This is a genomic window from Streptomyces sp. NPDC104307 (assembly GCF_055584045.1).
This window is the reverse complement of sequence record NZ_JBVJMU010000001.1, coordinates 756770-814440: the sequence shown is the minus strand read 5'-3', so window position 1 is coordinate 814440 and position 57671 is coordinate 756770. Positions and strand designations below refer to the sequence as shown.

The 57671-nt window shown below is 71.3% G+C and carries 49 protein-coding genes, 3 pseudogenes and 1 riboswitch (2 of these 53 running past the window's edge); of the genes and pseudogenes, 31 read left to right on the top strand and 21 right to left on the bottom strand.

Annotation, left to right across the window (positions count from 1 at the left end; genetic code table 11):
• A protein-coding gene (locus ACZ601_RS03315) for an oxygenase MpaB family protein (RefSeq protein ID WP_469532418.1) crosses the window boundary here: on the bottom strand, positions 1–802 show its 5' portion. 83 nt of this gene lie to the left of the window's left edge; only the first 802 of its 885 coding nucleotides appear in the window; its start codon is at positions 800–802; its stop codon lies beyond the left edge, outside the window.
• Between the two features lie 274 nt (positions 803–1076).
• Between ACZ601_RS03315 and ACZ601_RS03310 the strand changes: the two are divergent.
• Positions 1077–1211: pseudogene (locus ACZ601_RS03310) on the top strand (oxygenase MpaB family protein); the annotation flags it as partial.
• A gap of 18 nt (positions 1212–1229) precedes the next feature.
• Here the strand turns inward: ACZ601_RS03310 and ACZ601_RS03305 are convergent.
• Entirely contained in the window at positions 1230–2267 is a 1038-nt protein-coding gene (locus ACZ601_RS03305) for a LacI family DNA-binding transcriptional regulator (RefSeq protein WP_469532416.1), read from the bottom strand.
• 398 nt (positions 2268–2665) lie between these two features.
• Here ACZ601_RS03305 and ACZ601_RS03300 point away from each other — a divergent pair, with 398 nt between their 5' ends.
• Positions 2666–4003, top strand: a complete 1338-nt coding sequence (locus tag ACZ601_RS03300) for a M14 family metallopeptidase (RefSeq protein WP_469532414.1) — start codon at positions 2666–2668, stop codon at positions 4001–4003.
• A gap of 74 nt (positions 4004–4077) precedes the next feature.
• Entirely contained in the window at positions 4078–5826 is a 1749-nt protein-coding gene (locus tag ACZ601_RS03295) for a BCCT family transporter (RefSeq protein ID WP_469532413.1), read from the top strand.
• A gap of 37 nt (positions 5827–5863) precedes the next feature.
• Here ACZ601_RS03295 and ACZ601_RS03290 read toward each other — a convergent pair whose 3' ends face one another.
• Positions 5864–6787, bottom strand: coding sequence for an FAD-dependent oxidoreductase (locus ACZ601_RS03290; protein ID WP_440574679.1), 924 nt, complete (start codon positions 6785–6787; stop codon positions 5864–5866).
• A 110-nt stretch (positions 6788–6897) separates the two neighbouring features.
• On the opposite strand from ACZ601_RS03290, the gene ACZ601_RS03285 reads away from it, so the two are divergent.
• The 4 genes from ACZ601_RS03285 (at position 6898) to ACZ601_RS03270 (ending at position 12200) form a co-directional block, all read left to right on the top strand.
• Positions 6898–8535, top strand: coding sequence for an ABC-F family ATP-binding cassette domain-containing protein (locus ACZ601_RS03285; RefSeq protein WP_469532411.1), 1638 nt, complete (start codon positions 6898–6900; stop codon positions 8533–8535).
• A gap of 221 nt (positions 8536–8756) precedes the next feature.
• Positions 8757–10235, top strand: coding sequence for a chlorohydrolase family protein (locus ACZ601_RS03280; protein WP_469532409.1), 1479 nt, complete (start codon positions 8757–8759; stop codon positions 10233–10235).
• Positions 10232–10906 carry a GntR family transcriptional regulator gene (locus tag ACZ601_RS03275; protein WP_469532406.1) on the top strand — a complete coding sequence of 225 codons (675 nt, stop codon included), beginning with the start codon at positions 10232–10234 and terminating at the stop codon, positions 10904–10906. Before ACZ601_RS03280 ends, ACZ601_RS03275 begins: the two co-directional genes overlap by 4 nt.
• A gap of 82 nt (positions 10907–10988) precedes the next feature.
• On the top strand, positions 10989–12200 hold the full coding sequence (locus tag ACZ601_RS03270) for an amidohydrolase family protein (protein ID WP_469532405.1): 1212 nt from the start codon (positions 10989–10991) through the stop codon (positions 12198–12200).
• A gap of 68 nt (positions 12201–12268) precedes the next feature.
• Here the strand turns inward: ACZ601_RS03270 and ACZ601_RS03265 are convergent, their stop codons facing one another.
• From ACZ601_RS03265 to ACZ601_RS03235, 7 genes are all read right to left on the bottom strand, one after another.
• Positions 12269–13318, bottom strand: a complete 1050-nt coding sequence (locus tag ACZ601_RS03265) for an ABC transporter ATP-binding protein (protein ID WP_469532403.1) — start codon at positions 13316–13318, stop codon at positions 12269–12271.
• Positions 13315–14385 carry an ABC transporter ATP-binding protein gene (locus ACZ601_RS03260; RefSeq protein ID WP_469532402.1) on the bottom strand — a complete coding sequence of 357 codons (1071 nt, stop codon included), beginning with the start codon at positions 14383–14385 and terminating at the stop codon, positions 13315–13317. The genes ACZ601_RS03265 and ACZ601_RS03260 overlap by 4 nt, the downstream gene beginning before the upstream one ends.
• Entirely contained in the window at positions 14382–15302 is a 921-nt protein-coding gene (locus ACZ601_RS03255; RefSeq protein WP_469532400.1) for an ABC transporter permease, read from the bottom strand. The genes ACZ601_RS03260 and ACZ601_RS03255 overlap by 4 nt, the downstream gene beginning before the upstream one ends.
• Positions 15299–16273, bottom strand: a complete 975-nt coding sequence (locus tag ACZ601_RS03250) for an ABC transporter permease (RefSeq protein WP_107421718.1) — start codon at positions 16271–16273, stop codon at positions 15299–15301. Before ACZ601_RS03250 ends, ACZ601_RS03255 begins: the two co-directional genes overlap by 4 nt.
• Positions 16270–17880, bottom strand: a complete 1611-nt coding sequence (locus ACZ601_RS03245; RefSeq protein ID WP_469532399.1) for an ABC transporter substrate-binding protein — start codon at positions 17878–17880, stop codon at positions 16270–16272. The genes ACZ601_RS03250 and ACZ601_RS03245 overlap by 4 nt, the downstream gene beginning before the upstream one ends.
• Before the next feature lie 418 nt (positions 17881–18298).
• Positions 18299–20773, bottom strand: coding sequence for a Tex family protein (locus tag ACZ601_RS03240; protein ID WP_469532398.1), 2475 nt, complete (start codon positions 20771–20773; stop codon positions 18299–18301).
• 156 nt (positions 20774–20929) lie between these two features.
• Positions 20930–21787 carry an SCO6745 family protein gene (locus tag ACZ601_RS03235; RefSeq protein ID WP_469532396.1) on the bottom strand — a complete coding sequence of 286 codons (858 nt, stop codon included), beginning with the start codon at positions 21785–21787 and terminating at the stop codon, positions 20930–20932.
• A 329-nt stretch (positions 21788–22116) separates the two neighbouring features.
• Here ACZ601_RS03235 and ACZ601_RS03230 point away from each other — a divergent pair.
• Together ACZ601_RS03230 and ACZ601_RS03225 are read left to right on the top strand one after the other, a co-directional pair.
• A pseudogene (locus tag ACZ601_RS03230) lies at positions 22117–22563 on the top strand (GlxA family transcriptional regulator); the annotation flags it as partial.
• Between the two features lie 19 nt (positions 22564–22582).
• Entirely contained in the window at positions 22583–23218 is a 636-nt protein-coding gene (locus ACZ601_RS03225; protein ID WP_469532394.1) for a DJ-1/PfpI family protein, read from the top strand.
• Between the two features lie 25 nt (positions 23219–23243).
• Here ACZ601_RS03225 and ACZ601_RS03220 read toward each other — a convergent pair whose 3' ends face one another.
• Entirely contained in the window at positions 23244–24002 is a 759-nt protein-coding gene (locus ACZ601_RS03220; protein ID WP_469532392.1) for an enoyl-CoA hydratase/isomerase family protein, read from the bottom strand.
• A gap of 80 nt (positions 24003–24082) precedes the next feature.
• Here ACZ601_RS03220 and ACZ601_RS03215 point away from each other — a divergent pair, with 80 nt between their 5' ends.
• Positions 24083–24709 carry an HdeD family acid-resistance protein gene (locus tag ACZ601_RS03215; protein WP_469532390.1) on the top strand — a complete coding sequence of 209 codons (627 nt, stop codon included), beginning with the start codon at positions 24083–24085 and terminating at the stop codon, positions 24707–24709.
• Between the two features lie 134 nt (positions 24710–24843).
• The gene (locus tag ACZ601_RS03210) at positions 24844–25299 is read left to right on the top strand and encodes an ATP-binding protein (protein WP_393330576.1); all 456 of its coding nucleotides are present in this window, start codon (positions 24844–24846) and stop codon (positions 25297–25299) included.
• Between the two features lie 33 nt (positions 25300–25332).
• On the opposite strand, the gene idi is transcribed toward ACZ601_RS03210, so the two are convergent.
• From idi to galE, 4 genes and pseudogenes are all read right to left on the bottom strand, one after another.
• Positions 25333–25926 carry an isopentenyl-diphosphate Delta-isomerase gene (idi, locus tag ACZ601_RS03205; RefSeq protein ID WP_440573851.1) on the bottom strand — a complete coding sequence of 198 codons (594 nt, stop codon included), beginning with the start codon at positions 25924–25926 and terminating at the stop codon, positions 25333–25335.
• 153 nt (positions 25927–26079) lie between these two features.
• Positions 26080–26196, bottom strand: a pseudogene (locus ACZ601_RS03200) (GNAT family N-acetyltransferase); the annotation flags it as partial.
• 28 nt (positions 26197–26224) lie between these two features.
• The gene (locus tag ACZ601_RS03195) at positions 26225–27166 is read right to left on the bottom strand and encodes a cation diffusion facilitator family transporter (protein ID WP_469532388.1); all 942 of its coding nucleotides are present in this window, start codon (positions 27164–27166) and stop codon (positions 26225–26227) included.
• A gap of 168 nt (positions 27167–27334) precedes the next feature.
• Positions 27335–28318: a UDP-glucose 4-epimerase GalE gene (gene galE / locus ACZ601_RS03190; protein WP_469532387.1), complete on the bottom strand. Its 984-nt coding sequence runs from the start codon at positions 28316–28318 to the stop codon at positions 27335–27337.
• 296 nt (positions 28319–28614) lie between these two features.
• On the opposite strand from galE, the gene ACZ601_RS03185 reads away from it, so the two are divergent.
• From ACZ601_RS03185 to ACZ601_RS03100, 18 genes are all read left to right on the top strand, one after another.
• Entirely contained in the window at positions 28615–30408 is a 1794-nt protein-coding gene (locus tag ACZ601_RS03185) for a DUF5941 domain-containing protein (protein WP_469532385.1), read from the top strand.
• On the top strand, positions 30405–31142 hold the full coding sequence (locus tag ACZ601_RS03180; protein WP_469532383.1) for a phosphocholine cytidylyltransferase family protein: 738 nt from the start codon (positions 30405–30407) through the stop codon (positions 31140–31142). The genes ACZ601_RS03185 and ACZ601_RS03180 overlap by 4 nt, the downstream gene beginning before the upstream one ends.
• Positions 31130–32191: an iron-containing alcohol dehydrogenase family protein gene (locus ACZ601_RS03175; RefSeq protein WP_440573845.1), complete on the top strand. Its 1062-nt coding sequence runs from the start codon at positions 31130–31132 to the stop codon at positions 32189–32191. The genes ACZ601_RS03180 and ACZ601_RS03175 overlap by 13 nt, the downstream gene beginning before the upstream one ends.
• A complete protein-coding gene (locus tag ACZ601_RS03170; RefSeq protein WP_073734426.1) occupies positions 32169–32948 on the top strand; it encodes a CDP-alcohol phosphatidyltransferase family protein in 780 nt (259 codons plus the stop codon). The genes ACZ601_RS03175 and ACZ601_RS03170 overlap by 23 nt, the downstream gene beginning before the upstream one ends.
• A gap of 8 nt (positions 32949–32956) precedes the next feature.
• Positions 32957–33829, top strand: a complete 873-nt coding sequence (locus ACZ601_RS03165; protein WP_440573859.1) for a glycosyltransferase family 2 protein — start codon at positions 32957–32959, stop codon at positions 33827–33829.
• Between the two features lie 106 nt (positions 33830–33935).
• Positions 33936–34865 carry an ABC transporter permease gene (locus tag ACZ601_RS03160; RefSeq protein ID WP_469532381.1) on the top strand — a complete coding sequence of 310 codons (930 nt, stop codon included), beginning with the start codon at positions 33936–33938 and terminating at the stop codon, positions 34863–34865.
• The gene (locus ACZ601_RS03155; RefSeq protein ID WP_123530546.1) at positions 34858–35643 is read left to right on the top strand and encodes an ABC transporter ATP-binding protein; all 786 of its coding nucleotides are present in this window, start codon (positions 34858–34860) and stop codon (positions 35641–35643) included. Before ACZ601_RS03160 ends, ACZ601_RS03155 begins: the two co-directional genes overlap by 8 nt.
• A 443-nt stretch (positions 35644–36086) precedes the next feature.
• On the top strand, positions 36087–37007 hold the full coding sequence (hpnC, locus tag ACZ601_RS03150) for a squalene synthase HpnC (protein WP_469532380.1): 921 nt from the start codon (positions 36087–36089) through the stop codon (positions 37005–37007).
• 29 nt (positions 37008–37036) lie between these two features.
• The gene (gene hpnD, locus ACZ601_RS03145) at positions 37037–37957 is read left to right on the top strand and encodes a presqualene diphosphate synthase HpnD (RefSeq protein WP_469532378.1); all 921 of its coding nucleotides are present in this window, start codon (positions 37037–37039) and stop codon (positions 37955–37957) included.
• Between the two features lie 119 nt (positions 37958–38076).
• Positions 38077–39465, top strand: a complete 1389-nt coding sequence (gene hpnE, locus ACZ601_RS03140; protein WP_469532376.1) for a hydroxysqualene dehydroxylase HpnE — start codon at positions 38077–38079, stop codon at positions 39463–39465.
• Positions 39462–40565, top strand: a complete 1104-nt coding sequence (locus ACZ601_RS03135) for a polyprenyl synthetase family protein (RefSeq protein WP_440573840.1) — start codon at positions 39462–39464, stop codon at positions 40563–40565. The genes hpnE and ACZ601_RS03135 overlap by 4 nt, the downstream gene beginning before the upstream one ends.
• 107 nt (positions 40566–40672) lie before the next feature.
• Positions 40673–42676 carry a squalene--hopene cyclase gene (gene shc, locus ACZ601_RS03130; RefSeq protein ID WP_469532374.1) on the top strand — a complete coding sequence of 668 codons (2004 nt, stop codon included), beginning with the start codon at positions 40673–40675 and terminating at the stop codon, positions 42674–42676.
• A complete protein-coding gene (locus tag ACZ601_RS03125; RefSeq protein WP_469532372.1) occupies positions 42676–43335 on the top strand; it encodes a phosphorylase family protein in 660 nt (219 codons plus the stop codon). Before shc ends, ACZ601_RS03125 begins: the two co-directional genes overlap by 1 nt.
• A gap of 5 nt (positions 43336–43340) precedes the next feature.
• Positions 43341–44360, top strand: a complete 1020-nt coding sequence (gene hpnH / locus ACZ601_RS03120; protein ID WP_123530534.1) for an adenosyl-hopene transferase HpnH — start codon at positions 43341–43343, stop codon at positions 44358–44360.
• A gap of 217 nt (positions 44361–44577) precedes the next feature.
• The gene (gene dxs, locus ACZ601_RS03115) at positions 44578–46515 is read left to right on the top strand and encodes a 1-deoxy-D-xylulose-5-phosphate synthase (RefSeq protein WP_469532369.1); all 1938 of its coding nucleotides are present in this window, start codon (positions 44578–44580) and stop codon (positions 46513–46515) included.
• Positions 46512–47906, top strand: a complete 1395-nt coding sequence (locus ACZ601_RS03110) for an aspartate aminotransferase family protein (RefSeq protein ID WP_469532367.1) — start codon at positions 46512–46514, stop codon at positions 47904–47906. Before dxs ends, ACZ601_RS03110 begins: the two co-directional genes overlap by 4 nt.
• 67 nt (positions 47907–47973) lie before the next feature.
• Positions 47974–48591 (top strand): helix-turn-helix domain-containing protein, encoded by a 618-nt coding sequence (locus ACZ601_RS03105; RefSeq protein WP_440573835.1) that lies wholly within the window; start codon positions 47974–47976, stop codon positions 48589–48591.
• 43 nt (positions 48592–48634) lie between these two features.
• Complete coding sequence (locus tag ACZ601_RS03100) at positions 48635–48811, top strand: DUF6126 family protein (protein WP_440573834.1); 177 nt, start codon at positions 48635–48637, stop codon at positions 48809–48811.
• A 27-nt stretch (positions 48812–48838) separates the two neighbouring features.
• Here the strand turns inward: ACZ601_RS03100 and ACZ601_RS03095 are convergent, their stop codons facing one another.
• Entirely contained in the window at positions 48839–49651 is an 813-nt protein-coding gene (locus tag ACZ601_RS03095) for a tyrosine-protein phosphatase (protein WP_469532365.1), read from the bottom strand.
• A gap of 440 nt (positions 49652–50091) precedes the next feature.
• Positions 50092–50252: riboswitch (cyclic di-AMP (ydaO/yuaA leader) on the top strand.
• 3 nt (positions 50253–50255) lie between these two features.
• Between ACZ601_RS03095 and ACZ601_RS03090 the strand changes: the two genes are divergently transcribed.
• Together ACZ601_RS03090 and ACZ601_RS03085 are read left to right on the top strand one after the other, a co-directional pair.
• Positions 50256–51209 (top strand): M23 family metallopeptidase, encoded by a 954-nt coding sequence (locus ACZ601_RS03090; protein WP_469532363.1) that lies wholly within the window; start codon positions 50256–50258, stop codon positions 51207–51209.
• 195 nt (positions 51210–51404) lie between these two features.
• Entirely contained in the window at positions 51405–52250 is an 846-nt protein-coding gene (locus ACZ601_RS03085; RefSeq protein ID WP_469532362.1) for an SGNH/GDSL hydrolase family protein, read from the top strand.
• A gap of 51 nt (positions 52251–52301) precedes the next feature.
• Here ACZ601_RS03085 and ACZ601_RS03080 read toward each other — a convergent pair whose 3' ends face one another.
• From ACZ601_RS03080 to ACZ601_RS03060, 5 genes are all read right to left on the bottom strand, one after another.
• A complete protein-coding gene (locus tag ACZ601_RS03080; RefSeq protein ID WP_469532360.1) occupies positions 52302–53183 on the bottom strand; it encodes an STM4011 family radical SAM protein in 882 nt (293 codons plus the stop codon).
• A 7-nt stretch (positions 53184–53190) separates the two neighbouring features.
• Positions 53191–54546 (bottom strand): STM4012 family radical SAM protein, encoded by a 1356-nt coding sequence (locus ACZ601_RS03075; RefSeq protein ID WP_469532358.1) that lies wholly within the window; start codon positions 54544–54546, stop codon positions 53191–53193.
• Positions 54543–55355, bottom strand: a complete 813-nt coding sequence (locus ACZ601_RS03070; protein WP_469533810.1) for an STM4013/SEN3800 family hydrolase — start codon at positions 55353–55355, stop codon at positions 54543–54545. Before ACZ601_RS03070 ends, ACZ601_RS03075 begins: the two co-directional genes overlap by 4 nt.
• 85 nt (positions 55356–55440) lie before the next feature.
• Entirely contained in the window at positions 55441–56586 is a 1146-nt protein-coding gene (locus ACZ601_RS03065) for an STM4014 family protein (RefSeq protein WP_469533807.1), read from the bottom strand.
• 160 nt (positions 56587–56746) lie between these two features.
• Positions 56747–57671, bottom strand: the 3' portion of a protein-coding gene (locus ACZ601_RS03060; RefSeq protein ID WP_469532356.1) for an STM4015 family protein. Its footprint extends 26 nt past the window's final position; only the last 925 of its 951 coding nucleotides appear in the window; its start codon lies beyond the right edge, outside the window; its stop codon occupies positions 56747–56749.

Sequence of the window (57671 nt, the reverse complement as noted above, 5' to 3'; positions counted from 1 at the left end):
CGAACGGATAGGAGCGCGGCTGCGGACGTGAGGGCAGCCGGCGGGGCCGCGCCGGGAGGAGGCGGACACAGCGCGAGCGGGCGCGCAACGATCCGGCGGCCGCGGACCGCACCCAGCGGGGCTGCGCCCGGAACCCCAGGGCGCGCAGCAGCGGTTCGTCCAGCAGGGCGAGCGAGAAGCGCGCGATCAGCGGACGCAGCGGGCGCGGGTACCAGGCCGCCATGGTGCGGAACGTGGCGTTGGCGACCCGCCGGTTCGCCGGGTCGTACGCGAACATCCGCTCCTCATAGGCGTCCAGCAGCCGCTCGAACCCCTCGTAGGTGTCCGGTGCGCCCTCGATACCCATCATCGCGGCCATCTTCCGGCCCACCTCGGTCAGCGCCTGTGTCTCCACCCGGCACAGGGGCCGCCAGCCGAACCGGTCGATCCAGCGCTTCGGCCCGACGACGGTGGTCGCCAGGACGTACAGGAAGTCCTCGTTGGGTATCCGGTACTTCCCGTGGATCCGGTTGAGGTGCCGGGCCGCCGCCCGCCCGCGCTCCGAGTCGAAGCCGTCGGCGGCCATCTCGTACCCGATCAGCACCGTGTCGTCGTACCGCTTCTGCCCGGCCCGTTCGAACTCCTGGGTCCGGTCCAGGAGCACGGAGATCCGGGGGATCCCGTAGTCGCGGAGGAAGGCGACGCTCACCCCCTGCCGGTAGTCCCAGGGGAACTCGTACTGAGAGATCAGCCGAAGGATCTCGGCGTAGTCGCGCGCCGGATCCATCCGGCGTATCTCGCGCAGGCGGCTGTATCGGCCCATGGTGCGCCCTCCTGTCCGTGTACCGGTTCCCCGCAGGACCGCTCCGGTGTGTGGTGCCTGGGTGTGATGCTCCAACTCGCTTGATCCGCAAGGAGTGTGATGGGTCGTCGACTCTGAGAGTCAAAGTTACAAATACTATCGACTTGTTTCACGAGTCCCGTCAACAGTGCCGACGGGCGGGTGTGTGACGGGGTGCGGCGGGGGCCGGTGCGCGTGACGTCCGAAGCGCTCGCATACTGGATGAGGCGGGGCCGGCCGCCGGGCCGGGCGCCCAACGGACCCGTGGGGGCGCGCCGAACGGTCCCTGCGCTCGCTCCAGCTCTGGGTGTACGGGGGAGCGGAGGCGGTGGAGGAGCGGCGCAGGCTCCGCCGGCTGCATCGCACCATTCGGGGCACCGAGCGCGGACGGCCCGCCGGGAGACCAGGATCAGGCGGAAGCGCGCCGGATCAGCTCCGTCGGCATGATGACCGGACCGGCGTCCCCGGTGCCGTCGTTGAGCCGGTCCATCAGCAGCCTGACCATCAACCTGCCCATGCTCACCACGTCCTGACGGACCGTCGTCAGCGGGGGGTCGGTCGTCTCCGCGACCGACTCCAGGTCGTCGAAGCCGACCAGCGCCACGTCCTGCGGCACCCGGCGGCCGTGCTCGCGCAGCACCCGCAGGGCGCCGGAGGCCATCAGGTCGTTGGCGGCGAAGACACCGTCCAGGTCCGGCCGCCTCGCCAGCAGCCCGGCCATGGCGCGGGCGCCGCCCTGCGCGGTGAAGTCGCCGTCCGCGACCAGCGCGGGATCACCGTCCGGCAGTACGTCGAAGTAGCCCTCGATGCGGTCCAGGGCCGAGGTCTGGTCTCGCGGGCCCGCGATGTGCGCGATGTGCCGGCGGCCGAGCGAGGCCAGATGGCGTACCGCCTCGCGGGCGCCGCCCCGGTTGTCGCAGTCGACGTAGGGGACCGGCAGGCCGGAGGTGCCCGGCCGTCCGGGACGCCCGCCGTAGACCGTCGGCACCCGGAACCGGCTGATGACGGAGGACAGTTCGTCGTCCGTGTGCAGCGAGAAGGCCAGCACACCGTCCACATGGCCACCGGCCAGATAGCGGGTGACCCGGTCGAAATCCCCGCTCCCCTCCACCAGGAGCAGCACCAACTGGGCGTCGTAGAGGACGAGTTCGCGACTTATGCCACGGATGTGCTGGGAGAAGAAGGGGTCGGAGAAGATCCGGATCTCGGGTTCGTCGATGATGACGGCGACCGCCCCGTTGCGCCGGGTCACCAGGGTCCGGGCTGCGTGGTTCGGCACATAGCCGAGCTCGTCGACCGCCTTGCGCACCTGGTCCACCAGTGGCTGCCGCACCCCCGCGCCGCCGTTGACCACCCGGGAGGCCGTCGCCCGGGACACCCCGGCGCGGGCCGCCACGGCTTCCAGTGTGGGGCGTGCGTGAGAGGCATCGGGGGTGGAACGGGGCAAGGGACGCTCCTCGGAGGCGCGGGAGGGGGCGGGATCCGGCCGGGTCCCGGCCGAACAGCACGGACCCCGCCAGCCTACGACCTGGCGCGGAGAGGCGACCGGGGTATCCCGTCGCGCGGACGCCCGGCCCGGGGGCCCGGGTCGGCCCCGAGTCCTGTCGTGCGGGTCCGGGCCCTGTCACGCGGGTGCCGGGCCCCGTCGTGCGGGTGTCGGCCGGACAGCTGTCGCGCGGGCTCCGATTCCCGTCGTGACGGTGTGGGCCGGATACCTGTCGCGCGGGCTCCGATCCTCGTCGTGACGGTGCCGGCCGGATACCTGTCGCGCGGGCCTCATTCCCCGTCGTGACGGTGTGGGCCGGACACCTGTCGCGCGGGCGCCCGGCACGGTACCTTCCGGCCATGCCGAGACGTGCAGGGGGTGGCCGCGTGCCGGATGGCCGCAGCCTGCGGGCAGACCGTCGCCGGGTCCGCGCCCTCGTGCACGCGGCCGTCGCCACCGCGCTGGCCGGCGCGCTGCTCACGGGCTCCGCCGAGGCCGCGCGGACCCCGCCGCGTACCGGATTCGAGACCGCCGCCGGGGCGCGCTGGACCTCCCCGGCCGGGGAACGCTCACTGCTCGCGGCCCTCGGGGGACGCGGCGACGGGGCCTCCGTGGAGCGGATCGGTACGACGGAGCAGGGCCGCCCGTTGCGGCTCGTCCGGATCGGCAGCCGGCGTCCGGGCGCGCTTACCGTGCTCCTCGTATGCAGCCAGCACGGCGACGAACCGGCGGCCCGTGAGGCCTGTCTGACGACGGTCCGCGACCTCGGATACGCCAGGGACCCGGCCACCCGTGACTTCCTCGCCCGCACCGAGATCCTCGTCATTCCCACCGCCAACCCCGACGGCAGTGCCGCGGGTACCCGGGGCAACTCGGACGACGTGGACATCAACCGCGACCACATCGCGCTGCGCACCGCCGAGGGCCGCGCCATCGCGGCGGTGCTCCGCGACCACGCGCCCGATGTGGTCTATGACCTGCACGAGTACGGCGCCGACGCGCCGTACTACGACAAGGACCTGACCGTCCTGTGGCCCCGCAACCCCAACGTCGACGACCGGGTGCGCGACGAGTCGAAACTCCTGGCCGCACGCTATGTGCGCCCGGCCGTCGGTTCCGCCGGACACGACAGCGGGATCTACGGCATCTGGACGGACCCGGTCACCGGCCGGCCGGTCAAGCAGACGGCGGGCGACGGACAGGAACGCATCCTGCGCAACGCGGCGGCCGTCAAACACGCGGTGGCCCTGCTCGTCGAATCCCGGGTGGACCCGCTCACCGACGCCGAGCGGGTCGATCCAGCGGTCAACAACCGGCGCAGGGTGCACTCCCAACTCGCCGGAATCAAAGGGCTGTTCTCCTACGTCGGGGAACGGCGCGGTGAGATCGCCGCCGCCACCGCCGGTTCCCGGGCGGCCGGAGCGGTCGATCGGGGCCCGGTCCTGCTGGGCGGGGCCGACAACGAGGACCCGGTGCCCGGCGACGTCCTCGCGCGGCCGCCCTGCGGATACCGGCTCACGGCGCAAGGGTTCGCCGCGGTCGGGGACGAACTCGCCCTGCACGAAGTCACCTCCCGGCCCGACGGTGACGGTGTGTACGTGCCGTTGGCCCAGCCCGCCCGGAGGCTGATCCCGCTCCTGCTGGATGCACGTGCGTCATACCACCTCATAAGCGGTCAAGCCGATACCGCTTGTTGATCCCGAAAGATGTGCACCGTGTGTGGTACTGCCTACGGAGAGCGAAAATTCAGCCTCCGTGAAAGGTGCCCTTCGTGTCGCAGGACGATCAGAGAAAGGGTGAAAGGGGAGATCTGTCGGTGACGGCGGATCTGCCCGGCGACCCGCACCATGGCCGGCGCCCCACGACCGACCGGGTGGTGTTCGGCGTCACCGCCGTCCTCACCCTCGCCTTCGTGGTGTGGGGAGCCACGGCCACCGACTCGCTGGAGGACGTCTCCAGCACCCTGCTCAACGGATTGATGCACAACGGTGGTTGGGCCTTCATGCTGGCCGCCTCCGGGTTCGTGGTCTTCGCGCTCTGGCTCGCCATCAGCCGCTACGGAAAGATCACCCTCGGCCAGGAGGGCGAGGAGCCGGAATTCCGGACCGTGTCGTGGGTCGCCATGATGTTCAGCGCCGGCATGGGCATCGGCCTGATGTTCTACGGGGTGAGCGAGCCCCTGGCGCACTTCGTCCACCATCCGCCCGGCACCCATCCCGCGGACGCCGCGGAAGCGATGCAGACCGCGATGGCCACCACCCTCTTCCACTGGACGCTCCATCCCTGGGCGATCTACGCGGTGGTCGGTCTCGCCATCGCGTACAGCACCTTCCGGCGCGGCAGGCGGCAGACGATCAGCGCCGTCTTCGAACCGCTCATCGGCGCCCGGCACGCCCACGGCGGCGTCGGCAGGCTGATCGACATCCTCGCCATCTTCGCCACGCTCTTCGGCTCTGCCGCCTCGCTCGGCCTGGGCGCACTCCAGATCGGCAGCGGATTCCACGAGCTGAACTGGAAGGAGAAGACCGGTACCGGGCTGCTCGTCCTGATCATCGCCGTGCTGACCGTGGCCTTCGTCGCCTCGGCGATCTCCGGCGTGGAGAAGGGCATCCAGTGGCTGTCCAACATCAACATGGTGCTCGCCCTGATCCTCGCCGTGTTCGTGTTCATCGCGGGCCCCACCATCATCGTGCTCGACCTGCTGCCCACCTCGATCGCCGCCTACATCGGTGATCTGCCCCAGCTCGCCGGCCGCACAGAGGCGACCGGCAAGGGCGAGGTCGCCGACTGGCTCAGCAGCTGGACCGTCTTCTACTGGGCCTGGTGGATCTCCTGGACCCCGTTCGTCGGCATGTTCATCGCAAGGATCAGCCGCGGCCGGACCATCCGTCAGTTCATCGGCGGGGTCATCCTGGTCCCCAGCACGGTCAGCCTGATCTGGTTCGCGATCTTCGGCGGTACCGCCATCAAGCTCCAGGAGGCCGGGAAGCTCGATGGCGCCGACACCCAGGAGGCCCAGCTCTTCGGCGTACTCCAGCAGTTCCCCGTCGCCACGCTGATGAGTCTGCTCGTGATGATCCTGGTCGGCATCTTCTTCGTGTCGGGCGCGGACGCCGCGTCCATCGTGATGGGCACCCTGTCGCAGAAGGGCATCCTCGAACCGGCCAAGTGGGTCGTCGTCTTCTGGGGCGTCACCACCGGTGCGGTGGCGGCGGTCATGCTGCTGATCGGGAACGGCAAGGGCGACGCGCTGGCCGGCCTGCAGAACCTGACCATCCTGGTGGCCGCACCCTTCACCATCGTCATGATCGGGATGTGCGTGGCGCTGATGCGGGATCTGCGCGAGGACCCGCTCATCGTGCGACGCGAGTTCGGGGTGGAGGCGGTCGAGTCCGCGGTCATCGAGGGGCACGCGAAGTACGACGGCGACTTCGAGATCCGGATCGGTCCCGGCGGCAGTCAGATCACCACCGAGCGCGACGGCGACAAGCCCGGCGGTTCGAGCCCGGCCGCCGACTGACCGGGGCTGCCCGGCGGCTCCGTGCGCCCGCGCCTCCTCAGTCCACCAGCAGGGCCGCCGCCTCCGCGCAGCCCAGGGCCACGGTCACCCCCGCGCCTCCGTGCCCGTAGTTGTGCACCAGGCGCCCGCCGCCGGGCAGCGGCTCGGCCTCGATGCGGACCCCCGCGTCCCGGGCCGGCCGCAGCCCCACGCGGTGCCCGATGATCCGTGCCCCGGCGATCTCCGGCCGGACCCGGGCGCACCGTGCCACGATCTCCCCGGCCACGCGGGGATCGGGCACGGTGCGCCAGTCGTCTGTGCCGGCGGTGCCGCCGAGCACCAGCCGGCCCGGCTGCGGGAAGAAGTACGTCGTCGCGTCGGACGCCGGGTCCGCCTCGGTGAACCACTCCTCGATCCCCGGGTTCTCCACGATGACCAGCTGACCGCGCACGGGCCGCATACCGGTGTCAGGTACCAGCTCACGGGCACCGAGCCCCGTGCAGTTCACCACCGTCGCCGCCTCGGCGGCGGCCTCGTCGAAGGAGCTGACCGTGCGCCGCTCGACCGAGCCCCCGGCGGCCCTCACCCGCTCCTCCAGCCACTCCAGGTACACCGGCATATCGATCAGCGGCAGGCGGCAGCGCAGCCCCTCCGCGCTCTCCACCACATCCTTGAGCTGCCCGGCCCACGCCCCGAGCGCCGCGAGCCGCTCGCCCCGGTGCAGGCCGCTGACCAGCCGCACCCCGGTCTCCGAAGGCCGGGCGGCCAGCTCCTCGAACCAGCTCAGCGAGGCCAGCGACCAGTCCCCGACCCGGTCCAGCGGCTCGATCCGGTACGGCCACCACAGGGCCCCCGCCACCGAGGACGTCGTCGTCGCGGCGGGCTGCCGGGACCAGACCCGCACCCGGTGACCGCGTCCGGCCAGCACCACCGCTGTGGTGAGGCCGCTGACCCCACCGCCCACCACGATCACTTCCGACACTGCCGCACCGCCGCTCGTCTCTCTGCCCGGCCCACCCGATCCAGGGGAAGGACGATAGCCCCGCTCCGGGCGATCGGCGCCCCCGGGCGCCGATTAGGATCGACCTCCTGATGACTGCCACCCTCGTCGCCAAGGACCTCGCCGCCGGACACGGCGACCGCACTCTCTTCGCCGAACTCGACCTCGTGGTCGCGCCCGGCGACGTGATCGGTCTCGTCGGAGTCAACGGCGCCGGAAAATCGTCGCTCCTGCGGCTGCTCGCCGGGCTCGACCAGCCGGAGGAGGGAGAGCTGCGGCTCTCCCCGCCCACCGCCACCGTCGGCCACCTCCCGCAGGAACCTGAACGGCGCCCCGGCGAGACGGTGCGGGAGTTCCTGGCCCGCCGGACCGGAGTCGCCGAGGCCCAGTCGACGATGGACGCCGCCACCCAGGCCCTCGTGGACGGGGCGCCCGGCTCCGACGACGCGTACTCCGAGTCGCTGGAACGCTGGCTCGCCCTCGGCGGCGCCGACCTGGACGAACGGGCCGAGGAGGTGGCCGCGGAGCTCGGGCTGACCGTCGGCCTCGACCTGCCGATGACCAGCCTCTCCGGCGGCCAGGCGGCCCGCGCCGGTCTCGCCTCGCTGCTGCTCTCCCGCTACGACGTGTTCCTGCTCGACGAACCCACCAACGACCTCGACCTCGACGGCCTGGAACGGCTGGAGCGGTACGTCTCCGGGCTCCGCGCCGGCACGGTCGTCATCAGCCACGACCGCGAGTTCCTGATGCGCACGGTCACCAAGGTCCTCGAACTCGACCTCGCCCAGCAGCAGATCAATCTCTACGGCGGTGGCTACGCCGCCTACCTGGAGGAGCGCGAGCGGGCCCGCAGGCACGCCCGGGAGGAGTTCGAGGAGTTCGCGGACAAGCGCTCCGCGCTCGAAGGCCGCGCCCTCATGCAGCGCTCCTGGATGGACAAGGGCGTCAGGAACGCGCGCCGCAAGGCCGGCGACTCCGACAAGATGGCCCGCAAGTTCCGTAGCGAGTCGAGCGAGAGGCAGGCCGCGAAGGCCCGCCAGACCCAGCGCATGATCGAGCGGCTCGATGTCGTCGAGGAGCCGCGCAAGGAGTGGGAGCTGCGGATGGAGATCGCCTCCGCCCCCCGCTCCGGATCCGTCGTGGCGACCCTGCGGGAGGCGCGGGTCACGCTTGGGGACTTCGCGTTCGGCCCGGTCTCGCTCCAGATCGACTGGGCGGACCGGATCGCCATCACCGGAGCCAACGGCGCCGGGAAGTCGACGCTGCTCGCCGCCCTGCTCGGCCGCCTCCCGCTGGACTCGGGGCACGCGAGCCTGGGCTCCGGCGTGGTGGTGGGAGAGGTGGACCAGGCGCGGAAGCTGTTCCACGGTACGGAATCGCTGCTGGAGGCGTTCTGCGCGGCCGTTCCCGACACGGAACCGGCCGAGGTCCGCACGCTCCTCGCTAAATTCGGCCTGCGCGCCGATCACGTGATGCGCCCCGCGACCACCCTCTCCCCGGGCGAGCGGACCCGTTCCGCACTCGCCCTGCTCCAGGGCCGGGGCGTCAACCTCCTCGTTCTGGACGAGCCCACGAACCACCTCGACCTGCCGGCGATCGAGCAGCTGGAGTCGGCGCTCGACTCGTACAAGGGGACGCTGCTGCTGGTCACCCACGATCGCCGGATGCTGGAGGCGGTCCGCACGACGCGCCGCGTCGAGGTGGCGGCGGGACGGTTGACGGAGAGCTGAGCCCCGGGAGCCCGGTCGGCATTGTTGGTATGCCAAATGTGGTGAGCGTGAATTCCCTGCGCATTGATTGAGGCTTGAATTCCGACTTACTTCTCATAACTCCTGAACTTGCGGGCACTTGGTATGCCAAGTGCTACTGTCGCCTTGTTCCGGCCCGGGAGTCGCCGTTCCCGTCGCCCGGCCGGAACGCGACCGGTATACCCGCACCCGCAGGAGGCCCCGTGCGAACCCGCTGGCGTGCCACCCACGTCCTCGCCCACCGCGACGGCGGCCACGCGCTCCTGCGGGACGGCGAGATCGTGTGGGAGGACGACACGATCCGCTACGTCGGACGCGGCTACGACGGCCCCGTCGATGCCGAACTGGACCTGGGCGAGACCCTGGTGATGCCCGGACTCATCGACCTCGACGCGCTCACCGACATCGACCACCTCGTCCTGGACTCCTGGACGCCGCCCGCCCGCGCCGCCGGACTCCTCTGGTCGCAGGAGTACTTCGACCACCGCCGGCGCGACGTCTTCACCCCGGCGGAACGGGCCACCGTCCGCGAGTACGCCCTGGTCCAGCTGGCCCTGCACGGCATCACCACGTACATGCCCATCGCCTCGGAGGTGCACAGCGCCTGGGCCGAGCCGTACGACGAACTCGTCGCCATGGCCGAGACCTCCCGGCGCATCGGACTGCGCGGCTACCTGGGCCCCGCCTACCGCTCCGGCGTCAACGTGGCCCGCCCCGACGGCGGCCGCCACGTCGCCTTCGAAGAGGAGCGCGGCCGTGCCGGACTGCGGGACGCCGAGCGCTTCCTCGACCACACCGCCCGGCTGCGCGACCCGCTCGTCAACGGGGTGCTGCTGCCCTGCCGCATCGAGACGCTCACCGAGGAGCTGCTGCGCGGGACCGCCGCGCTCGCGCGGAGCCGCGACGTCCCCGTCCGGCTGCACTGCCTCCAGGGCCTGCACGAACGCGACCTCGTACGGGAGACGCACCAGGCCACCCCGCTGGAACTGCTGGCCCGCACCGGCCTCCTGGACACCCGGCTGCTCGTCCCGCACGGCGTCTTCACCGACCGCCATCCCTCGGTCCACGGCGAGGACCGGGGCGACCTGGCCACCCTCGCCGCAGCCGGTGTCTCCGTCATCCACTGCCCGCAGACCTCGCTGCGCTACGGCCAGGTGCTGCACTCCTTCGGCGCCTACCGGCGCGCGGGCATCAACCTCTGCCTGGGCACCGACTCCTTCCCGCCCGACCTGATCCGGGGCATGGACACCGGCGTCCACCTCGCGAAGACCGCCGACGGCCGGCCGGACGCCGCACCCGCAGAGCACTACGTCGAGGCGGCCACCCTCGGCGGCGCCCGCGCACTGGGCCGCGACGACCTCGGACGGCTGGAGCGCGGCGCGCAGGCCGACCTGGTCGCGTTCCGGCTCGACGACATCCGCGACGGCGTCCAGGACGACCCCGTCCGCACCTTCCTGCTCAACGGCACCGCCCGGCAGGCCACCCACTCCGTCGTGGCGGGACGCCCGGTCATGACCGACGGCCGCATCCCCGGCACCGACCTGGCCAACCTGCGCCGCCGCGCACAGGAACTCTTCGAGAGGATGCGTGAGGGCTACGCCGAGCGCGACGTGCACCGCCGGGGTGCCGACGCGCTGTTCCCGCCGACCTTCCCGCCGTTCGAGGAGACGACTTCACGATGACGACGACCGAATCGCCCGACGCCAGTGAGTCCCACGCCGACCACGCCGAGCGCACGATCCGGGCCGGCATCCTGTCCGGCGCCTACCCGCCCGGGTCCCGGCTGCGCGAACGCGAGCTGTCGGAGGCCCTGGGCTTCTCCCGGATCCCCGTCCGTGAGGCGCTCACCCGGCTGACCGGCGAAGGCCTCGTCGTGATCTCCCCGCGGCGCGGCGCGTCCGTCCGCAACCTCTCGCTGCGCGATGTCGCGGAACTCTTCGACCTGCGCCTGAGCCTGGAGGTGTTCGCCGCCCGCAGAGCCGCCGAGGCCTGCGCCGCCGGGCACCGCGGCGACCGGCTGCGCGCCCTCATGGAGGAGGCGGAGGAGGCCACCCGGCGCGGCGACGTCCACGAGATCCCGGCCGCCAACACCGCCCTGCACGCCGAGATCGTCGCGATGACCGGGAACCGGCTGCTCCAGGACGCGCTCCAGCCCTCGCTCGGCCTGGTGCAGTGGCTGTTCACCCTCACCGGCAGCCTCGACCCGCGCGTCCAGTGCACTGAGCACCAGGACATCTGCGCGGCGATCTGCGCGGGCAAACCCGACCTGGCCGACGCCCTCGCCTACGCGCACATCGAGCGCGGCCGGGGCCCGTCCCTGGCGACGCTGGCCGAGGTGCTGCCGGCCGAGTGACCCGCCCGGCCGGTGCCGTCCGGTCCGGGCCCGACCCACCCCGACCGCCGGCACCCGGCGGCCAACCGAGGAGATGCACCACATGCTGATCACAGACGTCCGTCCCTGGGGCGGCGCGCCCCGCGACATCGAGATCAAGGACGGCGTGATAGCGGCGATCACCCCGCACGACCCCGCCCGCACCGTCACGGGCGACACCGTGGCCGGCCGGGGACGGCTCGCGCTGCCCTCGTTCTCCGACGTCCACTGCCACCTCGACTCCACCCGCATCGGGCTGCCCTTCCGCCCGCACACGGGCAAGCCCGGCGTCTGGGGCATGACGATGAACGACCGCGCGCACTGGCGCGAGGACGAGTGGTCCGTCGCCGAGCGGGCCACCTACACCCTCGGCCGCATGATCGAGCGCGGCACCACCCGGGTGCGCAGCTACGCGCAGATCGACGCGGACTGCGGACTGGAGCGCTTCGAAGGTGTCCTCGCGGCCAAGGAGGCGCACGCAGACCGGTGCGAGGTCGAGATCATGGCCTTCCCGCAGGCCGGCCTCTTCAAGGAGAAGGGGGTGCCGGAGCTGATGGACCAGGCGCTGGCCTCGGGCGCCGCCGTGGTCGGCGGCATCGACCCGTGCACCCTGGACCGCGACCCCGTCCGCCACCTCGACGTCGTCTTCGGTCTGGCCGAGCGCCACCAGGCACCGATCGACATCCACCTCCACGAGCCCGGCGCGCTCGGCGTGTTCAGCGTCGACCTCATCCTGGAGCGGGTGCGCGCCCTCGGCATGGCCGGACAGGTCACGCTCTCGCACGCCTACGAACTCGGCACCGTGGACGAGGCGACGACGCGGCGCCTCACCGAGGAGTTCGCGGAGCTGGACATCGCGATGGCCACCATCGCCCCGGCCCAGCAGCAGCACGCCCTTCCGCTGGCCGGGCTGACCGCCGCCGGGGTGCGGGTCGGCCTGGGCGAGGACGGTCAGCGCGACTTCTGGTCCCCGTACGGCAACGGCGACATGCTCGACCGCACCTGGCAGCTGGCCTTCACCAACCGCTACCGGGCCGACGAGCTGATCGAGCACTGCGTGGCCGTCGCCACCCGGGGCGGTCACTCGATCCTCCAGGGCGGCCCGGAGCGTCTGGCGTCCGTCGCGGACCGGCCGGGCGTCGCCGTGGGCGACCCCGCCGATCTGCTGCTGGTCGAGGGCGAGACCGTCGCCTCCGCCGTGATGGACCGCAGCGACGACCGCACGGTCCTGCACGCGGGCCGCGTCGTCGCCGACGGCCTGGAGCTCGTCGGCTGACCCCGGCCACCAACGCCGGAGCCCGTCCACTACGAGGTGGACGGGCTCCTTGGTGTCCGGCAGCGGTGCTACGCGGCCGGCTTCGCGGCGTCCGGCACGGTGCCGTCATCCGCCACCAGGTGGCACGCCACCTCGCGGGTGACCGACGGGTCCGCCGCCACCGGCAGGGTCCGCAGCGCGGGCGCCTCCGTACGGCACCGCTCGGTGGCCAGCGGGCACCGGGTGTGGAAGTGACAGCCGGGCGGCGGGTCCAGCGGGCTGGGCAGATCGCCGCCGAGCACGATCCGGCTGCGGCCGCGCTGCTCGGCCGGGTCGGGCACCGGCGCCGCGGAGAGCAGCGCCTGCGTGTACGGGTGCTTAGGTGAGGCGAACAGCTCGGCGGCCGGGGCCTGTTCGACGATCCGGCCCAGGTACATCACCGCGATGCGGTCCGCCAGGTACTCCACGGCCGCGAGGTCGTGGGTGATGAACAGACAGCCGAAGCCCCGGTCGCGCTGGAGGTCCGCGAGCAGGTTGAGCACGGACGCCTGCACGGACACGTCGAGCGCGGAGGTCGGCTCGTCGGCCACCAGCAGGTCGGGGGAGACCGACAGCGCACGGGCGATCGACACCCGCTGGCGCTGGCCACCGGACAGCTCATGGGGATTGCGGTCCGCGATCTCGGGCCGCAGACCCACCTGCGCGAGGAGCTCGTCCACCCGGCGCGATGCCTCGGCGCGATTCGCCAGACCGTGCAGCCGCAGCGGCTCCGCGATGATCTGGCGGATCGTCATCCTGGGGTTGAGGGAGGACGAAGGGTCCTGGAAGACCAGGTGGAAATCCTTGCGCAGCGGCCGCAGTTCACGCGAGGAGAGCGCGGTGATGTCCCTGCCGTTGATCTCCACGCTGCCACCGGTCGGCCGGTCCAGGCGCACCACGCACCGCCCCACCGTCGACTTGCCGCTGCCCGACTCCCCGACGAGGCCCACGACTTCGCCGGGCATGATCGTCAACGACACCCCGTCGATCGCCTTCACGGAGCCGCCGGCCCCGTCGAAGTGCCGCTTCAGTTCGTGCACGGCCAGCACCGGGGTGCCGGTGCCCGCGGTGCGGGCAGGTGGGACGAGGCTGGCGCTCATCGGTCGGTTCCCTTGCTCGCGGCGGCTCGTGACGGGGCGGACCCGGCCGCACCGGCCGGGTGGTGACAGGCGATCAGATGCGTGCCGGCGGACCTGCTCAGCAGCGGGCGGTCCGTCAGGCAGCCCGCGTCCGCGGAGGCGCAGCGCGGGGCGAAACTGCACCCAGCGGGCTGCTCGCGCAGATCGGGCACCAGTCCGGGGATCTCGTTGAGCCGGTCCCGCCCGTTCGCGCCCCGGCTGCCGGGACGCAGTACGGCCCCGAGCAGGCCCCGGGTGTAGGGGTGCTGCGGGGAGGCGAACAGCTCGTCCACCGAGGCCTGTTCGACCGGGCGGCCCGCGTACATCACCAGGACCCGGTCGGCGGTGTCCGCGACGACCCCGAGGTCGTGCGTGATCAGCACGATCGCGGTACCGAGCCGGTCGCGGAGCGAGCGGAGCACATCGAGGATGCCCGCCTGCACGGTCACGTCGAGCGCGGTCGTCGGCTCGTCGGCGATCAGGACCGCGGGATCGCACGCGACGGCGATCGCGATCATCACGCGCTGCCGCATCCCGCCGGACAGCTGGTGCGGGTACTCGTCGACCCGCTTGTGCGGGGCGGGGATGCCGACGATGCCGAGCAGTTCGACGGCCCGCTCCCTGGCCTCGCCCCGGCCGAGCCCCTGGTGGCGGCGGAGCACCTCGGTGATCTGCCGGCCGATGGTGAGCACCGGGTTGAGCGAGGTCATCGGCTCCTGGAAGATCATCGACAGCCGGCGGCCGCGCAGCGAGCGCAGCTTCTTCTCCGGCGCGCCGACCAGCTCCTGGCCGTCCAGGGTGATGGACCCGCCGATCCTGGCGGTCGGCGGGAGCAGCCCCATCACGGCCATGGAGGTGACGGACTTGCCGCAGCCGGACTCACCGACCACGGCCAGTACCTCACCGGGCGCCAGTTCGTAGGAGACACCGTCCACGGCGTGCACGGTGCGCTCCGCGCCGTGGAAGGAGACCGTGAGATCGCGGACCCGCAGGACCGGCTCCGCGCTCCGCGCGGCGGCGGTCGCGGTGGACGTTTCGACTTCGGTCACCGGGAACCTCCGCGGGGGTCGAGGATGTCGCGCACACCGTCACCGAGCAGGTTGAACGCCAGAGTGGCGAGCACGATGACGAGACCGGGGAAGACCGCCATCCAGGGCGCGTCCGCGATGAACGGCTGGGCGCTGGAGAGCATCACACCGAGCGAGGGCGAGGGCGGCTGCACCCCGAGGCCGAGGAAGCTGAGCACCGCCTCACCGATGATCGCGGACGGGATGCCCACGGTGGCCTGCACGATGAGGGTCGAGGTGGCGTTCGGCAGGATGTGGCGGAACAGGATCACGCCGTCGCCGCCGCCGTTGGCCGTCGCGGCACCGACGTAGTCCAGGTGCTTGAGCCGCAGGGTCTCGGCCCGGGTGACGCGCACGATGCCGGGGATCTGCGAGATGCCGATCGCGATGGTCGCGTTCTCCAGGGACGGGCCCATCACCGCGGCGAGCCCCACGGCCAGCACCAGGAACGGGAACGCCAGCATGGTGTCGGTCAGCCGGGAGACCGCCGTGTCGGCGAACTTCCCGTAGTAGCCGGCCACCAGCCCGAGCGGGACGGCGACGACGAAGGCCAGCAGCACGGCCAGCACGCCGACCTGCATGGAGGCGGTGACACCGACCAGCACCCGGGACAGCTGGTCGCGGCCCAGGTCGTCGGTGCCCAGCCAGTGCGACCAGCTGGGCTCGCGCAGCGCCGCGTCGAAGTCCGGCAGCGCCGGGTCGTACGGGGCGATGAGCGGTGCGATCAGGGCGACGAGGACGAACACGGCGGAGAGCACCGCGCCCACGAGCGCCAGCCGGTTGCGCCGCAGCCGGCGCAGTGAGGTGGCGAGGCGCGCCGCACGGGTGGGCGGCCGGGACGCGGGAGGTGCCGTGGTGGCCGGCGCGGGCGCCGCCGCCGTCGACGGGGAGAGGGTCATCGGGAACCTCCGAGCCGGATGCGCGGGTCGACGACCGAGTACAGGAAGTCGACCAGCAGATTGATCAGGATGTAGGCGGCCGAGGTGAACAGCACGACGCCCTGGACCATGGCGTAGTCACGGGTGAAGACCGCGTCGATGGTGAGCTTGCCGAAGCCGGGCAGCACGAAGACCTGCTCGGTGACGACAGCCCCGGAGATCAGGTGGCCGAGTTGCAGGCCCAGCACGGTGATCACGGTGACGAGCGAGTTGCGCAGCCCGTGCCGCCCGATCACCGCGGCCGGGGACAGCCCCTTGGCGCGCGCGGTGCGCACGTAGTCCGAGGACATCGCGTCGATCATCGCGGCCCTGGTCTGGCGCATCACCACCGCGGCGAGGCCGGAGCCGAGCACGATGGCGGGCAGTACCAGCCGCCGCAGGTTCTCCAGCGGGTCGGTGCTGAACGGTACGAAGCCGGAGGCCGCGAACACCGGCATGGCGATGGCGAACACCAGCACCAGCACGATGCCCAGCCAGAAGGCGGGGATCGACATGCCGAGCAGGGCGATGCCGTTGGCCAGCCACTCCTCCGGCTTGCCGCGCCGCACGGCGGCCATGACCCCGGCCCCGATGCCGACGACCACCGCCATCAGCAGGGACAGCGCGGCCAGCTCCAGCGTGATGGGCAGGGCCTGGGTGATGGAGTCGAGCACCGGCAGCCCGGTGCGGGCCGAGGTGCCGAAGTCGCCCGTGGCCGCGTTGCTGACGTAACGCCAGTACTGGACGGCGATGTTGTCGTCGAGCCCGTACTCGGAGCGGATCGCGGCCAGCACCTCGGGGGAGGTCTGTTCACCGGCGAGCGCCTGAGCGGTGTCGCCGGGCATCGCGCGGACCCCGAGGAACACGGTGATGCTGACGAGCACCATCGTCACCAGCGACTGGCCGATGCGGCGGCTCACGTACGACGTGAGCAGTCTGCGGAGGGTGGTCACCGGCTCCCCTTCGTGTATCCGGCTTCCTTGACCCTGATCAGGCCGTCACCGGAGAGCTTGATGCCGCTCACGTCCTGCGAGGCGGAGACGTAACTGATGTTGCGGTAGAGGTAGATGACCCCGTGCTGCTTGTTGATCGCGGCGGTGAGTTCGCGGTAGATCTCGCGGCGCTTGGCCACATCGGAGGTGCTGCGCCCCGCCACGATCAGTCGGTCGACCGTCGGGTCGGAGAGCTTGCCCTGGTTGTTGCTGCCCGTCGTGCCGACGAGGCTGTCGATGTTGCCCGCGGGGTCGGGCTGACCGCCCCAGCCGCCGGTCCTCGCCTGGAAGTCGCCCGCCAGGGTCCGGGTCAGCCCGGTCGCGAACTCGGTGGGGCGGAGCTTGACGTCGAAGCCGGCGTCGGCGGCCATGGCCTGCACGACCTGGCCGAGACGGCTGTCCTCCGGGGTGGTGTTGATCATCAGCTCCAGCGGTACCGGCGTCTTCACCCCGGCCTCCTTCAGCAGCCGCTTGGCCTTCGCCACGTCCCGTCCGGGGCAGGTGACCGGGGAGCTGAGGGGTGTCCCCGGCGGTACCGGGCCGCAGGCCGGTTCGTACATGCCCTGGAAGACCAGCTTGTTGATGAGCGCCCGGTCCAGCGACAGGTCGAAGGCCTCCCGGACCCGCACATCGCGGCCGAAGGGGCTGTCGACGGGGCTGGGGTCCTTGTCGATGCCGTGCGAGTTGGCGACGTTCAGGGTCAGTGCCATGTAGCCGAGCGACGGGGTGTTCAGGAGCTGGAGCCCCTTCTCGCCCATCGAGTTGCGGACCTCGACCGGGCCCATCTGGTCGCCGATCTGGACGTCACCGGAGCGGATGTTGGCCATCCGGATGGAGCCGTCGGTGATGGTCTTGTAGATGACGCCGTCGAGATGGACCTTGTCCGCGTCGTAGTAGAGCGGGTCCTTCTTGAGCTCGATCCGGTCCCCAACGACCCGCTTGACGTACTTGAACGGGCCCACGCAGGACGGATGGGTGGCGAAGTCGGCGCCGTACTTCTTGATGGCCTTCGGGGACATGATCAGCCCGGCGGTGTTGGCCAGCCGGCCCAGCAGCGGTACGTCGGGGTGGCTCAGCGAGAGCCGCACGGTGTACGGGCCGGTCGCGGTGACCTTCTCGACGGAGTCGATCTCGGAGGCCCGGCCGGAGCCCCGCAGATGCAGGTGACGGTCGAGCGAGGCCGTCACCGCGGCGGCGTCCAGCCGGGCACCGTCACTGAACCTGGCGCCCTTGCGGACGGTGAAGGTGAAGGTGCGGCCGCCGTCGGTGATCTTCGGCAGGGTGGCGGCGAGCTGCGGGACGAACTTGTTGTCCTGGTCCACGTCGTAGAGCTGTTCGCACATGGACGTGAACACGGTGCGGGCGACCAGCGTCGTGGTCAGGCTCGGGTCGAGCCTGTCGGGATCGGACTTCAGCCCGATCGTGACCGTGCCGCCGTCGCGCACCGGACGCATATCGGTCAGGCGCGGCTGGGCGGTGGTCTCCTTGCCGGGCGGCGAGAGCGAGCTGCATGCGGTGGTGATCGCCAGCAGTGCGGCCACCGACAGAGCGGCCGGAATTCGACGCATGGGATCAAGCCTCCTTGGGGACGGCAGGGGGGCAGGACGGCGCAACGAGTACCGACGTGGGTACACGCGGGTACTCGTTGCGCCGAACGGTATACCAGCAAGCTTCCAGGTGGCTGGAGTGTCCGCGACCGCGTTTGCCTGATTTGCAGGGGAATTTGGCGCATGAATGGGGCAAGTCGACCGTCGAAAATTTTCTACGGAATCGCTACTTGAGACCGACTTGGTATACCGAGAGGGAAGTGATCTGCCGGAGTGCGAAGCGGCCGACGGATGCGACGCGCGTCGGCCGCCGGCCGGTGCACCCGGGCCGGCGGCTGGAAACTGCCCCTGGGTACGCGAAAGGGCGGGGTGGGGAGAAGGCCGCCTCTGCGGGCTCTCCCCACCCCGCCCCGATGCGCCGGGCGGGCTCGCGCTCCCGCTACCGCTTCTTGCCGCCCTGCTTCGGGTCCAGCAGGCCGGCCCGCCGAAGCGCGTCGGCCATCGCCCCGTTGGCGGGAGCAGCGGCCGGAGCCTGCCGACCGCTGCCGCCGTTGCCGCCACCGCGCCGGTCGCGCCCCTGACCGCCCTGGCTCTGACCGCCCTGACCGCCTTGGCCCTGCCGCTGGCGCGGCGGGCGGCCGCCCCGCTCGTCGCCCGAGCCGGTCGGGGCGCCCGGATTGCCCGGACCCCCCGAACGGCCGGAACCGGAACCGGAACCGGCCCGCGCACCCGGACCCGCACCGGCCTCGTCGTCCAGCCGCAGCGTCAACGAGATCCGCTTGCGCGGGATGTCGACCTCCATGACCTTGACCTTGACGACGTCACCCGGCTTCACGACGTCACGCGGGTCCTTGACGAACGTCCTCGACATGGCGGACACGTGCACCAGGCCGTCCTGGTGCACCCCGACGTCCACGAACGCGCCGAACGCCGCGACGTTCGTCACGACCCCTTCCAGCACCATCCCGGACGCCAGGTCGCCGATCTTCTCGACGCCCTCCTTGAAGGTGGCCGTCTTGAACGCCGGACGCGGGTCGCGCCCCGGCTTCTCCAACTCCTTGAGGATGTCGGTGACGGTCGGCAGCCCGAACTTCTCGTCCACGAAGTCATCGGCCCGCAGCGACCGCAGTACATCCGTGTTGCCGACCAGGGACGCGACCTCACCGCCCGTCCGCTTCACCATCGCCCGGACCACCGGGTACGCCTCCGGGTGCACGCTGGACGCGTCCAGCGGGTCGTCACCCCGGATCCGGAGGAAGCCCGCGCACTGCTCGTACGCCTTGGGGCCGAGCCTGGCCACGTCCTTGAGCCCCTTGCGGGAGCGGAACGGGCCGTTGGTGTCGCGGTGCGCGACGATGTTCTCCGCGAGCCCGGAACCGATGCCGGAGACCCGCGAAAGCAGCGGCGCCGAGGCGGTGTTGACGTCGACCCCGACCCCGTTCACGCAGTCCTCGACAACCGCGTCGAGCGAGCGCGACAGCTTCACCTCCGACAGGTCGTGCTGGTACTGCCCGACCCCGATCGACTTCGGGTCGATCTTCACCAGCTCCGCCAGGGGGTCCTGGAGACGGCGCGCGATCGAGACGGCGCCACGCAACGAGACGTCCATGTCGGGGAGTTCCTGCGAGGCGAAGGCGGACGCCGAGTACACGGAGGCGCCGGCCTCCGACACCATCACCTTGGTGAGCTTCAACTCCGGGTGCTTCTCGCACAGTTCACCGGCGAGCTTGTCCGTCTCGCGCGATGCCGTGCCGTTGCCGATCGCGATCAGGTCGACGTCGTGCGCCTTCGCCAGCTGCTCCAGCTTCGCCAGCGACTGGTCCCACTTGTTGGCCGGCACGTGCGGGTGGATGACATCGGTCGCGACGACCTTGCCGGTCGCGTCGACGACGGCGACCTTCACCCCGGTACGGAACCCCGGGTCGAGCCCGAGCGTGGCCCGGGTCCCGGCCGGCGCTGCCAGCAGCAGATCGCGCAGGTTCGACGCGAAGACGCGTACCGCCTCGTCCTCCGCCGCCGTGCGCAGCCGCAGGCGCAGGTCGATGCCGAGGTGGACCAGGATCCGGGTGCGCCAGGCCCAGCGGACGGTGTCGGCCAGCCACTTGTCCGCGGGGCGCCCTCGGTCGTTCACCCCGAAGCGCCGGGCGACCATGTTCTCGTACGAAGAGGGGCCGGGCGTCTGAGACGGCTCCTCCGGCTCCAGGACGAGGTCGAGGACGTCCTCCTTCTCGCCCCTGAGCATCGCCAGCACCCGGTGCGAGGGCAGTGCGGTGAACGGCTCGGTGAAGTCGAAGTAGTCCGCGAACTTGGCGCCCGCCTCCTCCTTGCCGTCCCGCACCTTCGCCACCAGCCGGCCCCGCGTCCACATGCGCTCGCGCAGCTCGCCGGTGAGGTCGGCGTCCTCGGAGAACCGTTCGGCGAGGATGGCCCGCGCCCCCTCCAGCGCCGCCGCCGGGTCCGCGACGCCCTTGTCCGCGTCGACGAACGGCGAGGCCGCGACGAGCGGGTCCACAGAGGGATCGTCCAGCAGGCCGGAGGCGAGCGGTTCGAGCCCGGCCTCCCGGGCGATCTGCGCCTTCGTGCGCCGCTTCGGCTTGAACGGCAGATAGATGTCCTCAAGGCGCGCCTTCGTGTCGGCGGCCCGGATCCGCGCCTCCAGCGCGCTGTCGAGCTTGCCCTGCTCCCGTACGGATTCGAGGATCGCGGCACGGCGGTCCTCCAGCTCCCGCAGATACCGCAACCGCTCTTCGAGCGTGCGCAGCTGCGCGTCGTCGAGCATTTCGGTCGCTTCCTTGCGGTAGCGCGCGATGAACGGCACGGTCGATCCGCCGTCGAGCAGCTCGACGGCCGCCTTCACCTGTCGCTCCCGTACGCCGAGCTCCTCGGCGATCCTGCCTTCGATGGACGTCGTCACGGTTTTACCGACTCGCCTTCTCGTACTGGCTGTGCTGGTCGGGCCCCGGGGTCCGCGGTTCGGACCGGTCCCGGGCCACTCGCCTGCATTCTGCCGGGTGGCCGGGCGCCGTGTCGCCCGGCCACTCCACATACCGGCCGCCGTCGGCCCGGCCGGCTATCCCCTGAGATCCGCCGGGAACGCGCCCGCCGCCATCGCCTTCTGGAGAATCCCGCCTCCCAGCTCGGTCAGCCGGGCCACGCCCGCACCGCCGAGGTGCTCGTACGGCGCGAGGTCCATCCGGTCCGTGGTCTCTTCGAGCCCGGTCCGGAGCGCGGTGCCCGCCTCCGTCAACTCGCCCTCCGCGGTGAGCAGTCCACGCCCGTGCAGCCGTGCGGAGGCGTCCTCCCAGTCGCTGCGGCGCCAGCCGCGGGTGGCCAGCACCCAGCGCGGCGCCATGCCCTTGCCGGAGGCGGTATGGCTGACCAGGGCCTCCACCGGGTCGAGCTCGGCGGCGAGGAGGGCCGCGAGATGGGCGTCGCCCCGGTGCTCACGCAGCAGTGTCGCGGCGTGCCAGTACGCCAGGTGCGGCTGCTCCGGCACCGGCAGGTCGGCGTGCGCCGCGTACAGCGGCCGGGCGTGTCGCGTGCAGCCCTCTGCGGCGCGCAGGGCCAGCTGCGCGGCCTCCGCCAGCTCGGGGGAGGCGATGACCTCCTCGCCCAGGAGGCGCCGCAGCGTCGAGTCGGCGGCACGCAGCCGCGCGGCGAGAACGGCCTCCGGCGAGGCGGTCTCCCAGACGGCGGGGACGTGTGCGGCCACGAGCTCGTGGTTGAAGTTGTAGAAGGTCGCGGTCACCGTTCCCGGGCCGACGGCGCCCATGGCGGCCGCGCGGGAGGCGAAGTACGCGGCGGGGGAGTCGGTGATCCCGATCGCGCCGAGCTCCTTGCCGAGGTCGGGAGAGAAGTAGAGCGAGGAGTGGACCGGGTTGACGACGTTGTGGCAGCGGCGTCCGGCACGGGGAGGCAGAGTACTCATGCCCGCACGTTACCGACTGGTCGGTACGTGTCGGAACCCCGGGGCGGCGGTGACCTGTATCGCGGCCCGCCATGGCAGGAAAGGTGGGTATCTCGTCATTGCGGCCATCCTGGGGGCGGCCCAGGATGGCGTCATGAAGCAGCGATCCGTACTCGTCGTGCTCTTCGACGGCGTCCAGAGCCTCGATGTGACCGGCCCGATGGAGGTCTTCGCCGGAGCCGCCCGGTTCCCGGAGGTCTCGTACGAACTGCGCACCGCCTCGCTGGACGGTGCCCCGGTCCGTACGTCGAGCGGTCTCACGCTCGTCCCCGACAGCGGACGCCGGACCCGTCGCCCGGCATCTGGTGGTCTTCCTGCGCAGGCCGGGGAACCAGTCCCAGTTCAGCGCCCAGCTCACCGCCCAGACGGCCCGCCGCGAACCGTTGCGCGAGGTCCAGCACTGGATCACCGAACACCCCGGAGAGGACCTGTCCGTCGAGGCTCTCGCCGCCCGCGCCCGGCTCTCGCCGCGTCACTTCGCCCGCGCGTTCCAGGCCGAGACCGGGATGACACCCGGCCGGTATGTCGACCGGGTCCGCCTCGAAGAGGCCCGCAGGCTGCTGGAGGACACCTCGGACGGTGTCGCCGGCATCTCGCGGAGGTGCGGTTACGGCACGCCGGAGGCGATGCGCCGCGCGTTCGTCAAGGCGCTGGGCACCGCGCCCGCCGAGTACCGCAGGCGGTTCGCTCCCCGGCCGCCGGCCGGACCCACCCGACCCGTCACCATCGGTCTCTGACCGGAAGGCAGGCAGTCCCATGCAGATCGCCATCGTCCTCTTCGACCGCTTCACCGCGCTCGACGCCGTCGGGCCGTACGAGATCCTCTCGCGTGCCCCGGGTGCCGAGACCGTCTTCGTCGCCGAACGGACCGGTCCCGTACGCAATGACAGCGGCAGTCTCTCCCTGGTCGCCGACCGGACGCTCGACGACGTCCCGTCGCCCGATCTGCTGATCGTTCCCGGCGGTCCGGGGCAGAGCGCCCAGATGGAGAACGAGACCCTGCTCGGCTGGCTGCGTGCCGCCGACGCCGCCAGCACCTGGACGACCTCCGTGTGCACCGGCTCACTGCTGCTCGCGGCCGCCGGGCTCCTCAAGGGGCGGCGGGCCACCTCGCACTGGCTCGCCCTCGACACGCTGAAGGACTACGGCGCGGAGCCGGCCGGCGAACGCGTCGTCACCGACGGCAAGTACGTCACCGCCGCCGGCGTCTCGTCCGGCATCGACATGGGCCTCACCCTGCTCGGCCGCATCGCGGGCGACCGGTACGCCCAGTCCGTCCAGCTGCTGACCGAGTACGACCCGCAGCCGCCCTACGACGCCGGATCCCCGGAGAAGGCCCCGGCCGATGTCGTCGAGGAGTGGCGGGCCCAGAGCCGCCACGTCCTTCGGTAGCGCCCCCCGCGGCGGCGGGGAGCGCTCACGCCCGGGACGGCCAGGTGAAACGGGGCGCACGCCGTTCCAGGAAGGCGGCGACCCCCTCCGCGGTGTCGCCGCTGCGGCGCGCCTGGTCCGCCCAGTGGGCGTCCCGGTCCTCGCGCCCGGAGGCGAACTCCTTCGCGGCCGCCTGGGTCAGCCGCGAACGGGACACCAGCACCCGGGCGTAGGCCTCGACCCGCTTGTCCAGCTCGCCGGCCGGCAGCACCTCGTCGACCAGGCCGGTCCGCAGCGCCCGGTCCGCACCGATCAGCTCACCGGAGAACAGCAGGTGCTTCGCCGTCGCGGGTCCCGTCAGCGCGACCAGCCGGCGGGTCGACGAGGCGGGGTAGACGATCCCGAGCTTGGCGGGGGTGACGCCGAACGACGCGCCCTCCTCCGCGAAGCGCAGGTCGCAGGCCGCCGCCAACTGGCTGCCACCGCCCACGCAGTAGCCGCGCACCGAGGCGAGCGTCGGCAGCGGGAAGGCGGCCAGCGCCTCCTCCGCCGCCACCGCGAGCCCCTGCGGGGCGCCCGCCGGATCGCGCAGGGAGGAGATGTCGGCTCCGGCGCAGAAGGTCTCCCCGGCGCCCGTCAGCACCAGCACCCGCACCGAGGCGTCGGCGGCCAGCTCCGCCAGCAGTACGGGCACGGAGCGCCACATCGCGGCCGTCATGGCGTTGCGCTTGGCGGGATTGCTGATGACGAGGGTGGCGACGCCGTCCGCGACGGCGAGCTCCAGCCGGGGTTCCGTACGGTCCATGCGCCGGATGCTATCCGTACCGTTCGAACCTATGATCAAGAAGGGGTCACGCAGCAGGCACGCACCCCGAGGAGCTTCCGGTGGCCGATTCCGCGAAAGAAGGCAGGAAGCTCAGCCGCAGTTTCAGCGGTCTGGCCCTGCTCGGAGCAGTGCTCGTCGTCGCCGGCCTGGTCGGCCTCGTCTACACCGGGGTCGCGACGCTCACCTCGATGATCCTCTTCGGCTGGCTGCTGCTGGTCGGCGGACTGGTCGGGCTGCTCCACGCGATCCAGTCGCGCGGCACCAACTACTTCTGGCTGGGCGTGGTGGTCGCCGCCCTGAACATCGCCGCCGGGGTCGTGGTCATCCGCCATCCGCACGGCACGGCGGAGGCGCTCACCATGTTCGCCGCGCTGCTCTTCCTGACCGGCGGGGTGTTCCGCCTCGTCGGCAGTGTCGTGGTGCGCGGCCCGCAGTTCGGCTGGACCCTGCTGCAGGGCGCCTTCGGGCTGCTGCTGGGCCTGCTGGTCCTCTTCGACTGGCCGCACAGCAGCCTCTATGTGCTCGGCTGCTTCTTCTCGCTCGCGCTGCTCTTCGACGGACTCGGGCTCATCGCGATCGGTGTGGGCGGCCGCCGGATCGTCTCGATGGTCTCGGACCAGCTGGGGCCGGACCAGGCAGGGCAGGAGCAGCCTTCAGTAGATGAGCAAAAGCGCTCTGACGACTGACATATCCAAAACTATCCGGTCAAATACTGTCGATAGAAGTCGACTTCTGTTCAGTGGTACGGACCGGACCGACTACGCCCCGCACCCTGTACTCGACGTGCTGTCACCATCGAGTCGAGAGCGGGTACCGGTCTATGGAGAGCCGCGGGAGTGTCCCCGCCGGGCCCGTGTCGTACGAAGGGGTGTGGCGGTTCACCGCCCCGGCCACGGATGTCTCCGTACCCCGGGCCAGGCACGCCGTACGCGATCTGCTGGACCGCCAGGGCGTGCCCCTGGACGACGACATCGCCCAGGGGCTGCTGCTCATCGTCTCCGAGCTGGTCACCAACGCCGTGAAGCACGCGGCGCTGCTCTCCCCGGAACTCGCCGTGGAGGTGGCCGTGGGCGCCGACTGGGTCCGGGTGTCCGTCGAGGACAACCACCCGTACCGCCCGACGGCGCTGGAGACCGACTACGCGCAGACGGGCGGGCGCGGACTGCTGCTGGTACGGGAGATCACCAGGGAGGCGGGCGGAGCCTGCGACGTGGAGCACACCGCAGGCGGCGGAAAGGTCATCTGGGCGGTGCTGCCGCTCACCACGCGCCCCTGACCGGCCCCTCCGCCTCCCGGCGGTCGTCCCCGTCTACCAGCCGGCCGCCGGGCCGGTCAGCTCACGGATCGCGGGACGGGCGGCGTCCAGCACCGTCATGAACCACGCCGAGAACGGCGCCGCCGCATGCCGTTCGGCCAGCTCCGCGGCCGATACGAAGGCCGTCTCGCCCACCTCCTCCGGATCCGGCCGCAGCTGCTCCTGCGCCATGCCCACGAAGAGGTGGTTGAACTCCTGCTCCACCAGCCCGGAGGCGGGGTCCGGGTGGTTGTAGCGGACGGTGCCCGCCTCGGCCAGCAGCGAGGGGGAGATGCCCAGCTCCTCGTACGTCCGCCGGGCGGCGGCGGCGAAGGGTGCCTCGCCCGGATACGGGTGACCGCAACAGGTGTTGGACCAGACACCGGGGGAGTGGTACTTCCCCGGTGCGCGCCGCTGCAACAGCATCCGGCCCTGCTCGTCGAAGAGGAACACCGAGAAGGCGCGGTGCAGTTGGCCGGGTGCCTGGTGGGCAGCGAGCTTCTCCGCCGTGCCGATGGTGGTGCCGTTCTCGTCGACCAGTTCGAGCATGATCGCTTCTGCTGCGCCGTTCGACGAGCTGTTCGCCGCGGTGGCTGGTGTGGTCGGCATACCCATCCTTCGCTGTGGTCCCGGTTCCGTGCGCCGGTCCCGTCGAGTCTGCGCAAGTCTGCCGTACAAAAGCGCCTTGTCCGCACTTCGGGCCCTGGCATGTCCAGTCCGGCGGCGCCCACGCGGGCGCCCCACGGGGCCCGGACTCGCACGTCAGACCCCGAACGCCGCCGGATAATGGATCATGCCCCGGGGTACCGGCCCGGAATCATCGAGAACCAGTGCCATCATCGCCTCGTCCGGCACCTCGAAGCCCGGCCGGATGCCGTACCGCTCGGGCTCAGGGGGCTTCAGCCGCTCAGCGGCACAGCTTCGCCTCGTGCTCCGCGTGCCCGCTCGGCTCCAGCTGGAAGGTGCAGTGCTCGACGTCGAAGTGGTCGCCGAGGCAGCCCTGGAGCTCGTGCAGGAGCTTCTCGTGCCCGATCGAGTCGAGCAGCTCCTGGTGCACCACCACGTGGGCGGAGAGCACCGGCATGCCGGAGGTGATCGTCCAGGCGTGGAGGTCGTGGACGTCCAGCACCCCGGGCAGCGCCGTGATGTGGTCGCGCACCTCACCCATGTCGACACCCTTGGGCGCCGACTCCAGCAGGACGTTCAGCGTCTCCCTGAGCAGCTTCACCGTACGCGGGACGATCATGAGGCCGATGAGCAGCGAGGCGATCGGGTCGGCGGCCTGCCAGCCGGTGGCCAGGATGACGCCCGCCGAGATCAGCACGGTCACCGAGCCGAGGGTGTCCGCGAGCACCTCCAGATAGGCGCCCCGGACATTGAGGCTGTCCTTCTGCCCGCGCATCAGCAGCGACAGCGACACCATGTTCGCCACAAGGCCGACCAGGGCGAAGGCGATCGTCAGCCCGCCCCTGGTCTCGGCCGGGCTGACGAAGCGCTCCACCGCCTCGAACAGCAGGTAGCCGCCGACCCCGAGCAGCAGCAGGCAGTTGGCCAGCGCGGCGAGGATCTCGGCGCGGGCATAGCCGAAGGTGCGGTTGGGGCCGGCCGGTCTGTTGGCGAAGTGGATCGCCAGCAGCGCCATGCCCAGACCGAGTGCGTCGGTCGCCATGTGGGCGGCGTCGGCGATCAGCGCCAGGGAACCGGAGATCAGCCCGCCGGCGATCTCCATGACCGTCACGGTGAGCGTGATGCCCAGCGCGATCCGCAGCCGTCCCCGGTACGCGGCGGCCGCCGTGCCGGTCGGTGCGGGGCCGCCGTGCGTATGTCCGTGGTCGTGCCCAGCCCCCATGGGGACGCCTCCCGGTCGTCGCGCGGACCCGGAGGCGTTTCGCCCCGGGCAATGCCAGTGAACTACGGGCGGGGGGTATCGGGCAACACGGCAGTGAACACCGTTGCCAACTAGTCTGACCTGCGGAAATGCTCGCAGGTCAGAGCGGCGGACGGCCCGGGGAGCAGCTCAGGAAGCAGTCGGGGCGGGGTGGTGCAGCAGCCAGCCCCGCCAGGCCGACTCGACCATCTCGCGGACCCCGCGACGGGCCGCCCAGCCCAGTTCCCCGGAGATCCGGCCGCAGGACGCCACCGCCTTCGAGGCGTCCCCGGGCCGCCGGGGTTCGAACTCGGGCTTCCGGTCGAGACCGGTGACCTCCGCCACCAGAGCGGCCAGCTCGCGCACCGAGACGCCCTCGCCGCGACCGATGTTGACGGTCAGGTCCCCGGGGCCGTCCTGGGCGGTGAGCCGCCGGGCGACGGCCAGGTGCGCGTCGGCGAGGTCGGCCACGTGGATGTAGTCGCGGATGCAGGTGCCGTCCGGCGTCGCGTAGTCGTCACCGAAGATCAGCGGGGCCTCGCCGCGGGTCAGCCGGTCGAAGAACATCGGGATCACGTTGAAGACGCCGGTGTCGGAGAGCTCCGGCGCGGCCGCGCCCGCCACGTTGAAGTAGCGCAGACAGCCGGTGGACAGCCCGTGCGCCCGCCCCGCGGCCCGCACCAGCCACTCCCCGGCGAGCTTGGTCTCCCCGTACGGGTTGATCGGGACGCAGGGAGCCTCCTCCGTGATCAGCTCCGCCTCCGGTACGCCGTACACCGCGGCCGACGAGGAGAACAGGAAGCGCCGCACCCCGGCAGCCACGACGGCCTCCAGCAGGACGGTCAGCGCGCCGATGTTCTCCCGGTAGTACAGGAGCGGCTTCTCGACGGACTCGCCTACCTGCTTCTTCGCCGCGAGATGGATCACACCGCTCACCCCGTGCTCCGCCAGCACCCGGTCCAGCAGTGCGCGGTCGGCCGTCGCGCCCCGGACCAGCGGGACGTCGGCCGGCAGCCGGTCCGGGTTGCCGGACGAGAGGTCGTCGAGAACGACCACCCGTTCACCGGCCTCCTTCATGGCCCGCGCCACATGTGCTCCGATATATCCCGCTCCGCCTGTGATCAGCCATGTCATGCGCGCCACCCTAACGACCCGGCCCGCTTGCTCCCGCGCACCGGCACGGCAGGGCCGCCCCACCGCGTTTTGTCAGTCGAGGCCGCCATCGACGATGATGATCGCGGGCGGGTGCCGCATCATCCCGGCCTGCCCGGAACGGAGCATAAACGGGCAGTGAACTCCCGCTTCCGTTCATCCGATAGCCTCTGCCGACATGCCGCCGGCCCGCATCGGGGCCGTACCGTCGGGCGCCGGCCCGTGTCAGCACCAAGGAGTGAGTTCGTCTGTCGACCGCCATTCTCACAGGTGCTCCGGTGCCCGGATCGTCCATCGAGGACGATCTGCGGTCACTGGGCTTCGACGTACAGGCCGCCGCCGATATCAGTGAGGCCGCGCGGCTGCTGTCCGTCGTCCCCGCCGACAGCCGGGTCGCGCTCGTCGACCCCCGTTTCGTCGGCCATCTCCACGCCCTGCGGCTCGGACTGACCGACCCCCGCTACCCCGCCGTCACCGTGCCCGGCGCGCTCACCGTGCAGCCCGAGGCGCGTGCCGCCCTGGACGACGCCCTGAGCGGCGCCGACGAGGCGGTCGGCGCCGGCGCCCCCACCGGCGACACCGTCACGGCCACCGACCGCACCGTGCCCGGCCGGCTCGCCGTGATGATGGACACCGAGGGCACCGCGGTGCAGCGGCCGGAGCTCGGCTCGCTCGTCGCGGCCGTCCCGGCCGACGAGGCCGGCCGCGCCGCCGCGCTCGCCTCGGTCGCCGCCGTCGACGACGAGGCGATCCGGCTGCGCAGCGCCGTGAAGGCCCGCGACGGCTTCTTCACCACGAACTTCGTCAGCCCGTACTCGCGCTACCTCGCCCGCTGGTGCGCGCGCCGCGGATTCACCCCGAACCAGGTCACGACCGCGTCGTTGCTGGCCGCACTGATCGCGGCCGGCTGCGCGGCCACCGGCACCCGCGGCGGATACGTCGCCGCCGCGCTGCTGCTCCTCTTCTCCTTCGTCCTGGACTGCACCGACGGGCAGCTCGCCCGCTACTCGCTCCAGTACTCGACGCTGGGCGCCTGGCTCGACGCCACCTTCGACCGCGCCAAGGAGTACGCCTACTACGCGGGCCTCGCACTCGGCGCGGCCCGGGGCGGCGACGACGTCTGGGTACTGGCGCTCGGCGCCATGGTGCTCCAGTCCTGCCGCCACGTCATAGACTTCTCGTTCAACGAGGCCAACCACGACGCGGTGGCGAACTCCAGCCCCACGGCGGCCCTCTCCGACAAGCTCGACAGCGTCTCCTGGACGGTCTGGCTGCGCCGGATGATCGTGCTCCCGATCGGTGAGCGCTGGGCGATGATCGCCGTACTGACCGCGTTCACCACACCCCGGATCGTCTTCTACGCGCTGCTCGTCGGCTGCGCCTTCGCGGCCTGCTACACCACGGCCGGCCGGCTGCTGCGCTCACTGACCCGCAAGGCCCGGCGCACGCCCCGGGCCGCGCAGGCACTCGCGGACCTCGCGGACTCCGGCCCGTTCGCCCAGCTGGTGGCGGCGGTCAGCCCCAGGATCCGGGGCGCCTGGACCGCCCCGGTGCTGGCGGTCGTCGGCGCCGGCGCGCTGATCGCGGCCGCGCTCCAGCAGCCGTTCGGCAGCCGTCAGATGGTCGTCGCCGCGGTCTTCTACACGGTCTGCTCCGGAATCGCCGTCACCCGCCCGCTCCTGGGCGCACTCGACTGGCTCCTGCCCCCGGTCTTCCGGGCGGCCGAGTACTGCACGATCCTCGCGCTGGCCGCCCGCAGTGACATCGACGGAGCGCTTCCCGCGGCCTTCGGGCTCGTCTCGGCGGTCGCCTACCATCACTACGACACGGTGTACCGCATCCGAGGCGGCACCGGCGCGCCGCCCCAGTGGCTGGTGCGCACGATCGGCGGGCACGAAGGCCGGGTCCTGGCGGTGGCCGTACTCGCGGCGGTGTTCACCCGGGGCTCCGGCTTCACCGTGGCGCTCACCGCTCTCGCAGTGGCCGTGGCACTGGTCGTGCTGGTGGAGTCCATCCGCTTCTGGGTGTCCTCCGGGGCACCCGCCGTTCACGACGAAGGAGAACCCGCATGATCGGCCTCGTACTGGCAGCGGGCGCGGGACGGCGTCTGCGCCCCTACACCGACACGCTCCCCAAGGCCCTCGTGCCGGTGGACGGCGAGAAGACCGTCCTCGATCTCACCCTGGCCAACTTCGCGGAGATCGGCCTCACCGAGGTCGCGATCGTCGTCGGCTACCGCAAGGAAGCCGTCTACGACCGCAAGGAGGAGCTGGAGGCGAAGTACGGCCTCAAGATCGTCCTCGTCGACAACGACAAGGCCGAGGAGTGGAACAACGCCTACTCCCTGTGGTGCGCCCGCGAGGTCCTCAAGCGCGGCGTCATCCTCGCCAACGGCGACACCGTGCACCCGGTGTCCGTGGAGCGGACGCTGCTGGACGCGCGCGGCAAGGGCCAGCAGATCATCCTCGCCCTGGACACGGTGAAGAACCTTGCCGACGAGGAGATGAAGGTCATCACCGAGGAGGGCAAGGGCGTCCGGCGGATCACCAAGCTGATGGACCCGGCCACCGCGACCGGCGAGTACATCGGTGTCACCCTCATTGAGGCAGAGGCCGCGGAGGAACTGGCCGACGCGCTGAAGGCGACCTTCGAGCGCGACCCGGACCTGTACTACGAGGACGGCTACCAGGAGCTCGTCAACCGGGGCTTCACCGTCGACGTCGCGCCCATCGGTGAGGTCACCTGGGTCGAGATCGACAACCACGACGACCTCGCGAAGGGCCGGGAGATCGCGTGCCAGTACTGACCCGGCTCATCCCCTCCCCGGTCTTCGTCGACATCAGCCGGGGCGCGATGGACGACCTGGCCGGCCTCCTCGCGGACCAGCGGATCTCCGCCTCCGGCAAGCTCGCCATCGCGATCAGCGGCGGCTCGGGGCAGGCCCTGCGCGAGAAGCTCGCACCCGCCCTGCCGGGCGCCGACTGGTACTGCGTGCCGGGCGGCAACATCGACGCCGCCGTGCAACTGGCCGACGACATCAAGGGCAAGCGGTACGACGCGGTGGTCGGCCTCGGAGGCGGCAAGATCATCGACGTGGCGAAGTACGCCGCGGCCCGGGTCGGCCTGCCGCTGGTCTCCGTCGCCACGAACCTCGCCCACGACGGCCTCTGCTCGCCCGTCGCGACCCTGGACAACGACAACGGACGCGGCTCCTACGGCGTCCCGATGCCGATCGCCATGGTCATCGACCTCTCGGTGATCCGGGAGGCCCCGGACCGCTTCGTGCGCTCCGGCATCGGCGACGCGATCTCCAACATCTCGTCCATCGCCGACTGGGAGCTCTCGCACCAGGTCAACGACGAGCAGATCGACGGGCTGGCCGCGGCCATGGCCCGTACCGCCGGCGAGGCGGTGCTGCGCCACCCGGGCACCGTCGCGGACGACGAGTTCCTCACCGTCCTCGCGGAGTCGCTGGTGCTCTCCGGCATCGCCATCTCGATCAGCGGCGACACCCGCCCCTCGTCCGGCGCCTGCCACGAGATCAGCCACGCCTTCGACCTGCTCTTCCCCAAGCGGGCCGCGAGCCACGGCGAGCAGGTCGGCCTCGGCGCGGCCTTCGCCATGCACCTGCGCGGAGCCCGCGAGGAGTCCGGCCTCTTCGCGGAGGTCCTGCGCCGGCACGGCCTTCCGGTCCTGCCCACGGAGATCGGCTTCACCGCAGACGAGTTCGTCAGGGCCGTCGACTACGCCCCGCAGACCCGTCCGGGACGCTTCACGGTCCTGGAACACCTCAGCCTGTCCACCGACCAGATCAGGGACGCGTACGCCGACTATGCCAAGACCATCAGTAGCTGAACTCCGTCCGGTCGTTCACCCCCCGGGCGTCAAGGACCGGCGCAGCGGCGAACACTGGGCGGGCCGGATATACATGCGCGAGGTCTCGCTGCGTGTGGACCGGTACCTGGTGAACACCAAGGTCACGCCCAACCAGCTCACGTACCTGATGACCATCGCGGGTGTGCTCGCCGCTCCGGCCCTGCTCGTTCCGGGCATCACCGGCGCGTTGCTCGGCGTGGTCATGGTCCAGCTCTACCTGCTGCTCGACTGCGTCGACGGCGAGCTGGCCCGCTGGAAGAAGCAGTTCTCGCTGGGCGGGGTCTACCTGGACCGGGTGGGCGCCTACCTCTGCGACGCCGCCGTGCTGGTCGGCTTCGGCCTGCGCGCCGCCGACCTGTGGGGCAACGGACGGATCGACTGGCTCTGGGCCTTCCTCGGGACGCTCGCGGCGCTGGGCGCCATCCTGATCAAGGCCGAGACCGACCTGGTCGGGGTCGCACGCCACCAGGGCGGACTGCCGCCGGTCAAGGAGGCGGCGTCCGAGCCGCGCTCGTCCGGCATGGCGTTCGCCCGCCGGGCGGCCGGCGCGCTCAAGTTCCACCGGCTGATCCTGTGCGTCGAGGCCTCGCTGGTGATCCTGGTCGCCGCCGTCCTGGACGCGGTCCGGGACGACCTCTTCTTCAGCCGCCTCGCGGTCGCGGTGCTGGCCGGCATCGCCCTGCTGCAGACCCTCCTCCACCTCGTGTCGGTCCTGGCATCGAGCAGGCTGAAGTGAGCGCCCCCATGAAACTCGGCGCGGTCATCATCACGATGGGCAACCGCCCGGCCGAGCTGCGTGCCCTGCTCGATTCGGTCGCCGCGCAGAAGGGCGACCGGATCGAGGTGGCCGTCGTCGGCAACGGTTCCCCCGTACCGGACGTCCCCGCGGGCGTGCGCACCGTCGAGCTGCCCGAGAACCTGGGCATCCCCGGCGGCCGCAACGTCGGCATCGAGGCCTTCGGGCCCTCCGGCGCCGACGTGGACGCCCTGCTGTTCCTGGACGACGACGGACTGCTGCCGCTCACCGACACCGCCGAGCTGTGCCGGCAGGCGTTCGAGGCCGATCCCAAGCTCGGCATCATCAGCTTCCGCATCGCCGACCCGGACACCGGCGAGACCCAGCGCCGCCACGTACCGAGGCTGCGGGCGGCCGACCCGCTGCGCTCGTCCCGGGTGACGACGTTCCTCGGCGGCGCCAACGCCGTACGCACCCGGGTCATCGCGGAGGTCGGCCCGCTGCCGGGCGACTTCTTCTACGCGCACGAGGAGACCGATCTGGCCTGGCGGGCGCTGGACGCCGGCTGGCTGATCGACTACCGCGCCGACATGGTGCTGAACCACCCCACCACCGCCCCGTCCCGGCACGCCGTCTACCACCGCATGGTGGCCCGCAACCGGGTCTGGCTGGCCCGCCGCAACCTGCCCGCGCCCCTGGTCCCCGTGTACCTCGGCGTGTGGCTGCTGCTGACGCTGCTCCGCAGGCCGTCCGGCCCGGCGCTCAAGGCCTGGTTCGGCGGCTTCCGGGAGGGCTGGTCGAAGCCCTGCGGACCGCGACGCCCCATGAAGTGGCGTACGGTGTGGCGGCTGACGCGACTAGGCCGCCCCCCGGTCATCTGACGGGCTCGCCTCTGGGAGCATGAGGCGTATTTTTTTATTCGGGACCTGTCCGCCCTGAGCCGCGCCCGCGACTGGCTGCGCATTCTGAATACGAGAGTCTTATCTGGTGAGTGACACAACCCATGATGGTGCGGTCGCCCTGAGCACCCCGCCATCGGCAGACGACGGCCTGAGCTCGGCCGAGCTGGCCGCGAAGTACGGTCTGACGGTGAGCGGAGCCCGGCCGGGGCTCTTCGAGTACGTGCGCCAGCTCCGCGGGCGACGCCACTTCATCATGGCGTTCTCCCGGGCGAAGCTGACCGCTCAGTACAGCCAGGCGAAGCTCGGCCAGCTGTGGCAGGTGGCGACCCCGCTCCTGAACGCCGCGGTCTACTTCATCATCTTCGGCCTGATCCTCGGCACGAAGAGGGGGATTCCGCAGGACGTCTTCATCCCGTTCCTGGTGACCGGGGTCTTTGTCTTCACGTTCACGCAGAGCTCGGTGATGGCGGGCGTCCGGGCCATCGCCGGCAACCTCGGCCTGGTCCGCGCGCTGCACTTCCCCCGTGCCTCGCTGCCCATCTCCTTCTCGCTGCAGCAGCTCCAGCAGCTGCTGTACTCGATGATCGTGCTGGTCGCGGTGACCGTCGGGTTCGGCAGCTACCCGCGGCTCTCGTGGCTGCTGGTGGTTCCCGCCCTGGTGATGCAGTTCTTCTTCAACACCGGTCTCGCGCTGATCATGGCGAGGCTCGGTGCCAAGACCCCCGACCTGGCGCAGCTGATGCCGTTCATCATGCGAACCTGGATGTACGCGTCGGGCGTCATGTTCTCCATCCCGGTGATGCTCGCGGACAAGCCGTCCTGGATCGCTGATGTGCTGCAGTACAACCCTGCGGCCATCTACATGGACCTGGTCCGGTTCGCGATGATCGACGGCTACGGCTCCGAGAACCTGCCGTCGCACGTCTGGCTGGTCGGGCTCGCCTGGGCGCTCCTGGTGGGCATCGCGGGATTCGTGTACTTCTGGAAGGCAGAGGAACGGTACGGCCGTGGCTGAGGACAACACCGGGGGGCGCGTCCCCACCGTGATCGCCGACGATGTGCACATCGTGTACCGCGTCAACGGCGGCGGCGGTGGCAAGGGCGGCGCCACCGCGGCACTGAGCCGGATACTGCGCCGCGGCAAGGGCGAGGAGCGCGGGATCCGCAAGGTGCACGCCGTGCGCGGCGTGTCCTTCACCTCCTACCGGGGCGAGGCGATCGGTCTCATCGGGACCAACGGCTCCGGCAAATCGACCTTGCTGCGGGCCATCGCCGGGCTGCTGCCGACCGAGCGCGGCAAGGTCTACACCGACGGGCAGCCCTCGCTGCTCGGGGTGAACGCGGCACTGATGAGCGATCTGACCGGCGAGCGCAATGTCGTCCTGGGCGGACTCGCCATGGGGATGAGCCGCGAGGAGATCCGGGAGCGGTACCAGGACATCGTCGACTTCTCCGGCATCAACGAGAAGGGCGACTTCATCACCCTGCCGATGCGGACGTACTCCTCCGGCATGGCGGCCCGGCTGCGGTTCTCGATCGCGGCCGCCAAGAACCACGACGTCCTCATGATCGACGAGGCGCTGGCGACCGGTGACCGCAAGTTCCAGATCCGCTCGGAGGCGCGTATCCGTGAGCTCCGCAAGGAGGCCGGCACCGTCTTCCTGGTCAGTCACAGCAACAAGTCGATCAGGGACACCTGCGACCGGGTGCTGTGGCTGGAGAAGGGCGAACTGCTGATGGACGGCCCGACCGAAGAGGTACTGAAGGCGTACGAGCGGGAGACCGGCAAGTAGCGCCTGCCCGCCCCGCGCACCGCCGCGGCCCCCGCCGGACCTCTCCGGCGGGGGCCGCGGCGCGTGTCCGGACCACGGACCGGACGCCGCACCTCCACGGCTCGTCGTACGTCATCCGGCAAGATCTCCTCCCGCCGGATGACGTCAATTCGACGGCGCGCGGGGAAAGTTGGCACGGCACGGCGCACACTCCACAGGTGTCCCGCCCCCCGGCGTATCGATGAGCGTTGTACAACGTAAGCTGTACCGGTGCTGATTCGTTGCAAGTGGGGCGATACCGCCTGAGCGGAAGGCCCATGGGGTCCTCCGCACTGGGAAGGGCGGGCGGCGTGTCCGGAATGGGTTGTTTTGGGTCGGCAGTGTAGAACGGGAGATGTGACGGCTATGACGGATAATCTCCAGCTCCGAGGTGCTCACGCCGTCCCCGTGCAGGGCGGTACGCAGTGACGCGAGCCCGCCCGACGCGGCTTGATTCCGCCGTACCCGGAACCCTCGACAAGGCCGCCGACGAGAATTTCCCGGTGGCTCCGTTCTTCCTGCCGCGCGCCTGGCGCGACGATCTGATGGCCGTCTACGGCTACGCCCGGCTCGTCGACGACATCGGTGACGGCGACCTCGCCCCCGGCGGCGCCGACGCCCGCCACCTCGGCCTGGACCCGGCACAGAGCGAGGACCGGCTCGCCATGCTCGACGCGCTGGAGACCGACCTGCGCAGGATCTTCGCCACCACGGGCGAGACCCCGCACCACCCCCTCATGCAGGCACTCCGCCCCACCGTGCGCCGCCGCGCGCTCACCCCCGAACCCTTCCTCGGCCTCATCGAGGCCAACCGGCAGGACCAGAAGATCCGCCGCTACGGGACGTACGAGGAGCTGCTCGCCTACTGCGAACTCTCCGCCAACCCCGTCGGCCGCCTGGTCCTCCAGCTCACCGGAACCGCGAGCCCGGAACGCGTCCGCCGCTCCGACGCCGTCTGCACCGCACTGCAGATCGTCGAGCACCTCCAGGACGTCGCAGAGGACCTCGGCCGGGACCGGATCTACCTGCCGGCCGACGACATGGCAAGGTTCCATGTGGCCGAATCCGATCTGGCGGCCCCCACGGGGGGCGCGTCGGTGCGGGCACTGGTCGCGTACGAGGCGGAACGCGCCGCGGATCTGCTGAATGAGGGCACCCCCCTGGTGGGTAGCGTCCACGGCAGGCTCAAGCTGCTTCTCGCCGGATTCGTCGGCGGGGGGCGTGCCGCCCTCACCGCGATCGCGGCCGCCGGGTTCGACGTACTGCCCGGACCGCCCAAGCCCACCAAGCCCAGCCTGCTGCGCGAGGTGGGAGTTGTCTTGCGAAGAGCGCGTAGAGAGGGGTGAGCCGGACCGTGGAGGGACAGACGACGTACATGTCGGCACCGGTACAGGCCGCATACAGTTACTGCGAGGCGGTCACCGGACAGCAGGCGCGGAACTTCGCGTACGGCATCAGGCTGCTGCCGGCCGAGAAGCGACAGGCCATGTCGGCGCTGTACGCCTTCTCCCGTCGTGTCGACGACATCGGTGACGGTGAGCTGGAGCCGGAGACCAAGCGCGTCCGCCTGGAGAGCACCCGTACGCTCCTGGACCGGGTACGGGACGGCGCGGTGGACGAGGACGACACCGATCCGGTGGCCGTCGCGCTAGCGGACGCCGCCCGCAGGTTCCCGCTGCCGCTGGAGGGGCTCGACGAGCTCATCGACGGTGTGCTGATGGACGTGCGCGGCGCGACCTACGAGACCTGGGACGACCTCAAGATCTACTGCCGGTGCGTCGCGGGCGCCATCGGCCGGCTCAGCCTGGGCGTCTTCGGTACGGAGCCGGGCGCGCCCGGCTCGGAACGCGCCGGGGAGTACGCCGACACGCTCGGCCTCGCACTCCAGCTGACCAACATCCTGCGCGACGTCCGCGAGGACGCGGGCAACGGGCGCACCTATCTGCCCGCCGACGACCTCGCCAAGTTCGGCTGCTCCGAGGGCTTCCACCGGGCCACCCCGCCGCCCGGCTCGGACTTCGCCGGGCTGATCCACTTCGAGGTCCGGCGCGCCCGCGCGCTGTTCGCCGAGGGCTACCGGCTGCTGCCGATGCTGGACCGGCGCAGTGGTGCCTGCGTGGCGGCGATGGCCGGCATCTACCGCAGACTCCTGGACCGGATCGAGCGCGATCCCGAGGCGGTGCTGCGCGGCCGGGTCTCGCTGCCGGGCCACGAGAAGGCATACGTGGCGGTGCGCGGCCTGTCCGGTCTGGACGCCCGCTACATTTCGCGGCGGACGGCCAGGGGGCGTGTCTGAATGCGCCGCAGGCACATCTCGCGCACCATGAGCACCATGGATGATCAGTGCGGACGGCGGGCAACCTCCGGCCGTACCGCTGCGTCCCTGACGGGAAAGACCTGGCGAGAGGGGGATTCATGACGGACGACAGGCCGCGCTCCTCCCGGGCGGTGGTGATCGGCGGCGGGCTCGCCGGCATCACCTCGGCCCTGCGCCTGGCCGACGCCGGGCTTGACGTGACCCTGCTCGAAGGTCGGCCCCGGCTCGGCGGCCTCGCCTTCTCCTTCCGGCGCGGCGAACTCAACGTCGACAACGGCCAGCATGTCTACCTGCGCTGCTGCACCGCGTACCGCTGGTTCCTCGACCGGGTCGAGGGCGCCCGGCTGGCCCCGCTGCAAAACCGTTTGGACGTGCCCGTTCTCGATGTCGGACGGCCCGCGGGGCCCCGGCTCGGACGGCTGCGCCGCAACGGCCTGCCGGTCCCCTTCCACCTCGCCGCCGGACTCGCCGGCTACCCGCACCTCTCGCTCACCGAGCGGGCGAGCGTCGGGCGCGCCGCGCTGGCCCTCGGCCGGCTCGACCCGGACGATCCGGCGCTGGACGACATCGACTTCGGCAGCTGGCTCGCCCGGCACGGCCAGTCGCCGCGCACCATCGAGGCCCTCTGGGACCTGGTCGGCGTCGCCACGCTCAACGCCACCGCGCCGAACTCCTCGCTCGCACTCGCCGCGAAGGTCTTCAAGACCGGCCTCCTCTCCGAGCCCGGCGCCGCCGATATCGGCTGGGCGAGCGTGCCGCTCGGCGACATCCACGACACGCTGAGCCGCAAGGCCCTGGACGCCGCCGGTGTCCGCACCGAACTCCGGACGAAGGCCTCCGCGCTCACCCGTACCGACGACGGACGCTGGGTGGTCGAGACCGGGGCCGAGCGGATCGAGGCGGACACCGTCGTGCTGGCCGTGCCGCAGCGCGAGACCCACGACCTGCTGCCCGAGGGCGCGCTCGACGCCCCGGAGAAGCTGCTGGAGATCGGCAGCTCACCCATCCTCAACGTGCACGTCGTCTACGACCGCAAGGTGCTGCGGCGGCCGTTCTTCACCGCGCTCGGCTCTCCGGTCCAGTGGGTCTTCGACCGGACGGAGGCCTCGGGCCTCACCGGGCCCGGCCAGTACCTCGCGGTCTCCCAGTCGGCGGCCGGCGAGGAGATCGAGCTGCCCGTCTCCGAACTGCGCGCACGCTACCTGCCCGAGCTGGAGCGGCTGCTGCCGGCCGCACGCGGTGCCGGGATCAGGGACTTCTTCGTCACCCGGGAGCGGACGGCGACCTTCGCGCCCGCCCCCGGAGTCGGCCGGCTGCGGCCCGGGACCCGTACCGGGGCCCCCGGCCTCTTCCTGGCCGGCGCATGGACCGCCACCGGCTGGCCCGCCACGATGGAGGGCGCCGTCCGCAGCGGTGCCGGCGCAGCGGACGCCGCACTCCTGGCACTCGGCCGCCCCCACGAACATCCGCTGCAGGAGGCGGCATGAGCAGTACCACCGGAACAAGAGGAGAGTCAGTGACCCCGGCGAATCCGGCTTCCGACACCGTGGCGGACACCACGGACGTCACCGCGCTTCTGGAGCGCGGACGGGCCCTTTCCACGCCGGTGCTCCGGGCCGCCGTTGACCGGCTCGCACCGCCCATGGACACCGTGGCCGCCTATCACTTCGGCTGGATCGACGCCCAGGGCAGGCCCTCCGACGGCGACGGCGGCAAGGCCGTGCGCCCGGCGCTGGCCCTGCTCTCCGCGGAAGCGGCCGGCGCCGCCGCCGAGGCCGGCGTCCCCGGCGCCGTGGCCGTCGAACTCGTGCACAACTTCTCGCTGCTGCACGACGACCTGATGGACGGCGACGAGCAGCGGCGCCACCGCGACACGGTGTGGAAGGTGCACGGCCCCGCCCAGGCGATCCTGGTCGGTGACGCGCTCTTCGCGCTGGCCAACGAGATCCTCCTGGAGCTCGGGACGGTCGAGGCGGGCCGCGCGGCCAGGCGGCTGACCTCGGCCACCCGCAAGCTGATCGACGGGCAGGCCCAGGACATCTCCTACGAGCACCGCGAGCGGGTCACCGTCGAGGAGTGCCTGGAGATGGAGGGCAACAAGACGGGCGCCCTGCTCGCCTGCGCCTGCTCCATCGGTGCGGTGCTCGGCGGTGCCGACGACCGTACCGCCGACGTCCTGGAGGCGTACGGCTACCACCTCGGCCTCGCCTTCCAGGCGGTCGACGACCTGCTCGGGATCTGGGGCGACCCGGAGTCCACGGGCAAGCAGACGTGGAGCGATCTGCGCCAGCGCAAGAAGTCCCTGCCGGTCGTCGCCGCGCTCGCCGCGGGCGGACCGGCCTCCGAGCGCCTGGGCGAGCTGCTCGCCGCCGACGCGAAGAGCAGCGACTTCGACAGCTTCTCCGAAGAGGAGTTCGCCGCCCGTGCGGCGCTCATCGAGGAGGCGGGCGGCCGTGAATGGACCGCTCAGGAGGCGCGTCGTCAGCATGCGGTCGCCATCGAGGCGCTGCACGGTGTCGACATGCCAGAAACCGTGCGGGCGCAGCTCACGGCGCTCGCTGACTTCGTCGTCGTACGAAAGAGATGATCGCCATCTGTTCCATATGACTCGCAGTCGCCGGCCGGTGCCCGTCACGGGCGCCGGCCGACGGAGACCCCAGCACAGCAGAGGAACAACTGCACGAAGGGGAAGCCATGACAGCGACGACCGACGGAAGCACCGGGGCTGTGGATCCCCGCGCAGCCTCGGCCAGTAGACCGACAACCGAATCAACCATCGCCGCGGACGACGTACTGGCCGCCGCGCGGCGGGCCGCGGAACGCTCGGTGGAGCACCTCCTCGGCCAGCAGGATGAACAGGGCTGGTGGAAGGGCGACCTCGCCACCAACGTCACCATGGACGCCGAGGACCTCCTGCTCCGCCAGTTCCTCGGAATCCAGGATTCCGCCATGGTACAGGCGGCCGGCCGATTCATCCGCGGCGAGCAGCTCGGTGACGGCACCTGGGCCACGTTCCACGGCGGACCGGGGGACCTCTCCGCCACCATCGAGGCCTATGTGGCACTGCGGCTGGCCGGGGACCGGCCGGAAGACCCGCACATGCTCCGCGCCTCGGGGTGGGTCAGGGAACAGGGCGGGATCGCGGCGAGCCGGGTGTTCACCCGGATCTGGCTGGCCCTGTTCGGCTGGTGGAAATGGGACGACCTGCCGGAACTCCCGCCCGAGCTGATGTTCTTCCCGAAGTGGGTCCCGCTCAATATCTACGACTTCGGCTGCTGGGCCCGCCAGACCATCGTGCCGCTCACGGTCGTCTCCGCGAAACGCCCGGTCCGGCCCGCCCCCTTCGCACTGGACGAGCTGCACACCGACCCCGGCGAACCGAACCCAGCCAGGCGCCCCGCACCGGCGGCCAGTTGGGACGGTGTCTTCCAGCGCCTCGACAAGGCGCTGCACCTCTATCACCGGATCGCCCCGCGCCGGGTGCGCCGCCTCGCGATGAACGCGGCCGCCCGCTGGATCATCGAACGCCAGGAGAACGACGGCTGCTGGGGCGGCATCCAGCCGCCCGCCGTCTACTCCGTCATCGCGCTGCATCTGCTGGGCTACGACCTCGACCACCCGGTGATGCGGGCCGGACTCGCCTCGCTGGACCGGTTCGCGGTCTGGCGCGAGGACGGCGCCCGCATGATCGAGGCCTGTCAGTCCCCGGTCTGGGACACCTGCCTCGCCACCATCGCGCTCGCCGACGCGGGCCTGCGCCCCGACCATCCGGCGCTCGTGAAGGCGGCCGACTGGATGCTCGAAGAGGAGATCGACCGGCCTGGCGACTGGTCGGTACGCAGGCCCCAACTCCCGCCGGGAGGATGGGCGTTCGAGTTCCACAACGACAACTACCCGGATATCGACGACACCGCGGAAGTGGTCCTCGCGCTGCGCCGGGTCCGGCACCCGGATCCGGCACGGGTCGAGGCAGCCATCGCCCGGGGGGTGCGCTGGAACGTCGGCATGCAGTCCCGCAACGGCGCCTGGGGAGCGTTCGACGCCGACAACACCAGCCCGTTCCCCAACCGGTTGCCGTTCTGCGACTTCGGTGAGGTCATCGACCCGCCGTCCGCGGACGTCACCGGACACGTGGTGGAGATGCTCGCCATCGAGGGCCACTCCGCGCACCCCGTCACCCGGCGCGGCATCGAGTGGCTGCTCTCCGAACAGGAGGCCGACGGGGGCTGGTTCGGCCGATGGGGGGTCAACTACGTATACGGAACAGGGTCCGTGGTGCCCGCCCTGGTCGCCGCCGGGCTGCCCGCCGCGCATCCCTCGATCCGGCGCGCGGCCGACTGGCTGGAGTCCGTGCAGAACGACGACGGCGGCTGGGGCGAGGACCTGCGCTCCTACAAGGAGGAGAAGTGGATCGGCCACGGGGCCTCGACCGCGTCCCAGACGGCCTGGGCACTGCTCGCGCTCCTCGCGGCAGGGCGGCGGGACACCGCGGCAGTGGCCCGCGGCGTCGCCTGGCTCACCGAAACCCAGCAGGCCGACGGGTCCTGGGACGAGCCGTACTTCACCGGTACCGGCTTCCCCTGGGACTTCTCCATCAACTACCACCTCTACCGGCAGGTCTTCCCGCTGACCGCACTCGGTCGGTACGTGCACGGCGATCCCTTCGCCGGCCGCACGGACCTCCGTGAGGGGGCGTGATGGGCGAACCCGCGGGGCCGTCAGGGCCCGCCGCCCCGCTGCTGATCGCCTGTGCGCTCGGCATCGAACACCTCGCCCTGCGCACCGGCAGGAGCGGGGGGGACGGGGCGCCGGGACCCGTGACCGTGATCCGTACGGGCATGGGACCCAAGGCGGCCGAATCCGCCGTGGCGCGGGCGCTCGGCGAGGGCCGGGCGTTCGGCGCCGCGGTCATCGCCTCGGGGTTCTGTGCCGGGCTGACGCCCGGCATGCACCCCGGGGATCTGGTGGTGGCCGACGAGACCCGGCTCGCCGGGGAGTCGGCCGCCTGCACCGGCACCGAACTGCTTGCCGAGGCACTGGCCAGAGCAGTACCGGGACGCACCGTCCACACCGGTCCGCTGACCGGCTCCGACCATGTCGTACGCGGGCATGAGCGGGCCGAGCTGCGGACCACCGGAGCGATCGCGGTGGACATGGAGTCCGCCGCCACTCTGCGCACCGCCCTGCGCGCCGGGCCGCGCCCGGTTGCGGCCGTACGGGTGGTCGTGGACGCTCCACAGCATGAGCTCGTCCGCATCGGCACGGTCCGCGGTGGAATATCGGCATTCCGTGTTCTCCGTGCCGTCCTACCGGCTTTCTATGAATGGCACCGATCTTTGCTGCTCCCCAGGAGGTGAGCTAGATGGCCATGCCACTCCGTCAGACCATCAAGATTGCGACGTACCTTGCTGAACAGAAGCTTCGCAAGCGGGAGAAGTTCCCGCTGATTGTCGAGCTGGAGCCGCTGTTCGCCTGTAATCTCGCCTGCGAAGGCTGCGGGAAGATTCAGCATCCGGCCGGAGTTCTCAAGCAGCGGATGCCGGTGGCCCAGGCCGTCGGCGCGGTGCTCGAATCCGGCGCTCCGATGGTCTCCATCGCGGGCGGTGAGCCGCTGATGCATCCGCAGATCGACGAAATCGTCCGGCAACTGGTGGCGAAGAAGAAATACGTCTTCCTCTGCACCAACGCGATGCTGATGCGGAAGAAGATGGAGAAGTTCACGCCGTCGCCCTACTTCGCGTTCGCCGTGCACATCGACGGGCTGCGGGAGCGGCACGACGAATCGGTCGCCAAGGAAGGAGTGTTCGACGAGGCGGTGGCCGCGATCAAGGAGGCCAAGCGCCGCGGTTTCCGGGTCACCACCAATTCCACCTTCTTCAACACCGACACCCCGCAGACGATCATCGAGGTCCTGAATTACCTCAATGACGATCTGAAGGTCGACGAGATGATGATCTCGCCCGCCTACGCATACGAGAAGGCACCCGACCAGGAGCACTTCCTGGGAGTCGAGCAGACCCGCGAGCTGTTCAAGAAGTCCTTCGCGGGCGGCAACCGGGCCAGGTGGCGGCTGAACCACTCGCCGCTCTTCCTGGACTTCCTGGAGGGCAAGGCCGACTTCCCGTGCACGGCGTGGGCCATTCCCAACTACTCGCTCTTCGGCTGGCAGCGGCCCTGCTACCTGATGAGCGACGGCTATGTGCCGACGTACCGGGAACTCATCGAGGAGACCGACTGGGACAAGTACGGCCGGGGCAAGGACCCGCGCTGCGCCAACTGCATGGCGCACTGCGGCTACGAGCCCACCGCCGTACTCGCCACCATGGGGTCGCTGAAGGAATCCCTGCGTGCCGCGCGGGAGACCATCGGCGGAAACCGGTGAGGTGATGACCGCCGGAGAACCAGTGGTACTGGCTCTCCGCGAGCCGCCGGCCCGGCCGCTCGCGACGCGTCGCCGTGCGCGACGCGTCCAGGCCGGGCCGGCGGCGGTCGGCCGGGACGAACCGGTTCCGGTGCAGCCGACGACGAGGACCGGGACGTCACACCGGGGGTCCCCGCCGTCACCGTGAGCTGAGACAGGATTAGAGAGGGGGCCCGGTATGACGCTTCTGCGGAGCATCAGGGGGCCGCACGATCTCAAGACGCTCAACGAACCACAGCTCGGTGAACTGGCCGAGGAAATCAGGAAGTTCCTGATCGAGGCGGTGGCCAGGACCGGCGGACATCTGGGACCCAACCTCGGCGTCGTGGAGCTGTCCATCGCCCTGCACCGGGTGTTCGACTCACCCGTGGACCGCATCCTGTGGGACACCGGCCACCAGAGCTACGTACACAAACTCCTCACCGGGCGGCAGGACTTCTCCAAGCTGCGCGGCAAGGGCGGCCTCTCCGGCTACCCCTCCCGCGAGGAGTCCGAGCACGACGTCATCGAGAACAGCCACGCCTCCACGGTGCTCGGCTGGGCCGACGGCCTCGCCAAGGCCAACCAGGTACTGGGCCGCCCCGACCACGTCGTCGCGGTCATCGGTGACGGGGCACTCACCGGCGGCATGGCCTGGGAGGCGCTGAACAACATCGCCGCCGCCAGGGACCGGCCACTGATCATCGTCGTCAACGACAACGAGCGGTCCTACGCGCCGACCATCGGCGGCCTCGCCAACCACCTCGCCACCCTGCGCACCACCGACGGCTACGAACGCTTCCTCTCCTGGGGCAAGGGCGTCCTCCAGCAGACCCCCGTCATCGGACAGCCGCTCTACGAGTCGCTGCACGGCGCCAAGAAGGGGTTCAAGGATGCCTTCGCCCCGCAGGGCATGTTCGAGGACCTCGGCCTGAAGTACGTCGGGCCCATCGACGGCCACGACACCGCCGCCGTCGAGTCCGCCCTGCAACGGGCGAAACGCTTCCACGGCCCGGTGCTCGTGCACTGCCTCACCGAGAAGGGCCGCGGCTATCAGCCCGCCCTCCAGGACGAGGCCGACCGCTTCCACACCGTCGGCGCGATGGACCCGCTGACCTGCGCCCCGCTCACCCCGGCGGCCGGCCCGTCCTGGACCTCGGTGTTCGGGGACGAGATCGCCGCGATCGGGGCGGAGCGGCCCGACGTCGTCGCCATCACGGCCGCGATGCTGCACCCGGTGGGGCTGACGAAGTTCGCCGAGGCCTTCCCCGACCGGGTCTGGGACGTGGGCATCGCGGAACAGCACGCGGCGGTCTCCGCGGCGGGACTGGCCACCGGCGGACTGCATCCCGTCGTCGCCGTCTACGCCACCTTCCTCAACCGGGCCCTCGACCAGCTGCTGATGGACGTCGCGCTGCACAGGTGCGGAGTGACCTTCGTCCTGGACCGGGCCGGCGTCACCGGGCCCGACGGCGCGTCCCACAACGGCATGTGGGACATGTCCATGCTCCAGGTCGTACCGGGACTGCGGATCGCGGCACCGCGCGACGCCGGCCAGCTGCGGGCCCAGCTGCGCGAGGCCGTCGACGTCGATGACGCCCCGACCGTCATCCGGTTCCCCAAGGAGTCGGTGGGGGAGCCGGTCCCCGCCGTCGGCCGGACCGGCTCCATGGACGTACTGCACCGCGCCGAGGACGCCGATGTGCTGCTCGTCGCGGTCGGCGTCATGGCCCCCGTCTGCCTGCGGGCCGCAGAGCTGCTCACGGGCGCCGGCATCCGGTGCACCGTGGTCGACCCCCGCTGGGTCAAGCCGGTCGACGGGCAGCTGGCCCCGCTCGCCGCACAGCACCGGCTCGTCGCCGTCGTCGAGGACAACAGCCGGGCCGGCGGCGTCGGCTCGGCGGTCGGGCAGGCGCTGCGGGACGCCGACGTCGACGTACCGCTGCGCACGTTCGGCATTCCGGAACAGTTCCTCGCCCACGGCAAGCGCGCCGAGGTGCTGGCCGACATCGGACTCACACCGGTCGAGATCGCCGGCCGGATCAGCGCGACCCTGGCCCTGCGGCCGAAGGCCGACGACGACGGCCACCACGAGCGCGACGCCCTGAACAACGGGCACAAGGAGAGCGGGGCATGAAGGACGACGGGCCCAAGGGCTTCGATCTGGCGCAGCTCCTCGCGGAGCGCGGCGCAGAGCGCTACGAGCTGCACACCAAGTACCTCAACCACCAGCTCCCGCGGATGCTGCGCACCATCGGCTTCGACAAGGTCTACGAACGGGCCGAGGGCGCGCACTTCTGGGACGCGGAGGGCAACGACTACCTGGACATGCTGGCCGGGTTCGGCGTGATGGGGCTCGGCCGGCACCACCCGGTCGTACGCAAGGCGGTGCACGACGTCCTGGACGCCTCGCTCGCCGACCTCACCCGCTTCGACTGCCAGCCACTGCCGGGGCTGCTGGCGGAGAAGCTGCTCACGCACAGCCCGCACCTGGACCGGGTGTTCTTCGGCAACAGCGGTACCGAGGCCGTCGAGACGGCGCTCAAGTTCGCCCGGTACGCGACCGGGAAGCCGAGGATCCTGTACTGCGCGCACGCCTTCCACGGACTGACCACCGGGTCGCTCTCGGTCAACGGCGAGGACGGTTTCCGGGACGGCTTCGCGCCCCTGCTGCCCGACACCGCCATCGAGCTCGGGGACCTGGAGGCTCTGCGGCGCGAGCTGAAGCGCGGAGACGTGGCAGGCCTGGTCGTCGAGCCGATCCAGGGCAAGGGCGTGCACGCCTCGCCGCCCGGCTTCCTGCGCGCCGCCCAGGAACTGCTCCACAAGCACAAGGCGCTGCTCATCGCGGACGAGGTGCAGACCGGTCTGGGCCGGACCGGCGACTTCTACGCGTACCAGCACGAGGAGGGCGTGGAGCCGGATCTGGTCTGCGTCGCCAAGGCGCTCTCCGGCGGCTATGTGCCGGTCGGCGCCACGCTCGGCAAGGACTGGATCTTCAAGAAGGTCTACTCCTCGATGGACCGGGTGCTGGTCCACTCGGCCAGCTTCGGCTCCAATGCCCAGGCCATGGCCGCCGGGCTCGCGGTCCTCGCGGTGATGGAGGACGAAGAGACCGTGGCCAACGCGCGCCGCACCGGTGATCTGCTGCGCGAACGGCTGGCCGCGCTGGTCGACCGATACGAGCTGCTGCACGAGGTGCGGGGACGCGGGCTGATGATCGGCATCGAGTTCGGCCGGCCGTCCTCGCTGAAGCTGCGCAGCCGCTGGACGATGCTCCAGGCGGCCCGGAAGGGGCTCTTCGCGCAGATGGTCGTCGTTCCGCTGCTCCAGAAGCACCGGATTCTCACCCAGGTCTCCGGCGACCACCTCGAAGTGATCAAGCTGATTCCGCCGCTCGTCATCGACGAGGCGGACGTGGAGCGGTTTGTGGCCGCGTTCACAGCGGTGATGGACGACGCGCACAACGGCGGGCTGATGTGGGACTTCGGCCGGACCCTGGTGAAGCAGGCCGTGGCCAACCGCTGATCAGCGGGGTTTTTGCCTGGGAGGCAAGAAATTTGCCTCCCAGGAAAGATCCTGGCCCAATGGACATATGAATCCCCCAGAAGCAGGGGCGGCCGACGTGGCCGACGAGCTGCCCGGTGTAGCGCCTCGACTGCGCGACCTGCGCCGCGGCCGCGGGCTCACCCTGGAGACCGCCGCCCAGCGCGCCGGGCTCTCGCCCGCCCATCTGTCCCGGCTCGAAACGGGCCGCCGTCAGCCCTCGCTGCCGATGCTGCTCGGACTCGCCAGGATCTACGGTACGACGGTCTCCGAGCTGCTCGGCGAGATCCCGCCGGAACGTGACGCGATCGTCCGCGCCCGGAAGTTCGAGGGGGCGGAGGCGGACGGCTGGATGTACCAGCAGGCCGGTGGGCCCGGCCGGGCCATGCAGGCGCTGCGCGTCCGGGTGCCGTACGGCGCGCAGGGTGACCTGGTGCGCGTCCACCCCGGCGAGGAATGGCTCTATGTCCTGGCCGGAAACCTCCGGGTGACCCTCGGGGACACCGTGCACGACCTCGGCCCCGGCGACAGCGCGCACTTCGACTCGCTCACCCCGCACCGGATCGCGGCGCCGGACCGCGAGGGCGCCGAACTGCTCTTCGTTCACACCCTGCTGCAGAGCCCCGCCGCCGAGCTGTGTCTCGGCAGCGGGATCCACCGTCGCTGAGACGCCGTCCCGCCGGCCCGTCCGGTCACCAGAGAGGACCGTCATGTCCGATTCAGAGAACTACGACCCGCTGACCCCGGCCAGGCACAAGGAGTCCGACTCCCAGGAGCGCACGATGCCGCGCGGGCTCGTCATCAGGCTGTTCGCCTATCTGGTGGCCGGGCACGTCATCGCGGGCTTCCTCTACCTGCTGTTCGCGGTGGGGATGCACAACCAGTAGCCGGCGGCATCCCCTCCCCGGGGTCCGTCAGGAGTCTTCGAGGAGCCGCTCGCGCAGCCGCTCCCGGGTCTCGGGCGTGACCTTCAGCCCCTCGGAGAGGTAGCGGTCCGTGTCGCCCCAGGTCTCGTCGATCGTGGCGAAGGCCGCCGCGAGGTATTCGCTGTGGGCGCCGAAGAGCGGGCTGAGGAGCTCCATCACCTCGGGCGACATCCCGGCTGCGGAGGTGTCGCTGCGGCGCACCCGGTAGCGGCGGTGGGTGTCGTTGGACTTGAGGTAGTCGGCCTCGATCGTCTCGCGCCCGACGCCCACCGCGAGCAGCGAGATCGCGATCGAGAGCCCGGCCCGGTCCTTGCCCGCCGCGCAGTGCATCAGGGCCGGGACGCTGTCCTCGGCCAGGGCGTGCAGCACCTGGCTGTGCTCGGCGGTGCGGTCCAGGATGATCGAGCGGTAGGAGGCGACCATGCGGTCGGTCCCCTTGCCGCCGCCGAGGATTCCGTGCAGCTCGTCCATGTTGCCGTCGCGCACCATCCGCCAGAACTCGGTGCCGTCCGCCGGGTCGGTGAGCGGGATGTTCACATTGCGTACGCCGGGCAGCTCGACGTCCGGTCCGTCCAGCTTGAGGTCGGCGGCGTTGCGGAAGTCGAAGACGGTGTGCAGCCCGAGGCCGCCGAGGAACGCCGCGTCCTCGGGCGTGGCGCCCGCGAGGTGACCGCTGCGGTAGAGCCGCCCGTACCGCACCCGGCGGCCGTCCGAGGCCGGCAGTCCACCCACGTCGCGGAAGTTACGGACCCCCGCCAGCTCGGGTTCCGTCGACGGGGTCTGCGGCAACTGCTGCGTCACGGTCACTCCTGGGGCTGTGCCGCCGACGCGTGTCGCCGACGGGTCCACTCCCGTGACGATACGACATCGGATACTCGGACAATCACCCCGGCGGCAGCCTCGGTTCTCCCTCTTGTCCCGGCCCTCCGCGGGGCGCCGGTGCGGACGATGTGAGTGACATGTCCGTATTAAGGCTTTTAGTCGAACATGCCCTGCTTATGCGGGAGATGGTCACCCTCTCGTGAGCGGGATCATATCCGTGACGGTGTGTGGCGGTACGCCGGTCGGGTATTCCGTACGTCAAGCGGAATGCCAAGATCCATAATCCACGGAGTGTGACCGGAATTCCGCGTCGAATTTCCGGTGCGGAATCCGGCGCGGAACCCGTGGCTTGTTTCCGCCGTCCCGGCTCGCTTACGTTCCATGTCAATCCGGATGGAACGCCTAATCCTGCCGCCGTCCGGAATTCCGCACCCACTCACCGTGTGGCAGGAGCGGGGGACCCAGGTAAGCCGCCGACCGGAGTGATCCGGCCGGCTCGGGGTGAAGTCGCGCCAGGCGCGGCCGGGCATCTCCAGCCCGAACCCGACAGCTCACCTCGTAGGCGCCGGAGAGGAAATTCTTCATGCCCATCCCGGGTAAGCACCGCCGTCCCAAGTCCAGCACCATCGCCCGCGGCGTCGTCGTCGCGAGCGCCGGCGGAGCCGTCATCGCGCTTCCGCTGCTCGGCGCCACCGGTGCCAACGCCGCGGAGCAGGCCGCTCCCGCCACCGCGAAGTCGGCCGCCGCCACGCACGCCACCCCGGCCAAGCCGGTCGCGGACAAGCAGTCCGGCACCAAGACGTACTCCGTGGTCTCCGGCGACTACCTGTCGAAGATCGCCGCCGAGCACAAGGTCAAGGGCGGCTGGGAGAAGCTGTACCAGGACAACCGCAAGGTCGTCGGCGACAACCCGAGCCTGATCTTCCCGGGCATGAAGCTGACCCTCGGCGGCAAGGCCTGGGGTCACGCCCCGGCCACCGGTTCGCACACCTCCACGGGTGACACCACTCCGTCGAAGGCCCCCTCGAAGGCCCCGGCCAAGACCGAGTCGAAGGCCCCCGCGTCCTCCGGCACCACGTCCTCCTCCGACACCCAGGCGTCCAACACCGCGTCGTCGGACCAGGGCAGCGCCTCCGGCTACGTCCACCCGGTCCCCGGTAACCACACCACCGCCTACCGCGCCTCCGGCGCCAGCTGGTCCAGTGGCAGCCACACCGGCATCGACTTCCCCGTCGCCAGCGGCACCAGCGTCAAGGCGATCACCTCCGGCACCGTCGTCACCGCGGGCTGGGGCGGCGCGTACGGCAACGAGGTCGTCATCAAGCACGCCGACGGCCACTACTCCCAGTACGGCCACATGTCCTCGCTCTCCGTCTCGGCGGGCCAGACCGTGACCGCGGGCCAGCAGGTCGGCCTCTCCGGCGCCACCGGCAACGCCACCGGCCCGCACCTCCACTTCGAGGTCCGCACCGGCCCGGCGTACGGCTCGGACATCGACCCGATCGCCTACCTGGCGTCGCACGGGATCAACGTCTGATCCACGCAGCAACGGTCCGGTGACGGACCGGAGCAATACAGAGGGACGGTGCGCGGCGGCGCACCGTCCCTCTGTATTGCGGTGACCGTCCTTATTCCCCCTTTACCAAAAACTGACCGGGTGGTCTATCTCACCACCCGTCAACCCCGTAATACGGTCGCGTAGGTCACAATCGACGGTGCAGGATATGCCCTTGTGGCAGACGATTCGAGAATCATCCGACAGGGCGTCATCAACCGACAGGGCGCCATCGAGTCGTACGCGGCGATTGGCGACAGTTTCACCGAGGGAGTCGGTGACCCGGGCCCGGCCGGGACATTCGTCGGCTGGGCCGACCGGTTCGCGGTCATCCTCGCGGACCAGCTCCCCGAACCGGCGACGGCGCAGGGCGGCACGGCCGCCGCGCACGGACACTTCCGGTACGCCAATCTCGCCGTACGAGGACGCCTCCTCGACCAGATAGTCGAGGAGCAGGTACCGCGCGCCAAGGAACTCGCCCCCGACCTGGTGAGCTTCTGCGCGGGGGGCAACGACATCATCCGGCCGGGCACCGACCCCGACGACGTGGCCGAGCGCTTCGAGCGCGCGGTCGCCGAGCTGACCCAGTCGGTCGGCACCGTCATGGTCACCACCGGCTTCGACACCCGAGGCGTTCCGGTGCTCCGCCATCTGCGCGGCAAGATCGCCACCTACACCGCCCATGTGCGGTCCATCGCGGACCGCTACGACTGCCCGGTGCTCGACCTGTGGTCGCTGCGCTCCGTGCAGGACCGGCGCGCCTGGGACGGCGACCGGCTGCACCTGTCACCCGAGGGGCACACCCGCGTCGCGCTGCGCGCCGCACAGGTCCTCGGCCTCGACGTGCCGGCCGACCCGGACCAGGAGTGGCCGCCGCAGGTGCACCGGGGAACGCTGGAGGTCCGGCGCGACGACATCCACTGGGCCCGCGAGTACCTGGTGCCGTGGATCGGGCGCCGACTGCGCGGCGAGTCGTCGGGGGACCACGTGGCGGCGAAGCGGCCGGACCTGCTGCCGCTCTGAGACCGGCCGGCTCCCGGCCGGGAGCCGGGAGCCCGGCGATCCGTCCGGGGTCTACGAGCCGGCCCGCCCGATGTCGTACAGCGGCCGGGCCGGGATGCGTTCCAGCACGCCGCCCGCGAACACGTCGTACAGCGGCAGCGTCTCCAGATGGACGTAGCCGATATGGCAGTCGCAGACGGAGAGCGGGCAGGCCCGGGGGCCCAACGCCTCCCGGTAACTGCCGTCGTAGAGATTGCCGAGCTCGGCCCGGACGAAATGGCAGCGACGCACCGTGCCCTCCCCGTCGACCGAGATGACGGACTCGCCGGTCCGGCAGGGCAGCCCGGCCGAGCGGTGCGGATGGCGGCTGTACGGGAACAGCGGGTCGATCTCCGTCCACCGGCCGGCCTCCGCGTCCGTGTAGGTGTGCCCCTCCGCGGCGTTGACCCAGAGGTACACCTCCCCGGGGAGCGCCGCCCGCAGCCGCCGGGCCTCGTCGAGGTGATCGTCCAGACCCACCACACCGACGCTGTGCCGGATCCCCAGGGACGTCAGCTCCCCGCACCGGTCCAGGAAACGCTCGTACGGTGTCTGGCCCGGGTGGTACGTGCACCAGAGCGCGATCTTGTCCCGGCCGGCGGCGCCCGCCTCGGCCAGCCACCGCGTACGTCCGCTCAGGTTCGTCTGGATCGCCACCCGGCGGATGTGCGGCAGCCCGGCCAGCTCGACCATCGCCCGGCGGTACCAGGAGCGGACCAGCCCCTCGCCCCACGGGGTGAACAGCACCGAGATCCGGTCCTCCTCCCGCGCCGCCGCCCACGCCGTGAACCGCTCCAGCGCGGCCCGGTCGGCGCGCAGCTGCTCCCGGCTGTCGCGCCGCTTGGCGAACGGGCAGTACGGGCAGTCGTAATCGCACGACGCGAGCGGACCCCGGTAGAGAATCGTCAGGTCCATACGGGGCTCACTTCAGTTCGTACGAGGCCATCGCGGCCCGCACGGCGGGGGAGAAGAGCTCGGGGCCCAGCGCGTCGGAGTACGCGAGCCCCTCGGGCGACAGGCGCAGCAGCCCGGCGGCCGGCGCGTCCGGATCGAGCCAGCCCCGCTCCTCTAACAGGGCCAGCTCCGCGCGGAAGTCCTCGTACGGGGAGGTACCGAACCGCTCGCGGTAGCCGGACAGGGGCATGCCATCGGCCTGGAGCACCGACTGCAGGAGATGGCGGCGGCGCGACTCGTCGCCGTCGGTGTACCGCCCGACCTCGGCGCGGGAGAAGTCGGCGGTGCCCGTGTAGGCGTCGATGATCCCGCGCACCTCGCCCATCCGCACCGCGTAGTCGAAGGAGTAGTGCAGCCGGGAGGTGTACGAGCGGGCACCGCAGCCCAGGCCGATCATGCCGTCGGTCTGGCACGCGTAGTCCTCGGGGCCGTCCGTGCGCGGGGCGTCGGCGCGACGGAACATCCGCATCGACACCTGCTCGTAGCCCCGGGCGAGAAGGTGGTCGCGGCCGGTCCGGTAGAGGCGCAGGCGCTGCTCGTCCCAGACCGGGTCCGCGGCACCGGCGGAGAGCCGGTCCAGCGGGGTCAGCGGACGCACGTACAGCGGGTAGAGATACAGCTCCTCGGGCCGCCAGCGCAGAGCCGCGTCCAGGGAGGTGCGCCAGCTCCGCTCCGTCTGGCCGTCGATGCCGTAGATCAGGTCGACGTTGAGGACGGGTATGGAGGTCTCCCGGATCAGGCCGAGGGCGCGCTCGACATCGGCGGCGCGCTGCGGGCGCACCGCCGCGCGGGCCTCGGCCTCCACGAAGCTCTGCACACCGATGCTGATCCTGGTCGTGCCCCGCTCGGCGAGGACGGCCAGCCGGTCGGCGGTCGCGGTCGACGGGGACGTCTCGACCGACAGGGGCACCGAGCGGAGATCGGCGCCCATGCGCTTCTCCGCTATGTCGCACAGGCGCTCCAGCTCGGCGGGCTCCAGGAAGGTGGGTGTGCCGCCACCGAACGCCGCGGCGGCGAACCGGACCGGCTCCCCGTCGCCCAGCGCGTCCCGCACGGCGCTCGCCTGCCGGTCCAGCGCGTCGAGATACCGCGAGGTCAGCTCGTCGGGCGCGCCGATCCGGGTGAAGAGGTTGCAGAACCCGCAGCGGACCTCGCAGAACGGAATGTGCAGATAGAGGGAGAGCGCGTCCCTGGGTTCTCCCGCCCACAGCTCGCTCAGCTCCGGACGCCCGCCGGGGAGTCCGGCGAGCGGGCGGTACGCCGTCTTGTGCGGATAGGCGTACACATAGCTCTGGTACGGGCGGACGGTGTGCGGACTGGTCATCGTGCGGTCCCCGGTTCCAGGAAGAAATGGGCGTACGGAACGGTCCAGACGGACTCGTGCCCGAGCCGGTGACCGGTGTAGCCGTCGTCGCCGTACGCCGTGCCGTGGTCGGAGCAGACGATGGCGAAGGCGCGGCGGCGGCTGCTCACGGCGGCGAAGAGCCGGCCGATGTGGGCGTCGACGTACTCCAGCGCGGCGGCGTGCGTGGCACGGCTGTCACCCGCGTCCCGGGTCGCGCCGGACCGGTGGAACCAGTTCGGCTGGTGCAGCGCGGAGACGTTGACGAAGAGGAACAGCCGCTGTCCGTGCGGCAGCCCGGCGACGACCTGCTCGGCACGGGTCACCTGTGCCTCGAACGAGGTGGGCGAGGCGACGCCGAACTCGGGCTCCCAGTGGGCCTCGTGGAACATCCCGGGCAGTACCGAGCCGAGCGGTGCCCGCTGGTTGAAGAACCCCACTCCGCCGACGCACACCGTGCGGTACCCGGCCCCGGCCAGGCCCGAGACCAGGTCGGGAGTGTCGAAGACGAAGGTGCGCTCCTCGGTCGTCTCGCTGCCCGCGAACCGGGCGGCGAACAGCCGGGGATGCGGGCCGGGCGCGGCCGGTGTGGGCAGGAAGCCCGCGAAGATCGCCTGGTGCGAGGCGTACGTGAAGCTTCCCGGGGCGTGCCGCCGCTCCCAGCCCCCGGCCGGCAGGTGCCGGGCGAGATTGGGGATACGGCCGGCGGCGGCCAGCTCCGCCGCGACGTCGTACCGCAAAGTGTCCAGGGTGACGAGCAGCAGATCGTCGTGGCCGACGACCTCGCTCATGTCCGGGTTCGGGGCGTCCATGACACCGGACGGGGGTTCGTCCATGGCGCCGGGCGGGGGCTCGTCCATGACGCCGGACGGGGGATCAGGATGCTGCGTCGACACGGTGGTTCCCTGCTCTGTTCAGTACGGCGGCGACCTGCGCCGCATAGGTGTCCAGGCCCTCGGCGCCGCTGCCGGGCAGACCGGTCAGGCGCGGCAGCAGATCGCCGAAGGCGTTGACCTCACCGACGGCGAACCGCCGCCAGCCGGTCGAGGGCAGCAGGTCGACGCCCACGCACAGCGTGTCCGGGAAGGCGTCGGCCGCCCGCTCGCACACCGCCAGGGCCGCACGCCAGCTGCCGCCCGCCGCCGCGACGGCGGCCCGCGCCTCGTCCAGATCGCCGCGAGCCCCGCCCAGGTGCAGATTGGTCATGGGGGAGCGGCTGGTGCGCACGACGGCGTGGGTGGCGCGGCCGTCAACCACCACGACCCGCAGATCCGCGGCCCGGCCGTGCTGGGAGGCCTTCGGCAGCCAGCGTTCGACATGCAGACCGTCCGGTGCGAGCGCGTCGACGACCGCCGCGACCTCGCCCTCCGTCGTGAGCCGCCGGACCCGGAGCGAGTTGTGGAGCCGGCCGGCCCCGTCCCGCTCGACCGAGGTGGTCGCCCTCACCCGGCCAGGACCGGCCGTCTCCACGGCCAGCACCCCGGAGGCGGACGACCCGTGCGCGGGCTTCACGAACACCCTCGGCATCCCGCCGTCCGCCATCAGCCCGCGCACATCGGCCCAGCCACGCACGGGCGGCGCGGCGGGGCCCGAGGTGGGCGAGGCGGGCACCGGCACGCCGGCGGCGGCCAGCACGCCGTGACACAGGCGCTTGTCGAACAGCACCGCGATGTCGCCGGGGTCGTCCAGCAGCACCGCGCCCGCCCCGGCCGCCGCCCGCGCCACCTCCCGTACTGCGGAGGTGAACCGCGCGTACCAGCGGGACGAACCCTCCACCCTGGTCGGGTCCTCGACGCCCCGCAGCAGCCGCTCGACCTCGGCGTCCTCACCGGGGGAGTCGATGCGCACGGTCTCCCCGGGCAGGAAGACCGCGGCCCCGTTCAGCACGTCGAGCCAGGTCACGACGCGGGCCGGGGACAGACCGGCGGCGCGCACGGCGTCCTGGAAGAGGCCGACGCGGCGATTGCCCGGATTGCCCACGACCGCGAAACGCGGCGGCGCACTATTCACTGACCGCGACAGAGCGGGCTCTTCGCCCTCGGGGTCCCAGTAGTCCGGCCCGTCGTGATCGAGGCGGGTGGGCCCTGACCCCCGCCGGGTCGACCGGGTCGAGGAAGTGCTGACGCTGCCCTGTGCGGACGGCGTCGGGGCGCCGGCGCCGCCCTCGCTGTTCACGGCCGTATCACTCCGACACCGTGGTGTAGCGCCCCTCGGGCCCGCCGTCGCCCCACGGTTCGCAACGTTCCGACAGATCGACCCGCACCCCGTGCGGTTCCAGGGCGTCCGAGACCCGGCGCTCCATCTGCTCACTGAGGAAGTGGTGGTGCAGATCCAGCACTTCGAGGTGAGTCAGCGGCTGGCCCTCCAGCAGTGCGGCCGCGCCCTCGTCCCCGAGGGTGCCGCAGGACAGGTCGAGCGTGCGCAGCCGGGCCACGAGCGGGGCCGAGGCGACGGCCGCCGCGATCTCGTTCTCCACCTCGCTGTTGCGCAGACCGAGATGGCGCAGGGCCGGGAGCCTGGTGCCGGAAAGCAGCGGCGCCAGATCCGCCACGTCCACGTCGCCGCCGTAGCCGGACACACCCAGCCAGAGATCGAGCCGCTCCAGCGCGGGCAACTCGCTGTCCAGCACGCCGCGGACCACCTCGACCGGCAGCCCGCCCGTCTCGATGGTGAGCGAACGAAGGCGCTCGTGCCGGGTGGGCGGGAAGACGAGTTCGGATCCGCCGCGCACCCCGAACTCCACCAGCGCGGGGTAGGCGGCGAGCAGGGCGGTCACATCGCTCTGCTGGATCCAGGAGATCTCCGCCTCCTCCATCGTCAGATCCCCGACGAACACCGCCTCCAGCGACGTCAGCCGGTCGGCGGCGGCCGTCACGAGACCGATCGGATAGGACGAGTCCTCCTCGTACGCCTCGCCCCACTGCCCGATGACCAGCGCCCGCACCCCGGCCGGATCGACCGCCGCCAGGAACGAGGCGAACTCCTCCTCCCAGGTGCGCTCGTCCTCGTACGGCTCGACGAAGACGCGCCAGGCCGCCGCACCGGCGGCCGGCCGGCTCCCGTCGCTCGCGTCGTGCTGGAAGTCGACGGCCGGAAGGCCGAGCAGC

Excerpts from the sequence above, each read along its gene's own strand:
- shc (WP_469532374.1), top strand. The coding sequence starts at position 40,673 with ATGACAGCGACGACCGACGGAAGCACCGGGGCTGTGGATCCCCGCGCA.
- ACZ601_RS03225 (WP_469532394.1), top strand. The coding sequence starts at position 22,583 with ATGCAGATCGCCATCGTCCTCTTCGACCGCTTCACCGCGCTCGACGCC.
- idi (WP_440573851.1), bottom strand. The coding sequence starts at position 25,926 with ATGCCGACCACACCAGCCACCGCGGCGAACAGCTCGTCGAACGGCGCA.
- ACZ601_RS03105 (WP_440573835.1), top strand. The coding sequence starts at position 47,974 with ATGAATCCCCCAGAAGCAGGGGCGGCCGACGTGGCCGACGAGCTGCCC.
- ACZ601_RS03275 (WP_469532406.1), top strand. The coding sequence starts at position 10,232 with ATGACGACGACCGAATCGCCCGACGCCAGTGAGTCCCACGCCGACCAC.
- ACZ601_RS03265 (WP_469532403.1), bottom strand. The coding sequence starts at position 13,318 with ATGAGCGCCAGCCTCGTCCCACCTGCCCGCACCGCGGGCACCGGCACC.
- ACZ601_RS03080 (WP_469532360.1), bottom strand. The coding sequence starts at position 53,183 with ATGGACCTGACGATTCTCTACCGGGGTCCGCTCGCGTCGTGCGATTAC.
- ACZ601_RS03070 (WP_469533810.1), bottom strand. The coding sequence starts at position 55,355 with ATGAGCGAGGTCGTCGGCCACGACGATCTGCTGCTCGTCACCCTGGAC.
- galE (WP_469532387.1), bottom strand. The coding sequence starts at position 28,318 with ATGACATGGCTGATCACAGGCGGAGCGGGATATATCGGAGCACATGTG.
- ACZ601_RS03125 (WP_469532372.1), top strand. The coding sequence starts at position 42,676 with ATGGGCGAACCCGCGGGGCCGTCAGGGCCCGCCGCCCCGCTGCTGATC.
- ACZ601_RS03210 (WP_393330576.1), top strand. The coding sequence starts at position 24,844 with ATGGAGAGCCGCGGGAGTGTCCCCGCCGGGCCCGTGTCGTACGAAGGG.
- ACZ601_RS03170 (WP_073734426.1), top strand. The coding sequence starts at position 32,169 with ATGCCAAGACCATCAGTAGCTGAACTCCGTCCGGTCGTTCACCCCCCG.
- dxs (WP_469532369.1), top strand. The coding sequence starts at position 44,578 with ATGACGCTTCTGCGGAGCATCAGGGGGCCGCACGATCTCAAGACGCTC.
- ACZ601_RS03135 (WP_440573840.1), top strand. The coding sequence starts at position 39,462 with ATGAGCAGTACCACCGGAACAAGAGGAGAGTCAGTGACCCCGGCGAAT.
- ACZ601_RS03075 (WP_469532358.1), bottom strand. The coding sequence starts at position 54,546 with ATGACCAGTCCGCACACCGTCCGCCCGTACCAGAGCTATGTGTACGCC.
- ACZ601_RS03270 (WP_469532405.1), top strand. The coding sequence starts at position 10,989 with ATGCTGATCACAGACGTCCGTCCCTGGGGCGGCGCGCCCCGCGACATC.
- ACZ601_RS03110 (WP_469532367.1), top strand. The coding sequence starts at position 46,512 with ATGAAGGACGACGGGCCCAAGGGCTTCGATCTGGCGCAGCTCCTCGCG.
- ACZ601_RS03180 (WP_469532383.1), top strand. The coding sequence starts at position 30,405 with ATGATCGGCCTCGTACTGGCAGCGGGCGCGGGACGGCGTCTGCGCCCC.
- ACZ601_RS03165 (WP_440573859.1), top strand. The coding sequence starts at position 32,957 with ATGAAACTCGGCGCGGTCATCATCACGATGGGCAACCGCCCGGCCGAG.
- hpnE (WP_469532376.1), top strand. The coding sequence starts at position 38,077 with ATGACGGACGACAGGCCGCGCTCCTCCCGGGCGGTGGTGATCGGCGGC.
- hpnH (WP_123530534.1), top strand. The coding sequence starts at position 43,341 with ATGGCCATGCCACTCCGTCAGACCATCAAGATTGCGACGTACCTTGCT.
- ACZ601_RS03285 (WP_469532411.1), top strand. The coding sequence starts at position 6,898 with ATGACTGCCACCCTCGTCGCCAAGGACCTCGCCGCCGGACACGGCGAC.
- ACZ601_RS03235 (WP_469532396.1), bottom strand. The coding sequence starts at position 21,787 with ATGAGTACTCTGCCTCCCCGTGCCGGACGCCGCTGCCACAACGTCGTC.
- ACZ601_RS03255 (WP_469532400.1), bottom strand. The coding sequence starts at position 15,302 with ATGACCCTCTCCCCGTCGACGGCGGCGGCGCCCGCGCCGGCCACCACG.
- ACZ601_RS03100 (WP_440573834.1), top strand. The coding sequence starts at position 48,635 with ATGTCCGATTCAGAGAACTACGACCCGCTGACCCCGGCCAGGCACAAG.
- ACZ601_RS03090 (WP_469532363.1), top strand. The coding sequence starts at position 50,256 with ATGCCCATCCCGGGTAAGCACCGCCGTCCCAAGTCCAGCACCATCGCC.
- ACZ601_RS03195 (WP_469532388.1), bottom strand. The coding sequence starts at position 27,166 with ATGGGGGCTGGGCACGACCACGGACATACGCACGGCGGCCCCGCACCG.
- ACZ601_RS03245 (WP_469532399.1), bottom strand. The coding sequence starts at position 17,880 with ATGCGTCGAATTCCGGCCGCTCTGTCGGTGGCCGCACTGCTGGCGATC.
- ACZ601_RS03220 (WP_469532392.1), bottom strand. The coding sequence starts at position 24,002 with ATGGACCGTACGGAACCCCGGCTGGAGCTCGCCGTCGCGGACGGCGTC.
- hpnD (WP_469532378.1), top strand. The coding sequence starts at position 37,037 with ATGTCGGCACCGGTACAGGCCGCATACAGTTACTGCGAGGCGGTCACC.
- ACZ601_RS03300 (WP_469532414.1), top strand. The coding sequence starts at position 2,666 with ATGCCGAGACGTGCAGGGGGTGGCCGCGTGCCGGATGGCCGCAGCCTG.